This is a genomic window from Aerococcus viridans (assembly GCF_002083135.2).
Lineage (GTDB): Bacteria > Bacillota > Bacilli > Lactobacillales > Aerococcaceae > Aerococcus > Aerococcus viridans_C.
In genome coordinates this window covers 1038084-1095754 of the sequence record NZ_NBTM02000001.1, presented here as the reverse complement: position 1 = coordinate 1095754, position 57671 = coordinate 1038084, and the positions used below count along the sequence as shown (strand labels likewise).

At 39.9% G+C, this 57671-nt stretch carries 47 protein-coding genes (1 of these 47 only partly in view); 5 read left to right on the top strand and 42 right to left on the bottom strand.

The annotated features are described in order from the left end of the window. The 7 genes from A6J77_RS05280 to A6J77_RS05250 form a co-directional block, all read right to left on the bottom strand. Positions 1-534, bottom strand: partial view of an ABC transporter ATP-binding protein gene (locus A6J77_RS05280; protein ID WP_083068805.1) — the 5' portion only. 168 nt of this gene lie to the left of the window's left edge; the window shows 534 of its 702 coding nt (coding positions 1-534); its start codon is at positions 532-534; the stop codon falls past the left edge of the window. A 290-nt stretch (positions 535-824) separates the two neighbouring features. Continuing rightward, a complete protein-coding gene (gene fghA / locus A6J77_RS05275) occupies positions 825-1658 on the bottom strand; it encodes an S-formylglutathione hydrolase (RefSeq protein WP_083068803.1) in 834 nt (277 codons plus the stop codon). A 6-nt stretch (positions 1659-1664) separates the two neighbouring features. Further along, positions 1665-2780: an S-(hydroxymethyl)glutathione dehydrogenase/class III alcohol dehydrogenase gene (locus A6J77_RS05270; RefSeq protein WP_048728899.1), complete on the bottom strand. Its 1116-nt coding sequence runs from the start codon at positions 2778-2780 to the stop codon at positions 1665-1667. Positions 2781-3213: 433 nt separating this feature from the next. Continuing rightward, positions 3214-4434, bottom strand: coding sequence for a class I SAM-dependent rRNA methyltransferase (locus A6J77_RS05265; protein ID WP_083068801.1), 1221 nt, complete (start codon positions 4432-4434; stop codon positions 3214-3216). After that, positions 4427-5077, bottom strand: a complete 651-nt coding sequence (locus A6J77_RS05260) for a VanZ family protein (RefSeq protein ID WP_083068799.1) — start codon at positions 5075-5077, stop codon at positions 4427-4429. The genes A6J77_RS05265 and A6J77_RS05260 overlap by 8 nt, the downstream gene beginning before the upstream one ends. A gap of 42 nt (positions 5078-5119) precedes the next feature. Continuing rightward, positions 5120-6562, bottom strand: a complete 1443-nt coding sequence (locus A6J77_RS05255; RefSeq protein WP_083068798.1) for a sensor histidine kinase — start codon at positions 6560-6562, stop codon at positions 5120-5122. A 2-nt stretch (positions 6563-6564) separates the two neighbouring features. After that, positions 6565-7290 carry a response regulator transcription factor gene (locus A6J77_RS05250; protein ID WP_083068796.1) on the bottom strand — a complete coding sequence of 242 codons (726 nt, stop codon included), beginning with the start codon at positions 7288-7290 and terminating at the stop codon, positions 6565-6567. A 261-nt stretch (positions 7291-7551) separates the two neighbouring features. On the opposite strand from A6J77_RS05250, the gene A6J77_RS05245 reads away from it, so the two are divergent. Next, complete coding sequence (locus A6J77_RS05245) at positions 7552-7932, top strand: single-stranded DNA-binding protein (RefSeq protein ID WP_083068794.1); 381 nt, start codon at positions 7552-7554, stop codon at positions 7930-7932. A 196-nt stretch (positions 7933-8128) separates the two neighbouring features. Next, positions 8129-8554, top strand: a complete 426-nt coding sequence (locus A6J77_RS05240) for a DUF1772 domain-containing protein (RefSeq protein ID WP_083068792.1) — start codon at positions 8129-8131, stop codon at positions 8552-8554. A 394-nt stretch (positions 8555-8948) separates the two neighbouring features. Here the strand turns inward: A6J77_RS05240 and whiA are convergent, their stop codons facing one another. From whiA to A6J77_RS05095, 29 genes are all read right to left on the bottom strand, one after another. Next, positions 8949-9893: a DNA-binding protein WhiA gene (gene whiA, locus A6J77_RS05235; RefSeq protein WP_083068791.1), complete on the bottom strand. Its 945-nt coding sequence runs from the start codon at positions 9891-9893 to the stop codon at positions 8949-8951. Between the two features lie 24 nt (positions 9894-9917). Continuing rightward, complete coding sequence (locus tag A6J77_RS05230) at positions 9918-10949, bottom strand: gluconeogenesis factor YvcK family protein (protein WP_083068789.1); 1032 nt, start codon at positions 10947-10949, stop codon at positions 9918-9920. Next, entirely contained in the window at positions 10946-11833 is an 888-nt protein-coding gene (rapZ, locus tag A6J77_RS05225; protein WP_083068787.1) for an RNase adapter RapZ, read from the bottom strand. The genes A6J77_RS05230 and rapZ overlap by 4 nt, the downstream gene beginning before the upstream one ends. Positions 11834-11905: 72 nt before the next feature. Further along, the gene (locus A6J77_RS05220) at positions 11906-13630 is read right to left on the bottom strand and encodes a phospho-sugar mutase (RefSeq protein ID WP_083068785.1); all 1725 of its coding nucleotides are present in this window, start codon (positions 13628-13630) and stop codon (positions 11906-11908) included. A gap of 224 nt (positions 13631-13854) precedes the next feature. Continuing rightward, positions 13855-14736, bottom strand: a complete 882-nt coding sequence (gene trxB / locus A6J77_RS05215; RefSeq protein WP_396122135.1) for a thioredoxin-disulfide reductase — start codon at positions 14734-14736, stop codon at positions 13855-13857. A gap of 202 nt (positions 14737-14938) precedes the next feature. Next, the gene (gene galU / locus A6J77_RS05210; RefSeq protein ID WP_016897951.1) at positions 14939-15811 is read right to left on the bottom strand and encodes a UTP--glucose-1-phosphate uridylyltransferase GalU; all 873 of its coding nucleotides are present in this window, start codon (positions 15809-15811) and stop codon (positions 14939-14941) included. A gap of 58 nt (positions 15812-15869) precedes the next feature. Continuing rightward, positions 15870-16949, bottom strand: coding sequence for an NAD(P)H-dependent glycerol-3-phosphate dehydrogenase (locus tag A6J77_RS05205; protein WP_083068781.1), 1080 nt, complete (start codon positions 16947-16949; stop codon positions 15870-15872). Between the two features lie 5 nt (positions 16950-16954). Then, on the bottom strand, positions 16955-17797 hold the full coding sequence (gene lgt, locus A6J77_RS05200) for a prolipoprotein diacylglyceryl transferase (RefSeq protein ID WP_083068779.1): 843 nt from the start codon (positions 17795-17797) through the stop codon (positions 16955-16957). 73 nt (positions 17798-17870) lie between these two features. Continuing rightward, positions 17871-18797, bottom strand: coding sequence for an HPr(Ser) kinase/phosphatase (gene hprK, locus A6J77_RS05195; protein ID WP_083068777.1), 927 nt, complete (start codon positions 18795-18797; stop codon positions 17871-17873). A 298-nt stretch (positions 18798-19095) separates the two neighbouring features. Further along, complete coding sequence (locus tag A6J77_RS05190; protein WP_059133888.1) at positions 19096-19449, bottom strand: phage holin family protein; 354 nt, start codon at positions 19447-19449, stop codon at positions 19096-19098. Between the two features lie 2 nt (positions 19450-19451). Then, a complete protein-coding gene (locus A6J77_RS05185) occupies positions 19452-19784 on the bottom strand; it encodes a PspC domain-containing protein (protein ID WP_083068775.1) in 333 nt (110 codons plus the stop codon). Between the two features lie 19 nt (positions 19785-19803). Continuing rightward, positions 19804-19992, bottom strand: coding sequence for a PspC domain-containing protein (locus tag A6J77_RS05180; RefSeq protein WP_083068773.1), 189 nt, complete (start codon positions 19990-19992; stop codon positions 19804-19806). 1 nt (position 19993) lies between these two features. Next, the gene (locus A6J77_RS05175) at positions 19994-21457 is read right to left on the bottom strand and encodes a DUF4097 family beta strand repeat-containing protein (protein WP_083068771.1); all 1464 of its coding nucleotides are present in this window, start codon (positions 21455-21457) and stop codon (positions 19994-19996) included. Between the two features lie 111 nt (positions 21458-21568). Beyond that, positions 21569-24742 carry an AAA family ATPase gene (locus A6J77_RS05170; RefSeq protein ID WP_083068769.1) on the bottom strand — a complete coding sequence of 1058 codons (3174 nt, stop codon included), beginning with the start codon at positions 24740-24742 and terminating at the stop codon, positions 21569-21571. Beyond that, positions 24742-25896 (bottom strand): exonuclease SbcCD subunit D, encoded by a 1155-nt coding sequence (locus A6J77_RS05165; RefSeq protein ID WP_083068767.1) that lies wholly within the window; start codon positions 25894-25896, stop codon positions 24742-24744. The genes A6J77_RS05170 and A6J77_RS05165 overlap by 1 nt, the downstream gene beginning before the upstream one ends. Before the next feature lie 418 nt (positions 25897-26314). Beyond that, positions 26315-27655: an ISL3 family transposase gene (locus A6J77_RS05160; RefSeq protein WP_083067782.1), complete on the bottom strand. Its 1341-nt coding sequence runs from the start codon at positions 27653-27655 to the stop codon at positions 26315-26317. 162 nt (positions 27656-27817) lie between these two features. Next, entirely contained in the window at positions 27818-30637 is a 2820-nt protein-coding gene (gene uvrA / locus A6J77_RS05155; RefSeq protein ID WP_083068765.1) for an excinuclease ABC subunit UvrA, read from the bottom strand. 347 nt (positions 30638-30984) lie between these two features. Next, entirely contained in the window at positions 30985-31752 is a 768-nt protein-coding gene (gene pstB / locus A6J77_RS05150) for a phosphate ABC transporter ATP-binding protein PstB (protein WP_083070247.1), read from the bottom strand. A 32-nt stretch (positions 31753-31784) separates the two neighbouring features. Next, complete coding sequence (gene pstA, locus A6J77_RS05145) at positions 31785-32600, bottom strand: phosphate ABC transporter permease PstA (RefSeq protein WP_083068763.1); 816 nt, start codon at positions 32598-32600, stop codon at positions 31785-31787. Further along, the gene (gene pstC, locus A6J77_RS05140) at positions 32600-33475 is read right to left on the bottom strand and encodes a phosphate ABC transporter permease subunit PstC (protein WP_083068761.1); all 876 of its coding nucleotides are present in this window, start codon (positions 33473-33475) and stop codon (positions 32600-32602) included. The genes pstA and pstC overlap by 1 nt, the downstream gene beginning before the upstream one ends. A 212-nt stretch (positions 33476-33687) precedes the next feature. After that, positions 33688-34602 (bottom strand): substrate-binding domain-containing protein, encoded by a 915-nt coding sequence (locus A6J77_RS05135; protein WP_083068759.1) that lies wholly within the window; start codon positions 34600-34602, stop codon positions 33688-33690. Between the two features lie 204 nt (positions 34603-34806). Continuing rightward, the gene (gene pnpS / locus A6J77_RS05130; RefSeq protein WP_083068758.1) at positions 34807-36663 is read right to left on the bottom strand and encodes a two-component system histidine kinase PnpS; all 1857 of its coding nucleotides are present in this window, start codon (positions 36661-36663) and stop codon (positions 34807-34809) included. Further along, on the bottom strand, positions 36663-37430 hold the full coding sequence (locus tag A6J77_RS05125; RefSeq protein ID WP_083068756.1) for a response regulator transcription factor: 768 nt from the start codon (positions 37428-37430) through the stop codon (positions 36663-36665). Before A6J77_RS05125 ends, pnpS begins: the two co-directional genes overlap by 1 nt. 149 nt (positions 37431-37579) lie before the next feature. Beyond that, positions 37580-38690, bottom strand: a protein-coding gene (prfB, locus tag A6J77_RS05120; RefSeq protein WP_193756640.1) for a peptide chain release factor 2 whose coding sequence is annotated in 2 segments (ribosomal slippage) — positions 37580-38617 and positions 38619-38690 — 1110 coding nt in all. Because the reading frame shifts where the segments join, the coding sequence is not laid out codon by codon here. Between the two features lie 92 nt (positions 38691-38782). Next, complete coding sequence (gene secA / locus A6J77_RS05115) at positions 38783-41164, bottom strand: preprotein translocase subunit SecA (RefSeq protein ID WP_083068753.1); 2382 nt, start codon at positions 41162-41164, stop codon at positions 38783-38785. 256 nt (positions 41165-41420) lie between these two features. Then, positions 41421-42002 carry a ribosome hibernation-promoting factor, HPF/YfiA family gene (hpf, locus tag A6J77_RS05110; RefSeq protein WP_083068751.1) on the bottom strand — a complete coding sequence of 194 codons (582 nt, stop codon included), beginning with the start codon at positions 42000-42002 and terminating at the stop codon, positions 41421-41423. Between the two features lie 121 nt (positions 42003-42123). After that, complete coding sequence (locus tag A6J77_RS05105) at positions 42124-42675, bottom strand: ComF family protein (RefSeq protein ID WP_227645126.1); 552 nt, start codon at positions 42673-42675, stop codon at positions 42124-42126. A gap of 208 nt (positions 42676-42883) precedes the next feature. Further along, positions 42884-44257, bottom strand: coding sequence for a DEAD/DEAH box helicase (locus A6J77_RS05100; RefSeq protein WP_083068748.1), 1374 nt, complete (start codon positions 44255-44257; stop codon positions 42884-42886). A 132-nt stretch (positions 44258-44389) separates the two neighbouring features. Beyond that, a complete protein-coding gene (locus A6J77_RS05095) occupies positions 44390-45253 on the bottom strand; it encodes a DegV family protein (RefSeq protein ID WP_004262809.1) in 864 nt (287 codons plus the stop codon). A gap of 227 nt (positions 45254-45480) precedes the next feature. Between A6J77_RS05095 and A6J77_RS05090 the strand changes: the two genes are divergently transcribed. Both A6J77_RS05090 and A6J77_RS05085 read left to right on the top strand, forming a co-directional pair. Continuing rightward, positions 45481-46119: a YigZ family protein gene (locus tag A6J77_RS05090; protein ID WP_083068746.1), complete on the top strand. Its 639-nt coding sequence runs from the start codon at positions 45481-45483 to the stop codon at positions 46117-46119. Between the two features lie 106 nt (positions 46120-46225). Beyond that, complete coding sequence (locus A6J77_RS05085) at positions 46226-47554, top strand: FAD-binding oxidoreductase (RefSeq protein ID WP_083068744.1); 1329 nt, start codon at positions 46226-46228, stop codon at positions 47552-47554. Positions 47555-48414: 860 nt separating this feature from the next. Here the strand turns inward: A6J77_RS05085 and A6J77_RS05080 are convergent. Further along, entirely contained in the window at positions 48415-49530 is a 1116-nt protein-coding gene (locus A6J77_RS05080; RefSeq protein WP_083068743.1) for a hypothetical protein, read from the bottom strand. A gap of 136 nt (positions 49531-49666) precedes the next feature. Then, positions 49667-50398: an NAD-dependent protein deacylase gene (locus A6J77_RS05075; RefSeq protein ID WP_083068741.1), complete on the bottom strand. Its 732-nt coding sequence runs from the start codon at positions 50396-50398 to the stop codon at positions 49667-49669. Between the two features lie 149 nt (positions 50399-50547). Here A6J77_RS05075 and A6J77_RS05070 point away from each other — a divergent pair, with 149 nt between their 5' ends. Beyond that, positions 50548-51258, top strand: a complete 711-nt coding sequence (locus tag A6J77_RS05070) for a DsbA family protein (RefSeq protein WP_083068739.1) — start codon at positions 50548-50550, stop codon at positions 51256-51258. Between the two features lie 404 nt (positions 51259-51662). On the opposite strand, the gene nadE is transcribed toward A6J77_RS05070, so the two are convergent. The 4 genes from nadE to A6J77_RS05050 all read right to left on the bottom strand — a co-directional run bounded on the left by nadE (position 51663) and on the right by A6J77_RS05050 (position 57621). Continuing rightward, complete coding sequence (nadE, locus tag A6J77_RS05065) at positions 51663-52493, bottom strand: ammonia-dependent NAD(+) synthetase (protein WP_083068737.1); 831 nt, start codon at positions 52491-52493, stop codon at positions 51663-51665. A 34-nt stretch (positions 52494-52527) separates the two neighbouring features. After that, on the bottom strand, positions 52528-54021 hold the full coding sequence (locus A6J77_RS05060; RefSeq protein WP_083068735.1) for a nicotinate phosphoribosyltransferase: 1494 nt from the start codon (positions 54019-54021) through the stop codon (positions 52528-52530). A 490-nt stretch (positions 54022-54511) separates the two neighbouring features. Continuing rightward, the gene (locus A6J77_RS05055) at positions 54512-55906 is read right to left on the bottom strand and encodes a sugar transferase (RefSeq protein WP_193756639.1); all 1395 of its coding nucleotides are present in this window, start codon (positions 55904-55906) and stop codon (positions 54512-54514) included. 170 nt (positions 55907-56076) lie between these two features. Further along, positions 56077-57621: a cell division site-positioning protein MapZ family protein gene (locus tag A6J77_RS05050; protein ID WP_083068732.1), complete on the bottom strand. Its 1545-nt coding sequence runs from the start codon at positions 57619-57621 to the stop codon at positions 56077-56079. Positions 57622-57671: the final 50 nt, after the last annotated feature.

Sequence of the window (57671 nt, the reverse complement as noted above, 5' to 3'; positions counted from 1 at the left end):
TAACACCTTTTTCCCAGTTTCATAATCTAAAGCACCAGTCGGCTCATCACATAATAATAGCTTCGGATTTTTCGCAATCGCACGGGCAATCGATACACGTTGCTGTTCTCCACCTGATAATTGTGAGGGGAAATTGTCCTTGCGATGGTATAAGCCAACCCCTTGCAGTGCATCCTTGGCAGCTAATGAATTATCCGAAATTTCTTCCGATACCTCTACATTTTCAATAGCCGTCAAGTTAGGGATTAAGTTATAGTTTTGGAAAATGAATCCCACTTCGTCACGCCGGTATTCGGTTAAACCTTTCTCGTTATATGAAGCGATGTTTTTATCCGCTACTAAAACTTCACCCGAAGTGACTGCATCCATCCCACCTAGAATATTTAAAAGCGTCGATTTCCCAGCACCAGAAGGGCCAAGAATCACTACGAATTCGCCCTCTTCAATTTCTAAGTTTACATGGTCATTGGCTAAAATTGCGGTATTTCCTGTTCCGTATTGTTTTACGACATCCTTTAAGTGAATGTAAGCCACTATACAACACCATACTTTCCTTTTTAAATTACCCTAATTCATTGTCTTTACTTCCAGTCACCTTTAATCATATACTATTTGGTCAGGCAAAATCAAAGAATCAAAGTATTTAATTTAAGTTATCAAAATCATCTATTAGGTAGATGATTTTGATAAAGATATAAATTTACTTATCTGTATTTTTAATAATTATTCATCAATCCGATTTGACCTAGCACCTCTTTTTCCCAATCAAAAAACGCCCCTAAAGTAGCTTGTTCAAGTCTACTTCAAGGGACGTCAATGTTCTGTTATTTTAAATGTTGTTTGTGGAAGGCGAAGTGCTCTTCTAAGAATGTTGCGATGAAGTAGTAGCTATGGTCATAGCCTTCTACTTTTTGGTAATTGACTGCTTGACCATTTTCCTTAGCGTTTTTGAGGAAATGGCTTTCGTCTAGTTGTTCTGGGTAGAATTCATCTTGGCTACCTTGGGTGATTAGAATTGACGGAGCGTCACCGTCTTTAATCAGTTCTGTGGCATCCCATTCTTTCCAAGCTTCCTCATCTTCACCTAGATAGGTTGTGAAGGCTTTGATCCCCCACGGCACTTGACTTGGATTTAGAATTGGTGCAAAGGCAGAGATGGCTTTAAAGCGGTCGGTATTTTTCAAGCCAATAACTAAGGCGCCGTGTCCACCCATTGAGTGGCCCATGATACTTTCTTGGCCCGCATAATGAGGGATTAAATCGGCTGCAATTTGACCTAATTCATCCACAAGATAATCATACATTTTGTAGTGATTAGCCCATGGTTCTTGTGTGGCGTTTAAATAGAATCCTGCGCCTTGACCAAGGTCATAAGCGTCGTCATCAGCAATATCCTCTCCGCGTGGCGAGGTGTCTGGAATCAAAACGGCCACTTGGTGTTGTTCAGCTAATCTTTGAAAACCACTTTTTTGACTAAAGTTATCGTCTGTACAAGTTAGACCGGATAGAAACCAAACTAGCGGGATTTCTTGCCCCTCTTCGTTAGATGGCAAGAATAGACTAAAGGTCATGTCGCATTGTAAGGTCTTTGAGAAATGGCGGTATTTACGGTGTTCACCGCCATAAACACGATTGCTAGCAATCATTTCTAAAGTCAATTTTCATCACTCCCCATAAGTCAACATGGTACGGATAGATTCGCCTTTATGCAGTAGATCAAACGCCTCGTTGATGTCTGTGAAATCAAGGTTATGGGTGATAAATGAATCGATATCAATCTCACCGTTCATGTAATCTTGAACCATACCTGGTAGTTGCGTTCTACCTTTCACGCCACCAAAGGCAGACCCGCGCCATACACGACCCGTAACTAATTGGAAGGGACGTGTGTGGATTTCTTTACCTGCACCGGCAACTCCGATAATGACACTTTCACCCCAACCTTTATGACAAGCTTCTAGGGCTGAACGCATCACGTCAACGTTTCCGATACACTCGAAACTGTAATCTACCCCACCGTCTGTCATTTCAATGATGACATCTTGGATTGGTTTGTCGAATTTAGATGGATTTAGGAAGTCAGTAGCACCCATTTTCTCAGCTAATTCAAACTTATCTTCATTTAAGTCAACTACAATGATACGACTTGCTTTCGCTTGCACCAAACCTTGAATAGCCGCTAATCCAATGGCACCTAAACCAAATACAGCCGTCACAGCGCCTTCTTCTACTTTAGCGGTGTTATGGACTGCACCGATCCCAGTTGTGACACCACAACCAAATAGACCGACTTTATCAAGTGGCGCTTCCTTATCAATTTTCGCTAAAGAAATCTCAGGAACAACTGTATACTCACTAAAAGTACTTGTTCCCATGTAATGGTAAATAGGCTCGCCATTATAAGAGAAACGCGTTGTGCCATCAGGCATTAACCCTTTACCTTGCGTTTCACGGACAGCACTACATAAGTTGGTTTTACCAGAACGACAGAATTTACACTCCCCACACTCAGCCGTGTATAGCGGAATCACGTGATCGCCCACTTCAACAGACGTCACTTCATCACCTACAGCAACCACCACACCAGCACCCTCATGGCCTAGTACAGCAGGGAATACACCCTCTGGATCATCACCTGATAAGGTAAATGCATCCGTATGGCAGACAGAAGTATAAAGGATTTTCACTAATACCTCTTTCGCCTTTGGTTCCGCAACATCAATTTCAACAATCTCCAGCGGTTCGCCTGGATTAAATGCAACAGCAGCTCTACTTTTCATTAAAATTCCTACTTTCTGTTGTGCTTTTTCAATTACTTGTATTACCATAATTACATACTAACATTTCTAGCACAATACTGACATTTATATCACTATATCATTTTTTGGAAAAAGGACTTCCGGATTTGAAGCTGATGATTCATTTTACAAGAATTGGAGTTGGTCAAGAAGTAAATCTTTATATAAAATCGACGACAAACTTTAGTAGTGTGCTAAATATATTTTTGTAAAAAATGGTGACCACCTGTTAAAAAAACAACATTAGGAAACAAGGTCATCATTTTTTCTCGACATCATCAGACTATTAGGTGGGGGCACACCTTACAGAATGAGTCGTCAAAAAAGCCCTCAGAAAATTTTTCTGAGGGCGGTCCCATTGCATTCAAGGTATGATAGAGAAAGCGTATCCCGAAGGCTTACAAGTCATTCTATATTATAATTTTTGGAAGATTTCTACTTTTAGGTAGTCACTTTCCGGGTTACCTTTTGGTGCCGGGAAGTCGACTGGTAAGCCAAAGTCAGCTACGGGCATGATGTCCACGCGTGCGTCATCTGAACCTTCACCGATCTGTTTAATGAAATCTTCTTTAGTCATGTTGGCTGCATTTGTTGAACTTACCAAGTAACCGCCTGTGTTTAAGATTGATAATGCTGAAGCAACTAGGTCGCGGTAGTCTTTGCTTGCTTGGAAAGTGTGTTTTTTCGTACGTGAGAATGATGGTGGATCAAGGACCACGATGTCAAAACGTAAGTCATGTGTTTTGGCATAATCTAAGTAGTTGAATACATCCATCACGCGGACTTTGTGTTGGTCACCGATTTCTAAACCATTCGCTTGGAATTGTTCTTGTGTTAATTGTAGGCTTCGTTTTGCCACATCAACACTCATCGTTTCAGCTGCCCCACCTAGTGCTGCAGCGACAGAGAAAGCACCTGTGTATGAGAACAAGTTCAGCAATGATTTACCTGGTGCAATTTCAGTTTGAATGTAATTACGGACGTTACGTTGGTCAAGGAAGATCCCTGTCATCCAACCGTCATCAAGACGAACGATGTAGTTTACGCCGTTTTCTTGGATGGTTAAGGTTTCAGGAATATCGCCAGCTAAAACTTCTGATTGTTTAGCGCTGCCTGTACCGTCTAAGTTGAATCTGTTTTTCCCAACAATGCCTTTAAGTTCTGGGAATACGTTGTTTAGGGCTTCTAGGATAATGTCTTTGTAGCGGTAAATACCTTCTGAATACCATTGGATCAAGGCGTAACCTGCGTACCAGTCGATTGTGAAACCGCCGATGCCGTCACCTTCACCGTTGAAAATACGGAAGGCAGTGGTCATATCGTCGATTAATAAGGCTTGGCGTTGATTCTTCGCTTCTTGTAATTTTGCTTGTACGAAATCAAGGTCATCAAGTAAGCCTGTGTCAGCGTTTTGGTCAGTTGTTAGGATCCACCCAACACCTTTATGTTGTTTGGCCATGTAGCCGTATCCTAGGAATTCGTGGTCGATACCGATGATTTCGACTAGTTCACCTTCAGTAAATGATGGTGGATTAACGAAGTCTTTCTCAGTTAAAAGGATTTGTCCTTTTTTCACTTGGACTGTTGCCCATTTACGTAGTTCCTTTTTTGGTAATTGTGTGTTCTTTTTAGCCATTTGTATTTCTTCTCCCTTTTATGTATCTGTTGCTGATTTTCAAAATGTCATAGATCAGGTAACCGATGATTACCCCTGCGCCATTAAAAATGACGTCATCAATATGACTTACGCCTGTTTCTAAATAAAATTGCATGGTTTCAATTGATACGGAAAATAACAATCCCCAAAGTAACGTGATGAAGAAGGCACGCTTCATCTTAAATATATAGGGGAGCATCATACCAAATGGAAAGAACCAAACAACATTCCCAAAGAAGTTATACCAGAAGGAAAATGCGGACCCGTTTCTTAACTTAATAGTATCAACCAGTGGTACCCAATTTAATTCACTCAGCGACCGTTCAAAATTGAAAGACGCTTGCCACCATTGCCAATCATAACGTAATACGGTTAAATGTACCAACAATATTAAATATATGGTAAAGATAAATTTGATTGCTTCTCTAAACCAGTCAATCGAATAATTTGTATTCTTAGACCGTTTATAGAAAATGATTCCTGCTTGAATAACCAGTAAAGCAATCATATAGAAGATGGTTTTATCCAAACTAAACAACGATAACTCTACTAAATGGAAATTTAAAATTCTGCCTGCAGAAATGTCTTCTAGCCATATAAGTAACGGCCCTAAAAAATACATCTTGTTTCAATCCTTTTTGTTACCAGTCGATTGCTTTAAAAGCTATTCGACCTTATTTTTTTCTGCCAATGTTTCACGGTCGTAAAATACCAGGGTAAATATTGTCCCAACGCCTGCTTCACTCTCCACGTGGATAGTGGCTTGGTGTAATTCAACGAGTTGTTTAACAATCGATAAACCTAAACCAGATTCACCGAATTCATTATTTTTCCGGGAAACATCTGCTTTATAGAATCGCTCCCAGATATTTTCGACTTGTTCTTTCGTCATGCCCATACCTGAATCTTTTATTTTAATATAAGTTTCCCCATCTTGAAAGGCGCTAGACATAAAAATTTCGCCATAATCGGTAAATTGTACCGCATTTTGGGTGATATTGAAGATAATTTGGTGGAATCGGTCATAATCAGCATAAATCGGCACTTCATCTGGCATATCCAATTCAAATTTGATGTGTTTAACTTTGGCTGTTTCTGATAATTGGAGCGAAATATCCCTTAAAACTTCGGCTGCATTGAATTTTGATTTCTTCAATACAATTTCATTAGATCTGATTTTCTCAATATCCAGATTTTCGTTAACTAACCGATTTAATCGGTTGGCTTCCTTATACATCAAATCCACAGACCGGTCAATTTTATCTTCAGGCAATACTTTTTGTCTTAATCCTTCTAATAAACCAATCATAGTCGTTAGCGGGGTCCGAATTTCATGGGCCACATCCATCATCAATTGACGGCGGATGTTTTCTTGTCGGTCGATTTCCACTTCAGACTCCCTTAAGGCAACCGCCATTTGGTTAAAGTCCTTAGCTAAATCATCAAATTCATCAATATTACTGACCTCTAAACGAACCGAATAGTCACCTTGCGCAATTTTTTGAGTGGCCTCCTGGATTCGGCGAATCCGTTTATTTTGGTATCCGGCAATAATCACTGAAAAGATGACCGCAATAATCAAGGCTATCATGATTCCTTTAACCACATTGTGCATCAGGTTATCAATAATGGCATCAGATTGACTAGACGGCACCCCAATAACTAAGTAACCCGCAAAGGACTGGTTTTCTGCATTGGTTAGCGGCATGAAGATGGCTAAGGCATCTCCGACTTTTTCCGTAAAGCCCATTTCAAAAGTCCGTAAATTCAAGTCGTGACCATTTTCTAACGTCTTCAATTCTTCATCCGTCAACTGATTATTTGGAATGGTCGCTGCTTCATCGGTTGGATAAATCAATTCGTTGTCCGCATTAAAATAGAACAACTTCATATTGGACGACTGCAGTAAGGGTTCCATTGAAGATAAGAATTCGGGTGAAATGGTTTGCCCTGAAATAAATTGGGCAATGTCATTCAATTGTTGTTCTTGCCTTAGGAGCACTTGGTCCCTTGAAAAAGAAAACAAAGTCACCCCCATGGCTACTATGGTCATACCAATGACCACTAGAAAGCTGAGAATTTGTTGGTAAAAAAAGTTCAATTTCATGGTTAAACACCGTTTTCGTCGAATTTATAGCCTACTCCCCAGACTGTTTGAATAAGTTGAGGTCCATACTCTTCCATTTTTTGACGTAGCTTTTTAATGTGGGCATCTACTGTACGCTCATCCCCGTAGAATGGGTCTTCCCATAGCGTTGTCAGTAAGTGTTCCCGTGTGAATACTTGTTTTGGATGACGAGCCAACAATTGTAGAATTTCAAATTCTTTTGGCGTTAAATGTTGAATTAATTGGTCTTTATAGAAGGCTTCACGGTTTTGGCTGTTGATCCGGATAAATTCTGTTTGGATGTCAAATTGGTCCGCATTGTCCTTTTCCTCTGCGGCTTCAACTGATGATTCAGTCAATTGGCTACGGCGGTATAATGCACGCATCCGGGCCATAAAGGTGATTGGGTCAAAGGGCTTGGTCACGTAATCATCTGCACCAAGGCCTAAACCAAGGACTTGTTCACTTTCTGCGTCACGAGCAGTCAGCATGATAATTGGTACTTGTTTATTTTGTTGGCGGATGTCACGACAGATTTGAATCCCATCTTTACTTGGTAAGTTTAAATCCAAAATCACCATTTCAATCGTTTCCTCGTTAGCTAAATAGTGTTGCCAGCCCTCTTCACCATCTTGGATAAACGTCGCTTCCCAGTCTTTTTGCTGTTCAAAAAACATACTCATCATCTCTGCAACACTTTCGTTATCTTCAATCATCAAGATGTTCATGTTTTCGTCCTCCTTATAAGTCAGATTATTCCTTTAATATTTAGTCCGGCGCTACTATTGGGTGGTTTAGGACAGAATCTCTATTCTCCTATATTGTACCCTAAAATACCTACCGACCGGCTATCTTTACCTATCTTTTGGTTTAATTTTATAAAATTTCAAAAAAATATGAACTTTTTTGGGGGAATTGGCGAATAAATACGTATGTAATAGATTGGAGGGGTAACCTCTATTGAGTCAGAAACCTTAGGAGGATGAAAAATGAATCAAGTGCAATTAATCGGACGTCTAGCCAGAGAAGTCACCCTAACTGAAATTTCAAATAACCGCCAAGTGGTCAACAATGCAGTAGCCATTAACCGCAAAGGGAAAGATGGGACTGACTACGTCGACTTTATTCCAATTACCGCTTGGAATGGGACGGCTAAACTCATTGATACCTATATGCAAAAAGGCGATGAATTAGCGGTTGTTGGTCAATTACGCATGCACCAGTTTGAGAATAAACAAGGGCAAAATGTATCAACAATTGAAGTTCAAGTGTCTGAAGTGACTTTCCTTCGCAAGAAAATTAGCATTGATCAACCACAAAATCCAGATGAACAATTAATGGCCAATATTGAAACCCTGATTTTAGATTAAAAAAGATAGAAAACTTGATTAACTCGTCCTAAATTAGACCCATCCTGATTTAGATAGGTCCCACACTTTCCAGTAGAAAAATGTTCCAGTACAATAGACTTAAAGAAAGGCTTTTATATAGACTCGAATTCAGGCGTTTAATAAAAGCTATTAGTGAAACTATTGTAGAACACATTCTGGTTAGGGGGAAGCAAGTATGTCTATTTTTCAGGTTGTCTATGTCCTTTGCCTAGCCATCCAACTAGGATTCTATTTTTCTTTCTCCAACACCATCATGCCAGTGCTTGGTAAACAAGCCGGTAACGTTGGCCAAAGGATTATGCAGGACATCAATAAGCAGGTTGAAAACGACCAATTTCTAGGCAGTTTTTTCGCACCGCTATTTTTATTCATTGCGATGATTTTGCTAGGCAACCCCATTGGCTGGCAAATATATCTGAGCTTTGTAATTTATTTTGTCGGTGTCATCTGCGTAACTATCGCCTTCAATATGCCACTAAACCGCCAACTAGCTAACCGGAAAATCCGAACCGATTGGACTGACTTTGTACAACAATGGTCTAGGTGGAACCATGTGAGAACTGGGTCTGCCCTTGTCGCCTTAGCCCTAGCAATCAGCTAATAATAATATTAGCTACACCAACATCTAGTGATTAAACATACCATCATTAAATAACTAGCCTACCGTCACCTGATTATTCACTAAACCAATCCTAGTACTTGCTGGTCACCTGCACATGCATCAGCTATAGAAAAGTCCTTGTGTCTGAAGAAAATCTTCACCCACAAGGCTTTTTTATCGTGAATTTTTTTAAGGCGTTTTTACTGAACAATCATTTGGCTGAATGATCATCCAATATTATGTAATACAAAACAATAAATGACCAATACTGAATTTTGCCCCCTACTATAACCAAATATTTAGATCCATGAAAATTGCAATCAAAAAAAGCGATTCTCAAGCAGTCACCCACTGTCAAATCGCTTTATTCTATATCTATTCTTCTAAATTTATTCTATTGTGTAATTGCTGTATTTCTTAATTGCTCAGCGTATTGGTTAATCTTACGTAGTCGGTGGTTGACACCTGATTTAGAAATCGGTTCACCGTCAACCAGTTCCCCTAATTCTTTAATGGATGCCTCTGGGTTTTCCAACCGCAGTAATGCAATCTCTTGTAATTTTTCAGGCAACTCACCAATCCCAACGGTTGATTGAATCAATTCGATATTTTCAACCTGCTTGGAAGCTGCTGTTACCGTTTTATTCAAGTTGGCATTCTCACAGTTGACAATCCGGTTGACTGAATTCCGCATGTCGCGAACAATCCGAATATCTTCAAACTTTAGCATAGAAGAGGTGGCCCCAATTAGGGCTAAGAAGTCAGCAATCTGTTCTGACCCTTTTAAATAAGCGATATAACCAGACCGACGTTCGACTGAGCGCGCATTTAAATTAAACTGGTTCATCATAGTCACCAAGTCTTCGCAATGCTCTTCATATACGGAATAGATTTCTAAATGATAAGCTGATTTTTCAGGATTATTCACTGACCCACCAGCCAAGAATGCCCCACGCAAGTATGACCTACTCCGCTGTTCATTCTCCATCATTTCAGCTGAAATATTTGGATTGATAACCAAAGTATCTAGAATTTCTAAATCCTTCAAGATTTCCTCAGCCCGGTCTTTAACCCGCACAATATAGATATTATTCTTCTTTAGTTTCATTTTCTTCCGAACAACCAACTCACCGTGGGTATGAAAAAATTCCTTCAACAGTGAGTAGATTCGTCGTGCAATTGCGGCATTTTCTGTTTGTACATTTAAGATTAATTGCCCATTCATAAGGGAAATCGATCCGTTCATACGTAGAATGGCTGCTAGTTCTGAACGCGCGTGCTCATAGTCCACTGTTAGCTGAGTGAGTTCTTTCTTTACATCTCCTGCAAATGAAGCCACCAGCTCACCTCTTTCTTATTCACTTTATTTTATGCGATCGTTCATGACATCTATAATAGCGCCGACTAATTTATCCTGGTTGTGGTAAACCCCACTTTTTTCAAGATTTAAAAAGTCACAGCCAACCACCTGACATTTTTGTTCTGCCAAGCCTTGACGGTCTTGTGTGATTTGAACTAAATAGTCCTTTTCACTGGCACCCTCCAAGTATTCAAAGGGTACTGGGGTTTTATTCAATAGCACCGTGTCTATCGCCTTAGCCCCTAAGTGTTCGTTAATTACACGTACATGGTCTGCATCTGAGAAATGCTCAGTCTCGCCAAGTTGTGTCATGATATTACAAATATAGACAACTTTGGCGGGCGTGTCAACAATTGCGTTTCGAATTTCCTCGATTGCCACATTTGGCAAAATAGACGTGTATAAAGAACCTGGGCCCAGAATGACCATATCGGCCTGCATTATTTCTGACACCACTTCACGCCCAGCACGCGGACTGGTGATTGGGTTACCCGACACATCCACTTTCGGTCGGTCATTAGCCAAGCGAACAGTCACTTCTTGAATTTGGTCAGGGTGGGATACAACAGCCGTTTCCCCTTCAATCATGGTCCCATCTGCAAAATGTCCTTGTAAAACAAGTGCCTCCTCACAAGCTGGCAAGACCTTGCCATCCACTTCCATCATATAAGAAAGTAGACGCAAAGCGGCAAAGGTATCGCCCCGCATTTCGGCAATGGCTGCAATAATTAAGTTCCCAATCGCGTGACCAGAAAATTCTTTATCTTCTTCACTAAAACGGTATTGGAATACATCTTTATATATTTTCTTCATGTCCGATAGCGCAACAAGGCAGTTACGGATATCTCCTGGAGGAATTGTACTGACTGCATTACGTAAAGATCCACTCGATCCACCATCATCAGCTACTGTGACGATGGCTGTCACATTACAATCAGCATTCTTGAGACCTTCCAACAAGATAGGAAGGCCCGTTCCGCCTCCGATAACCGCAACCTTTGGCCGTCTAGCCGGACGTGGATTCTTATTAATCACGATAGGTTCATCGACTCTTTTCTTTTTGTGCGATCACGGTGGATGATGTTGACCTTGTAACCTAGGTCTTGGATATGGTGGGCAACACGTTCAGTCAAGGCAATTGAGCGGTGCTGACCGCCTGTACAACCGATAGTGATCGTCAGACTAGACTTCCCTTCTTTTTCATATAAAGGTAATTCAAAATCTAATAAATCAGTAAACTTACGGTAGAAAGTCTCTGTTTCTGGCTGAGACATGACATAGTCATAAACTGGTGCATCAAGTCCTGTTAACGGGCGTAATTCATCGATATAATGCGGATTTGGTAAGAAACGGACGTCCATCACGATATCTGAATCAATTGGTAAACCATATTTGAAACCAAATGACATGACGTTAACAGTGAAGGTACCCTCATCTTCAGATCGGAATTCGGTCAACAATAACTCGCGGAATTTACGCGGTGTTAAGTTGGTCGTATCAATCACTGAAGATTCCTTACGAATATCATTTAATAAGATTTTTTCTTTTTGAATCGCTTCTAAGACAGAAACCCCATCTTTTTGAAGTGGGTGGGCACGCCGTGTTTCTTTATAACGCGCCACTAAAGTCTGATCATCCGCTTCTAGGAATAATACGGACATTTCGATGGTGTTTGTGTTGTCCATACCATTAATCTCTGTTAATAACTCATCAAAGAATGAACGTGAACGTAAATCAATCACTAAACAGATTTTACTGATTTTCCCTGTTTCTTTGATTAAATCCCAGAATTTAGGTAATAGTGACGGGGGCATATTATCCACGCAGTAGTAACCCATATCTTCAAAACTTTGTAGGGCGACCGTTTTACCGGCACCGCTCATGCCTGTGATAATGACTAATTTTAATTGATCATTCAATTTGTTTTTTCCTCCTTAAAGGGGAGATGAAAGGTTGCCCTTTTATCGATAAAGCTGCCAGACAGCATACACTTAAGCCGTTAAGTCGTTTAACGCTGCCTCATATGCCTTAATTTTTGCTTGTGTTGCTTCTAGTGAATCAGCGACCACACCAATATAGAACTTGATTTTTGGTTCTGTACCTGATGGTCTAACGGCAATCCATGTTTCATCTGCCAGATAGTATTTCAATACATTTGATTTGTCCATGCCTAAGGCTTCAGTAGTACCGTCAGCAAACTGGCGCGTATCTTGTAGGTAGTCCTCAGTTCCAACAACTGCTTGGTCAGCGATTTCACTTAAACCTTCCCCACGCAAATTATTTAGGATGGCTTCAATTTTCGCTGCACCCTCTTGACCTGGTAAGCTTACAGAAATTGTTTTTTCTTGGTAGGTACCGTATTCAGCGAACAAGTCTTGTAAGCCGTCATAAGCTGTTTTACCTTGTTTCTTGTAGAAAGCGGCTACTTCAGCTAATAATAAAGTCGCTTGAACGGCGTCTTTATCACGAACGAAGGCTTTCACTAAATATCCGTAACTTTCTTCGAAACCGAATAGGAAAGTCTTGCTAGCATCAGCTTCATAGTTTTTGATCTTTTCCGCAATAAATTTGAATCCAGTTAATACGTCAACTGTTTCAACGCCAAATGATTTGGCAATCGTTGTTGGCATTTCACTTGATACGATGGATTTTAAAATCACACCGTTATCAGGTAATGTACCTGTATTTTTCTTAGCGGTTAAAATGTAATGCGTCATTAAAGCAGCAATTTGGTTACCAGTAATCACTTGGTAGTCACCATTTGGCAATTTCACAGCTGCACCCATGCGGTCAGCATCCGGGTCAGTCGCGATTAAGATATCCGCGTTATTGTCCTTACCATACTTTTCAGCCACTTCAAAGGCTCCCGCTTCTTCAGGGTTTGGTGATTTAACCGTTGAAAAATCAGCATCCGGCTCTTTTTGCTCAGCCACATAGGTGACATTGGTAAACCCAGCGTCAGCTAAAGTCCGTTCCACCAACATTTGACCCGTACCATGTAACGGTGTATAAACGATAGATACTTGGTCAGCCATCTCATCAATCACAGCTTGGTCCACTACAACAGCCTTCATATTGTCTAAGTATTTTTGGTCAATTTCTTCACCAATAATCGTAATTGTGCCCTCAGCCTTAAGCGCTGCTTCATCGCCCACTTCAACAGTTAATGGGTTTTCAACCGCACGTACATTGGCCGTTACAGCATCCGCGTCCAATGGTGGCATTTGTCCACCATCTTCACCGTACACCTTGTAGCCGTTGTAGTCAGCTGGGTTGTGAGAAGCTGTGATCATAATTCCCGCAAAGGCATTTAATTCACGAACTGCAAATGACAATTCAGGCGTTGGGCGTAATGCTTCAAATACGTAAGATTTAATCCCGTGTGCCCCTAAAGTTTTCGCCGATTCCATAGCAAATTCAGGCGACATGTGACGAGAATCGTAAGCAATCGCCACCCCGCGGTCCTTCGCATCTTGACCATAATCTTCTAGTAAGTTAGCCAATCCTTCAGTCGCTTGACGAATGGTATAAATATTCATCCGATTAATGCCGGCACCTAAAATACCGCGCATACCAGCTGTACCAAAACTCAATGGTTGATAAAAAGCATCTTCAAGCAATTTTTCGTCAGCTTCAATAGACGCCAAATCCTCTTTCAAAGCACCGTCTAAGTTCTCAAAATTACGCCATTGTAAGTAAGTTTCTTTCCAGTTCATCATGTAGCCTCCCTAATTTTAAAAGCGATAACATCTTAACCTTATTGTATCAAATTTTATAAAAAAAGATATATCAAAGACAAGCTGATTGGCAATTTCATATAGGGTGCTAGTTTAAATGAAGATTCGTCCTTTTTCAATCAAAAAGGAGGTAGACCAAAGCCTACCCCCTTCAAGCTAACGCACATCCACCTTGCTTTAGCTGTTTTATATGATATTTAGAACTAGTCGTTTAGTGTTTCAATGTAATTGAAGGCTTCTTGACCACCAATGGCACCGTCACCGACTGCTGTTGAAATTTGGCGCAATTTCTTTTGACGAACGTCACCAATGGCGAAGATACCAGAAATATTTGTTTGCATATCTTCATCTGTGATGACCCAACCTTCTTCATCTGTGATGTTTAAATCAGCAAATGCTTCGGTATTTGGAATCAAACCAACATAAATGAAGACACCATCTGTATCCACGTCAGTGATTTCACCAGTTTTCACGTTTTCAACGACTAAACCAGTGACTTTCATGTCGTCTCCTTTGATTTCTTTGACAACTGTATCCCAGGTGAAATCAACCTTATCGTTAGACATAGCACGGTCTTGTAAGATTTTTTGAGCCCGTAATTCGTCACGACGGTGAACGATATTCACGTTTTTACCAAATTGCGTTAAGTAAGTCCCTTCTTCAACAGCTGAGTCACCCCCACCAATTACACGAAGGTCTTTATCACGGAAGAAAGCCCCGTCACAAACCGCACAGTAAGATACACCGCGTCCTGAGTATTTATCTTCACCTGGCACACCCAATTTACGGTGAACAGAACCAGTTGCGATAATAATCGCTTTAGCTTGGTAAGTTTTACCCATATCTGTTTCTAGTAAATGTGCGCCTTCATTCGGCGTTACTTTAGTGACCGTCCCAAATTCGTGGACCACACCAAATTGCATTGCCCCTTCGTACATTTCATTGGCCAAGTCTGGTCCTTGAATGTTTTTGAAACCAGGGTAATTTTCGACATCCGCTGTATTGACCAATTCGCCCCCAGGGATTCCACGTTCTAATAATGCTACGGACAAGTTAGCCCGTGATGCGTATAAGGCAGCAGTCATACCCGCTGGTCCTGCACCAACCACAACTACATCAAATTTTTGAATTTCTTCTGCCAAATTGTACACATCCTTTCTTGTAATTTTTCATTTTTATAATCAATTGCTTTTCTTAACATCGTTTACCATTCTAACACGATTTAAGGGAAAAAGATTGCAACTAGCTCAAGCTAATTACAATCTTTCACAAAAACTCTCTAATGAATTAAAGTTCATCTTCGATGGATAGTAAGTACTCTTTCAAACCTTCTTTGATATCGTCTTGTTCAAGACCATATTCAATGCTTGTTTGCATGTAGCCCAATTTATTCCCAACATCATAACGACGACCAGTAAACTCATACGCAAACACGCGTTGCGTTTTGTTTAAACGGTCAATGGCATCTGTTAATTGGATTTCGTTACCAGCACCCTCACCTTGTGTTTCCAACAAGTCAAAGATTTCTGGTGTTAACAAGTAACGACCGATAATCGCCAAGTTTGATGGCGCATCTTCTGGTTTTGGTTTTTCAACGAATTGTTTTACATTGTAGATTTTTTCAGAGAATTGCGCTTCAGGATCGATTACCCCGTATTTATCTGTATCTTCATGTGGTACAGGCATTACCGCAATGTTAGACGCTTTTGTGACATCATAAGCGTCAATCAATTGTTTCGTTAATGGCACTTCGTCAACCATCAAGTCATCCCCAAGCATTACGACAAAAGGCTCGTCACCAACAAAGGCTTTTGCTTGTAATACCGCGTCTCCTAACCCTTTTGGATAAGATTGACGTTTGAAGAATAGGTTTAAACCAACCGTTTCCCCGATGATTTCAAGCAAGTCATCACGGCCCTTATCAGCCAAGTTAGACTCTAACTCCACATTTGAGTCAAAGTGGTCTTCGATTGGTCGTTTACTTTTTCCAGTAACAATTAGAATATCTTCAATTCCTGAAGCCAAGGCCTCTTCTACGATAAATTGAATCGTTGGTTTATTAACAATCGGCAACATCTCTTTCGCCATCGCCTTTGTTGCAGGTAAGAACCGTGTACCTAGCCCTGCTGCAGGAATAATCGCTTTTCTTACTTTCGCCATGAATGAATCCTCCATTTATCTACTAAATTTTCTAACTTCATTATAACTCAAATTGCCCTTAAAAAATATCCTTCAAGTCATCTTCAAATTGCAATTCACCTTTGCGTTCTCTAGCCATTAAAGTGGCAATCACATCTTGAATAGTAGACTCACCTTGAATCACCTTGTAAATTGCTTGGGTAATCGGCATATCAACGCCCTCTTCCTGGGCCAATTCATAGGCTGAAACAGCTGTCGCAAACCCTTCAACAACCATACCCATGTGGTCTTCAACATCTTTAACCGCTTGACCTTGACCAACTTGTTGACCCGCCCGCCAGTTTCTTGAGTGGACACTGGTGGCAGTAACAATCAAGTCACCGACAGCTGAAAGGCCCATAAAGGTTAGTGGATCAGCCCCCATGGCCACTCCTAACCGGGTAATTTCAGCAAGCCCTCGGCTGATTAAAGCCGCCTTGGCATTGTCCCCATAACCTGCACCTACTAAGGCACCAGCACCTAGTGCGATAATGTTTTTCAATGATCCTGCCAGTTCAACCCCGATGATATCCGGATTGGTATAAACCCTAAAGTAGTCATTCATGAATACTTCTTGGACTAGGTGGCAGGCCTCGTCATCAATTGAAGCCGCTGTTATGGCCGTAATATCATGTTTGACCACCTCTTCTGCGTGACTTGGTCCGGATAAAACCACCACACGCGCTTGGCCGATTGGCTGGAAGACTTCCGTTAGAATCTCAGAAATCCGCAAGTGAGTGCCCTGCTCTAATCCCTTAGCCGCGTGCATAATGACCGGTAATTCGTGCACATTTTTCTCCTGCAAGATAGCAACCACCTGGCTTGCTACCTGCCGTATGGCCTTGGTGGGCACGACAAAGTTGATTAAGTCTGCCTGGTCCAAGGCTAGGGCCATATCATTTGTTGCAATAATATTCTTCGGCAACACTAGATCAGGTAAATAATGGTCATTTTTCCCAGTGGTTTGAATCTCACGAGCCTGGTCTGGATTATGGGTCCATAAGGTCACCTGATGGCCATTTTCTGCAAGGACCATGGCAAGTGCTGTTCCCCATGAGCCAGCGCCTAGTACGGCAATATTTTTGGACGTCACGTCATCACTTCTCCATTCTATGGGCATATTTTCTATTTACTTGATTTGTAAGCTGGACCATTGTGTTCAGAGTAGTATTCATAATACTTGTCGTTCATGCGGCGTGCGGCAAAAATCAATAATGCGCCGATGAATAAGACGGCGGATAATACTTGGCTGACACGGAAAGGTCCCCACCACAAGCTGTCTGTCCGCAACCCTTCGATGAAGAAGCGGCCAAATGAATACCAGATCAGATAAAGTAAGGTGGTGTCCCCAATACGCAAGGTTTTATTACGTGAACGGACGAATAATAGGACGGCAACCCCAAGGATATTCCAGACTGACTCGTACAGGAAAGTTGGATGGTAGTAAGCCCCATCGATGTGCATACCGTCTACAATAAATTGCGGTAAATGTAAGGTATCTTGTAGGAATTCTAAGGTCACTTCCCCACCATGGGCTTCTTGGTTAACGAAATTACCCCAACGACCAATGGCTTGCGCTAGTAATAGGTAAGGTGCTACGGTATCCGTTACAAATAAAGGATCCATTTTCTTCGATTTAGCGTAGAAGTACAAGGTTAAACCTCCGGCGATGACACCACCATAAATGGCAATCCCACCGTTCCAAATTTGTAGGATTTCGCCTGGATTTTGTAGATAGTAGTCCAATTCAAATAGGACGTAGTAGACGCGCGCGCCGATAAAACCGATTAGAATGGTCCATACAGCTGCGTCTAAAATAAATTCTTCATCCCAACCCTTACGACGAAAATCTCTTGAAGCAAATGTAAGGGCTAGTAAAATAGCAGCCCCGATAAAAATCCCGTACCAACGGATTGGCCAACCGAATATGTCAAAAGCGACTGGATCTATTGCAGCTATATTCATCATTTTGTTCTTTCTCTCCTTTTGTTAATGGCAGTTGTTCATCCCTTTTACTATTTATTGTCACAGTATAGGGCTTTTATAATTTGTTTTTGTCGATAAGTGTCGTTAAACGGTCATTAAACATTTGTGCAGCGTCAAAGCCCATTGATTTGGCTCTAAAGTTGATAGCTGCTACCTCGATAATACTTGAAATGTTCCGTCCAGTTTGGACAGGAATGGTAATTTTAGGGATTGCCACCTCTAAAATTTGTTCACGCTCTTCCGCAGTACCCAGGCGGTCAAACTTCGCATCCTTCTTCAAGTCTTTCAAGTCGATAATCAGGTTTAGCTGTTGTTCTTTACGGACTGCACCCGCCCCGTAAAGTGTCATCACGTCAATAATCCCAAGTCCGCGAATTTCCATGACATTCCGTAGAATTTCAGGGGCTTCGCCCATGATGGTGGTATCGTCGCGCTGATAGAAGTCAACCCGGTCGTCAGCAACCAGGCGGTGACCACCTTTTACAAGTTCTAAAGCGGTTTCTGATTTACCTACACCAGAGTGGCCAGTAATCATAATACCCAGCCCATATACATCCACAAATACCCCATGTTTTGAAATCCGCTCTGCTAAGTGCGCATGCAACATTTCCGCTAAGTTACTAGACAGACGGGTCGTCGTTGTTGTTGAAATTAATACAGGAATATGATTTTCTTCAGCAGCTTGAATCACTTCATATTCCGGTTGTAAACCTCTAGAGAAAATAAAGAATGGTGTATCTTCTTTGGAGAGACGGCGCATAATTAACAAACGCTCATCCGAAGTCATTCTAGACAAATATGTATGCTCTGCACGTCCAAACAATTGGACACGCTCAGAAGGATAGTAGTTAAAATAGCCGGTAATTTCCAAACCAGGTCTTGAAATATCACTGGTAATGATCTCGCGGTCTAAATAATCTGCACCACAAATAACCTCAAAATCAAATTTTTCGACTAAATCTTTCACGGTTACCTTTTTCATATACGGTTTCCTTTCTTAACAAGTCACTTTGCCCCTATTTTACCATACTAGACCCATATGGACAGTTGGATAAGTGGTAATTTGTGAAAAAGAAAAATCCGCTCGTCAATCTGGCATTCAGATCAACAAGCGGATTAGGATTTAAAAATATAGATTCGACTGCGTCGGCTCTCGCACCCTAGTCGGGTTCGAGCCTCCAGCCAGGACTGCATTTCAGCTTAAGTTGTAGCTGACTTCGCCATTTACTGCCTTAAACTTCCACCGTTACGAGTCTAAGCGACATTTTTCACATCCTTCATTATTTCCCGGCTTCGATAAATTTCTCAAAGAACCAATGGTACATCGAGAACAAGAAGGCTGCGGCGATTGCGTAAAAGAAGTTTGCGAATACAAAGGATGTTGGGAAGAACAATCCTACGATAATAAACATAAAGCCATTTACGACTAATCTAAACAAGCCGAATGTTAGGATATTTAATGGTAATGCCAACAAGTTTACGATAGGACGAATAATTGAGTTCACAATACTCAATACGATAGCTACTAAGATTGCTGACCAAAAATCTGCCACATATACATTCGGGTCAAGAATCCATGAAATAGCCATCAAGCCCAAAGCATCAATCAGTGTTGCTAAAATAAATCGTCTCATAATTAAAAATCACGCCAACTTTCTTCCTCATCAAGAGTATCTTTTGAATCTTTATTATAGATAGATTCATTATAGTCGTCTTGATCTTCAGCATCAAATAATTTAGTCTGACGGTATTCGTCACGGTCCTGTCTGTCTACACGTGTACGACCTTCATCCCTTGGTAAAATCAATGCTAACAATAGATAAACCAGTAACCCAGCTCCGCCAGAAAGTGTGACGAAGACAAAGATTATACGGATAATCGTTGGGTCAATTTCAAAGTACTCAGCGATCCCGGCACAAACACCATCTAGTTTTACGTCATTACGTGATTTTGTTAATTTCTTAGCCATTCTATTCACTCCTACCTTCTTAGTGGCTTCTGTTTGGCATTACAAAAATTAAAATAATGTAGATTAGCCAAACTGGAAACTGTGCCAAACTTAATAATACTGCGATGATACGGACTAAATTACCAGAAATACCGAAGTATTCACCAATACCACCACATACCCCAAATAAGTAACTATCTTTTCTTGACTTCATTAATCTCCCTGACATATTAAATCTCTCCTCTACGCATATCAGCATCATCTTTCACACGAATATTACCACGCATTGTCTTCAAGTTTACTCGATAAGCCTTTTCTCCAGCTACATCATAGTAAAATGCTTTTTGTTTGTTAAATTGATCGTTCACTTGTGATTGACTCTTAATCAAATCTGATCGGAACATAATTTCACCTTGGTTGGTGTGGGCTACCCCATCAACCGCTGTACCTGCTGGCATATTCAATTTAATATCGCCATTTTTTGTTTCTACTTGGGCACGAACTAAAGGTTTTGCATCCATTGTAATCACGATGTCCCCATTTAAGGTTTCCATTAATACATTTTCTACGTGACCTTTCAATCGTTGGCTACCATTCAATGATTTCACCACTAAATCCAAGGCTTCCACATCGTTTAAGGTTAATTGACCATTTTTCGTATCCACTTCAATCATTGAAGCTGTAAAGTTTTCGATACTAATCGCGCCGTCAACTGTTTGGATGTAGATATCATTCGTATCCATATCTTCAACCGTTACAGGGCCAGAAATTGTTCTCGCTTTAATAAAATCTAAGCGGTCTTTTGGCACTTGTACCACAATATCTGTCTTGATAAAACGAGAAATCATATTCAAGCTTAAGGCCCCGTCAACAAATTCTAGGTTTGCTCTTTTTTCAAAGGCAGTTTGCGCATCTTTCTCCTCGTAATCGCCGTATAATTTACCAACGACTGTTAATTTCGTAGTTGGTTGGTCCCAAGATGTTAACTCAATTTGACCAGCCGCAATTTGAATATCCACCATTGATAATGGTTCAGTGTATTCATAGGTCGCTTCAAAATCATGGGTAATCAATTTAGGAATTGGAATTGATCCGCTACCCTTTTCAAATTTCACGGTTTTTGATACCTTATCTTGCACTTGGTCTAAAACTGACCGTGTTTTAGTGAAGAAGTCGCCAACGATATTTTTGTAGTCGTACGCACCTGCTTCAGTTTCTTCTTCAATCGGTTCGCGTCCGTCAACATTTGAATCTGTTTGTGCCTTCGCTCTTGATGGTCTTGGATTTTCCGCATCGATTTGAATAATATCTTCTTTCAGTTGGTGGATTTGCTCCGTCAATTGGTTGATTTCTTCAGTCAAACGGTCAATTTCAATATAAGTCACTTCAGATTTTTCTTCTTGGTTAACCAAATTTTGACGCTCAGTTAACTTGCTTGCGAGTGACGCTTCCAAGTCTTTTTGAATAGCCACTTTTTGTGTACGCCCAGTAATATCATCTTGATTTATCGCTTGGTCATTTTCCCAATCAGCATAAAAGTCATCTAAGATATCTTTTTCTTCCTCAACTTGCGTTTGTGTTGTAGGGTTTGATTCAGCTTGGTTCGCTCTATTTTCTAATAAGATAATCGCTTCTTCGTTTGTTAAAATGCCTTCTTTAACTAAGTTTAAAATACGTTCTTTATGATTCGTCATTGTGACAACCTCCTAGTTGTTTAGCTTTCCTTTGTTATCTATATTCTGCCAACTTTGGAGGTAAATGTCATAGGTCTATGGACCTAATTTCACAATTGTTTGATTTTAGCCCTATTGAACCCCTGTAAAAAAGGCTTTGGACCCGCCGTTGCTGGCGGACACTTGTAAGTGGACTGGAATTTGTTGTTTCAATTCAGCCACGTGAGAAATAATCCCAACAATACGGCCGCTCGCTTGTTGCAATTCAGTCAAAGTTTCAATCGCTTGTTGCAAGGATTCTTGGTCCAAGGTACCAAAACCTTCGTCAATAAAGAGCGTGCCAATTTCAATACCACCGGCATCATTTTGAATCACGTCAGACAGACCAAGGGCCAAGGCTAAGGAAGCTTTAAAGCCTTCTCCACCAGATAGGGATTGGACCGACCGCTCCCCACCAGCTTGGTAGTCGAAGACAGCTAGGTCAAGTCCTTTAGCCCCTGCACCAGACTGTCCTTCGACAATCCGTCTAAATTCATACCGCATTTGAGTCATGGCCATCAAACGTTCATTAGCATATTGGAGAATTTCATCAAAATACAAACCTAAAATATAGCGCTCAAAGGAAATATAGCCATAAGCCTTCTCTTTCCCATTGGCTACCTTGTTTAAGAGCGATAGTTCCCCGAAATGGCGCCCTTTTTCTTGGTAGGATGCGAAACTATCCTTAAATAGGTAAATAGCATGGTCTAATTGGGCTTTTATTGAAATCACTTGATCTTTTATAGCTTTAAATTCAGCTAATTTAACCCGTTCTTGGTCAATTTCCGCTTGGTAAGTCTCGGCATTTTCATCTAAGCCAGCTGTTTCAATTTCTTTTTGATTTGTTGCTTTATTTTCATTAAAGGCATAAACCTCATTATCAAATCGCTGAATTTCACTTTCAATAGCTGCCCAATTCTTTTGACTTTCATGGATTTGACGGATGTCTTCCTGACTTTCTTGACGGTCGGCCATCACCTCATCCAAAGCAGTTTGATCAGCTTCTAATTCTACTTGCCCTTGCTTGATTTGATCTTTATATCCTGCAATCTGTGTGGTTAGCTGAGCAACTTCTTGCTGGTGCTTATCTAATTGAGTCTTCAACTCTTGGTCTTTAGTTGTAATTTCCGCTAAGGTCTTGTTTTTTGCCTGGTATTCAGCTGTGACAACAGCTTTTGAATTGCCAACTAATTGACCTTTTAATTGGTCGATTTCTTTTCGCAATTCTTCAACAGCGCTTTGGTTGGACGCTGTTTGCCCTTTAAGAGTTGACGCCTCGATTTGCATATTATTCAAAGTCGCCTTCGCTTCATCCACTTGCTTCGTCAATTCATTTATTTGTTTGTCCAAATCTTGCTTGGTCTGGCATAACTTATCTAAATGAGACTTGCTTTGTTGAATGTCTTCAGCTTCCTTATCTAGATGAATCCGCCATACTTCAAGTTTTTCATAATTACTCGTCGCATCCGTCGCTATGCCCTCAATAGCTTGGTCAGCTATTATTCGGTCAAACGTCCCTTGAATGGCAGATAGACGCTCTGATTTACTTGAATAAGATTGGAAAGCTGTTTGCGCAGCATCCACCCCTGCCTCAACCATTTCTTTTGTCACTGCATCCTCTTGCATAGTAGCTGGCGTTGGATGATGAATAGATCCACAAACTAAACAAGGTTGACCTTCAACCAATTGACTGGCTAATTCTCCTGCCAGATTTTGGCTATAAGCCAATTCCAAACGATTTCGCTCGTCGACTTTTGCTTGATAGACTTTCTGGTCTGCTTCTACTTGAACAGTAAGGTCTGCAATCTGTTGGTTAGTTTTCACCATGTCCTGATAATTTTTTTCCAATAAATTATATTGATAGATTTTTTGATCAACTAAGACTTGTTGTTGGTTGATATCCCCTACTTGTGCTAGCTCTGCTTGCAGTTTTTTCAGAGATGCTTGCCCAGCTTCGAACGCTTTTTCCTGGTCTTGAGTCTGACTGGTTAATTTTGTCGCTTGTTCAACCAAACTTTGGCCGTAAACCACCTGCTTGGTCAGACTACCTTCTTGCATTAAATAGTTATCCCATTTATTTTCTTGAATAGCCAAGTCTTGCAATTCTGACCGCAAGCTATCTACTCGTTGAATCTGGTCTTGCCATTCATCTTGCTCTGCTTTAACAGTTTGTAAACGACCATTCGCTTCTTGTAATAAGCTCGTTTTCTCATTCACCAGTTTTTGTAATTGCCCCTGTTTGTGCGCTTGTTTTTGAATTTGTTGGATCAACTGGTAAGCATTTTGTGTTTCACGGTACTGTTTCAAAGACTTTCGTTCACTAGTAATGGTCGCTTCACGTTCTTTGATGGAAGCTTCTTGGTGATGTAATTTATCCTGTCTAGCTAAAAGCTTAATAAAGCCTTCTAGCTGTTGAATAGTAGACTCAAAACCAGTGATTTGTTGACTTAAATCAGCATTCTTTTGGTCCAAGTCAGCTACTTTAGTTCCAGCCCATTCAGAAAGATTTTGATAGTCCTCTTGATCTACCCAATTTTGAACCCGGTCTTTTTCTGTCAAGCTCTTGTCAGCCGTATCGACCTCTTCATCACCATTCTCCTCGATTGCTATCACTTCATTATCCGCAAACGTCACAAATGACTGGCTATGTTGGTCTACCTGTTTTTTCAAGGTGCCCACTTCTTGATTAGCTTGCTTAAACCGTTCAGCAATGGCTTGTTGGAACCGGTCTAAATAATCAGTGTGGAATATGGTCCGTAAAATGGCTTCCTTTTCGCCCGAGCTAGCTTCCAAGAGTTTTTTAAACTCACCTTGTGGCAACATGACAATTTGTCTAAATTGATCTGCTGACAAACCAAGTACTTCAACTAACTTACTATCCACTTCTTGCGTTTTATTTAGTGAAAAATCTTCCCCTTCTAAGGTTACTTCCGCATTTTGCTCTCGAATTAAGCCCCTTTTTGTCGGCCGTTTTTGCTTGGGAATCCGTTCCACCGTAAAGGTTTTCCCGTGAATCATAAAGGTTAACCGTACATAAGCAATACTTTCATCTTCAGCTAACTGCGACTTTAATTCATTAATATCACGCGATGAACCAGAAGTCTTTCCGTATAAGGCGTAAACAATGGCATCAAAAATGGTCGTTTTACCAGCACCAGTGGACCCTGAAATCAAGAATAAGTTCTGGTCGCCTAGGTCTGTAAAGTTTAGGCTCGTTTTTTCTTTATAAGGTCCAAAAGCCTGCAATTCAAGTTTAATAGGTCTCACTATGCATTATCCTCCTTTAGGGTTGATTGGAAAATATCACGGACAATTTCCGCTTGGAATGCTGATAATTCTTGGTCTGTATTATTTTGATAAAATTGGGCAAACTGGTCCCATACAGGTGTTGCTTGCACTTCGTGACGTTTGGTTTTCAAGTCTTGTCGCTGCCTATTTTCTAAAGCTACATATTCTAAGCTCATAGCATTTGGGTACCGTTTCTTCAAGCGATTCATAGCTTCATGCTGAGCATAGGCATCCGTTAGTTCAAAGAAGATATAGTCATCTGATTGTCCTTGTAACAAATCTTCAAATTGTCCGCGAATAACCCGCATATCCTTATCAGGCTTTAATTCATGCTTCACAACTTCAATAGTGTCTGCCTTTTTATCCAAGTCAATCGCTAAAAAGCCCTTATGATGATGAACTTCTGACTTAGAAAACTTCAAGGGTGAACCTGAATAACGAATTCGCGGACTACCTACTTGTTGCGGTCCGTGTAAATGACCAAGCGCTACATAATCAAAACCATCAAAGACAGTATGGGGTACATATTCACTAGTACCAATGGATAAGGGACGTTCTGAATCGGATTTTTCTAAGTCTTCCCCTGCCCCTTCAATGGCCCCAGCTGTTACATAACCATGGTAAAGGATGATGTTGACCCGACTAGGATCCCATTTGTCCTTAATTCGCGCTACCTGTACCTTAGTAGCATCCTCAATACTACGGATAGTTTCTTCAGGATACAGGCGTTTAATCGTAAGATAATCGCTAAATGGTAATAGATACACATCTGCGACCCCAACTTCAACCTTTTGAATCTCGGTGCTAGGGACACCAGCCATGTGTAATCCTTGTCCTGACAGTAAACCTGCAGCATAACCTACACGTTCACCTGAATCATGGTTTCCAGCGATAATACAAATAGGACAAGCTAGTTCTTGTGACATTTTTGTTAGCGTTTCATTGACTAACTGAACCGTTTCACCACTAGGTAAAGTCCGGTCATATAAATCACCTGCCATAATCACCAAATCAGGCTTTAAAGCGACGGTTTGTTCAAGCCAGTCATCTAATATAGCACGTTGGTCTGCTATTAGAGAGTGGTTATTGACCACTTTTCCGATATGCCAATCCGCTGTATGTACAATTTTCACTACTATCCCACTTCCTTCTCATAATCTTTCATTTTAAAGAAAAACACTATGCTTCAAGATGAATGTAATATTTATCGTGGTTCTTTTACAAATAGTGTTGGTAAATAATTTTAAAGCACACGAATACGTTTTTTAGTTTTTAATAATAATTAAGAAATCAATAAAGTTAAATGCCATGCACGCTGTGATGTGTTTGGCTTTTTTCTTGCCTTTAGGCAAGGGAAGTGACCAATGGGATAACATTTCTAACAAATGGTGTTTTGTCCTTCAGTGTACGTTCCTTAAAAGCCGTGGCACCAGCGAGAGCCAAGGTCTCTCTGCTTTGAAATCGAGCCTTAGTCTCGATTTCATGCTTGTTCACGGCTAAGGACGTACACTTTCAGTCCTCTTTATTCAAAAATATACCACTATCCCTGGGTTAGCTTGCCATCCCATCAAATGTATAAGGTTTAGGATTGGATGGTTTGTAATTTAATTTGAATTGGACTAAAATTCTTGCACGTAAATGATGGAAGTTCGAATATCCAAAACCTGTTCGTTTAATTAATTTAATTTTATTATTAATACCTTCGGTAGGACCATTTGATACAGTATATTTTAAAGCGTTATGTATATAAGGCAAGAATTTGGCTAATGTTCTGATAGTTCTTCTCGTACGACTTGGCAAAGTTTGGTTCTTAGTCCCACGTAGGATTTCATTGAAAATATTGATATCATGAGTTGAAATGGCATATTTTAGTTCATTCATCAGGGTATAAGTAACTAAAAGTTCGTGTGAGATACTCAAAAGATAATCAACAATACGTTGTTCTGATATCGCTTCACCAAATTGACGAACATAATGTGTATCCGTGAAATTTAAATCTTCAGCGTTCTTTAACAACAATTTCCATTGTTTTTTGAGTTTATTGTAGTCCGATGGACGGCTTGTTTTGATAGCATTCATCACTTTAATACGAATAGAATTGATTGTTTCATTCAACAGCTTTACTATATGGAATCGATCAACGACAATCTTCGCATTAGGGAAACATGTGCGGATGACCTCTAGATAAGGTGTATATAAATCAATCGAAACTGTCTTCACGCTGCTTCGAGCAGTCCAGGTAAAAGAAGAAAAGTAATCGATGAGCGACGCTTGTTTTCTATCAACGACAATATCAATTAGCCTTCTATTATGCGTGTCCACAAGGACAGCACTCATCGCATTGGCTACACGATTAGTCGATTTAAACTCATCTACACCGAGGTGATTCGGGAGATAATTTCCCTTAGGTGATAGTCCCATACTTGCTTTCATTAAAGTTCTGGCCACTGTTGGAGAAGAGACATGATAACGTTTAGCGATTAACCGCATAGATTGCGTTTCAACCAATTCGGAGCTAATTTGACTTTTAATGGTTTTAGAAATACAGCAAAATTTTTCAACTAATGGTGTTTCAGCGATAAAAGTTTGTGCACAATGTTTACAATAAAAGCGTTGCTTCTGTAATTTAAGTAAAACAGGATTAGTAGCTGTGTTCGGTAATCGAATGATAGCTGGTTTAAAGCCATGTTTGATGATATCTCGATTACCAGTATTCTTTACACCACAGTGCATACAAGCCTTAGGCTTGTACGTAAGAACCCCATGTAAAACGAAATGATTTATTTCATGATACTTTTCAAGTGGCAACAGATGCATAGATTTTGGTATTGTAATATCAATATTATTGTCGTAAATACCGCAAAGTTGTTTTATAATAGATGTATGGGACATGATTTTCCCTTCTTTCTGTATTCGTAGTGGTTTACACGCATTAAGGATATCATGTCCTTTTTGCGTACACAAAAATAGTGTCAATGAGATTCAATATGAATTCTCACCAACACTATTTATTATAGAACCTTTATCGTGAGCATAGTGTTTTTCTACTTTATTCTATTTTTTCAACAATGGTTTCAAGTATTTACCTGTGTATGAGCCTTTCACTTTAGCAACCTCTTCAGGTGTACCAGAAGCAACAATCGTGCCACCTTGAGCACCACCTTCAGGGCCAATATCCACAATATAGTCTGCTGTTTTAATCACTTCTAAATTGTGTTCAATCACGACAATCGTGTTACCAGCATCTACTAAACGTTGTAAAACGCCAATTAATCGCTTGATATCTTCAGTATGTAGACCGGTAGTTGGTTCATCTAAAACATATAAGGTGTTACCAGTTGCTACACGTTGTAACTCAGAGGCCAATTTCATCCGTTGCGCTTCCCCTCCTGATAGGGTTGGCGCTGGTTGACCTAATGTCACATAACCAAGACCTACATCGACGATCGCTTGTAATTTACGGCGAATTTTTGGTACTGCCGTAAAGAATTCTAAAGCTTCTTCAATACGCATGTCTAAAACTTCCGCGATATTTTTACCTTTATATTTCACTTGTAAAGTTTCGGAATTATAACGGGTACCATGACAAACTTCACATGGTACATATACATCAGGTAAGAAGTGCATTTCTACCTTCAAAATCCCGTCACCCTTACATGCTTCACAACGGCCGCCTTTTACATTAAATGAAAAGCGTCCTTTACCGTATCCACGCAATTTAGCTTCATTAGTTTGCGCAAAAAGATCACGAATATCATCGAATACAGAAGTATATGTTGCTGGGTTAGAACGTGGCGTACGACCAATCGGGCTTTGGTCAATATCAATAACCTTATCTAATGATTCAAAACCTGAAATTTCATCTACCTTACCATGAGGCATCTTTGCTTTATTTAGTTCACGTATCAGATACTTTTTCATGACCTCATTAATCAATGAAGATTTACCTGATCCAGAAACACCTGAAATCACATTTAGACGGCCAATTGGAATATCCACATCAACATTTTTCAAGTTGTTTTCACTAGCGCCCTTAATATGAATGGCCCCTCTATCCTCTTTACGTCTTTTTTCTGGTAGATCAATTTTTCGATCACCTTTTAGGTATTGTCCTGTGATAGAGTCTTTATTGTTTGCCACTTCATCTGGTGTACCTGCAGCCACGATTTCGCCACCATATTCACCAGCACCAGGTCCCATATCAATTAGATAATCTGCTTCACGCATAGTTTCTTCATCATGTTCAACGACAATCAAGGTGTTACCTAAATCACGCATACGTTTCAATGATTTAATCAGACGGTCATTGTCTCTTTGATGTAATCCAATTGAAGGTTCATCCAAGACATACATGATTCCAGAAAGGTTTGATCCAATTTGAGTAGCTAAACGAATACGTTGCGCTTCCCCACCTGATAAGGTTCCAGCCGAACGGTCTAAAGTTAGGTAGTTTAAGCCCACTTCTTCTAGGAAGTTTAACCGTGAGGCAATTTCTCGCATAATCGGTTGAGCAATCGTCGTATTTTGCTCAGATAAATCTAATTCACCAAAGAATTCGATTGTATCCACAATCGCTTTATGGGTTACTTCAGCAATATCTTGTCCCCCAATTTTTACTGACAAGGCTTGACGGTTTAAACGTTTACCGTGACATACAGGACACTCTAATTCAGTCATATATTGACCCATAGCTTCCCGCATAGCCTTAGATTGACTGGATTGATGACGGCGACGTACATTAGGAATAACCCCTTCAAATACCCGCATTTTATCTTGAACAGATCCGAATTCATTTTGATAATAGAAATGGAATTCTTCTTCGCCAGACCCATATAAAATCAGGTCTTGTTGTTCTTGTGTAAGTTCTTTAAAAGGTATATCCATTGGTACCCCAAAGGCGGTAGCTGCTTGTTCCAACATGGTTGGGTAGAAAGCAGAACCTTTTGAATCCCAAGGTACGATAGCCCCTTCTTTTAATGTTTTATTTTTATCTGGCACAATTAAATTAGGATCAGCTTCAATTTTTGAACCTAAACCAGTACACTCCTCACAAGCTCCATAAGGCGCATTAAATGAGAATAGACGGGGTTCTAATTCACCTACTGTAAATCCACAGTGGGGGCATGAATAATGCTCTGAAAAGAGAATTTCGTCCCCATCAATCAAATCACACACTGCATAACCATCGGCCAGTCTCAAGGCTGCTTCTAAGGAGTCTGCTAGACGACCTCTAATATCCTCTTTAATCACCAAACGGTCGATCACAATATCGATTTGGTGTTTTTTATTCTTATCTAATTCAGGTACATCATCAATGTCATAGATTTCGCCATCTATACGCACACGGACATATCCCTGTTTACGGATACCGTCGATGATCTTTTTATGTTGACCTTTTTTACCATAAACAACTGGAGATAGAATTTGCACTTTAGTCCGTTCAGGTAAACTTAAAATCCGGTCTAACATTTGGTCTAATGATTCACTTGTAATTTCTGTCCCATCATTTGGACAGATGGGTTGACCAACACGGGCATATAGTAAACGAAGATAGTCATTCACTTCAGTAATGGTCCCTACTGTTGATCGAGGGTTTCTTGAAGTCGTTTTTTGGTCAATTGAGATGGCTGGACTTAATCCTTCAATAGAATCTACATCTGGCTTCTCTGTGTTACCTAAGAATTGACGCGCAAAGGCCGATAGACTTTCTACATATCGTCTTTGACCTTCTGCATATAAGGTATCAAAGGCTAAAGTGCTTTTCCCAGATCCTGATAAACCAGTTACAACGACCATTTGATCGCGGGGAATATCAATATCAATATTTTTTAGATTATGGGAACGAGCGCCCCTTACTTTAATTAAATCTCTCAACCATGCCACTCCTTATTGTTATACCCTATTGTTGTACCTCATTACTAAACTTCGTTTAAAGTTTAGCAATCAATGATTATACCTTATCACTTATATCTACTTATCTATTATGACATAGTTCGCATTTGTTGCGAATAATTTGTCTCAAACACTCTTCTATTTTAACACAAACGTATGTTCGTTGCACAATATTCACCTTAGGATACCGGCAAAAATATTCTATTTGTAGCGAACCAAGCCTCGAAGAAAAGTCCCTACCCTCCACACTAGCTACCTAATTTGTGCATAGAGAAAAGCCACCGACAAATGCCGATGGCTTGAAAAGGTTATTTCGTTTGGGGTTTGGATTAACCGAAACGTCCAGCAACGTAGTCTGCTGTCTGTGTGTTTGTTGGGTTGTTAAAAATTTGGTCAGTTTCACCAAATTCAATGATGTGTGATCTACCTGGGCCAGTTTCTGGGTCAGCGTAGAAGAAGCCTGTGTAGTCAGATACACGCGCAGCTTGTTGCATGTTGTGCGTTACAATCGCGATTGTATAGTCATCACGTAATTGTTGTACTAACTCTTCAACTTTTAAAGTAGAGATTGGGTCTAAGGCTGAAGTCGGCTCATCCATTAACAATACATCCGGTTTAACTGCTAAGGCACGTGCGATACATACACGTTGTTGTTGCCCACCAGAAATAGCCATACCGTTTTTGTTTAAGTCATCTTTCACTTCGTCCCAAATCGCTGCACCACGTAATGATGTTTCAACGATTTCGTCTAATTCATTTTTGTCACGGACACCGTGTGTACGAGGACCGTAAGCAACGTTGTCATAGATTGACATTGGGAATGGGTTTGGTTGTTGGAAAACCATCCCTACGTTTTTACGTAACATGTTTAAGTTCATGTCACGGTCGAAGATGTTTTTACCGTCTAAAGTAATTTCACCTTCGATACGGCAACCTTCAACAAGGTCGTTCATACGGTTTAATGTTTTTAAGAAAGTAGATTTACCAGACCCTGAAGGACCGATTAATGCTGTTACTTGTTTTTCGTAAATAGGCATGTTGATACCTTCTAGGGCTTTAAAGTTACCATAGTAAAGGTCCATGTTCTCTGCCTGCATTTTAATTTTAAGATTGTTGTTTTCAACCATGATTAGTTTTGTCCTCCTTTTGTAAATCGTTGTGATAACCATGTAGATAAGCCGTTAATAACTAATACAACTAATAATAGTACTACACCGGTAGCATTTGCTTGATCACGGTGTAAACCTTCACTTGATAATACATACATATGTAATGCTAATGTACGACCAGATGAGAAGATTGAATTAGGTAATGATGTTGATGTACCTAATGTATACATCAAGGCTGCTGTTTCACCAACGATACGTCCGATAGCAAGGATGATACCTGACAAGATACCTGGCATAGCGATTGGTAATACGATTCTAAAGATAGTACGTAATTTACCAGCACCTAAACCGAAACTTGCTTGCCGTAGACTATCTTTAACTGACATTAAGGCTTCTTCAGTATTACGGATAATCAATGGTAATACCATAATTGCTGAAGTAAGAATACCTGAAATTAATGAATATTGGAATCCTGCTGCGGATACAAAGGCTAACATACCAAACAAACCGAATACGATTGATGGTACCCCTGTTAAGGTATCAGTTGCAATACGGATACCTTCAACCCATTTGTTATTTTTACCAGCATACTCTACTAGGTAGAAACCAGCAAATACACCAAATGGAATAGCAAGAAGTAATGAACCACCAATTATATAGATTGTTGTGATAATTGAAGGCATCATTGAAACGTTATCTGTTGAGTACTTCCATGAGAATAAGTCAGCTGTTAAGTGAGGGACACCTGAAACTAATACATAACCGATGATCCATACTAAGGCGGCAAATGTAACTGCTGCAAAGAAATATGTAAATCCACGTAATACCTTAGACATTAGTTATTTACCCCCGTTCTCTTAACATACGCGAAAATACCATTGATAACCAAGATGATGATAAACAGTACTGCACCTGTAGCAATTAAGGCACTTTGGTGAGAACCAGTTGCATAAGCCATTTCAAGGATGATGTTGGCAGTCATTGTCCGTGCACCTTGGAATAATCCGCGAGGGAAAATTGCTTGGTTACCCGCAACCATGATTACGGCCATTGTTTCGCCAACTGCACGACCAATACCAAGGATGATAGAAGAGAAAATCCCTGATTTAGCTGCTGGCATCATAATCACGTATGAAGTTCTGTCATGGTCAGCCCCTAAACCAACTGACGCATTGTAGTATGTTTTTGGTACTGCACGTAGTGATGATTCAGACATGGTAATAATAGTAGGTAAAATCATAATTGCTAAAACAATACCTGCTGTCGCGATACTCATACCATTTGATGCCACCCCTAAAGATCGTGCAAAGGTACGGATACCTGGAACCAATACTTGTAAACCAAAATAACCAAATACGATAGAGGGGATACCAGACATCAAGTTCATTGCTGGTTTTAATACTCTATGTAATTTTGGTGGGCAGTAAAATGCCATAAACATTGCTGTAAACACACCAGTTGGTACACCTAATACAATAGCAATTAGAGTTACGTATAGTGAACCTACTAACATTGGTGCTAAACCAAATATTTCTTGAGATGGTTGCCATTTGTCACCAAACAGGAATTGACCAAAACCATAATTAGCCATAAAAGGGATCCCGCGTGCAAAAATAAAGTAACAAATTGCTAACAACGCAAGAATTGAAGTGAAAGCAGCGAACATGAAGACATACTTCATCACTGTTTCCAACATATTATTCTGTTTCATATGTTCTCCTTATCAAATTCAAATTCACGAAAAAATGTGCTCAAGGGAAATTATAACTTATCTAGGCGCTTTTAAAAACCCCATAAATTCACTATTGCCTATTCGACATCTGAATAATCCAAAATGCCCTTAAAATATAAAAGGAGCTGCTACTATATAGGAGTAGCAGCTCTAATAAGATAAACCATTAGTTGTTTCTTAACAAGTAGAAATTATTGAGCAGTGCCTTCCCAGTCAGTAATTTCGCCAGTGAAGATACCAGCAATTGTTTCTAATGTTAAGTCTGAAGTGCCGTTTTCAGGGTTAACGATTACCGCAACACCATCAGTACCGATTGCTTCAGCGGTTACATCTGTTTCGTCATCAGCTAAAGCACGAGATGCCATACCTAAGTCAGCAGTACCGTCTGCAGCAGCTGTAACACCAGCAGATGAACCGTTAGATGTAATGTTTACTTGCACGCCAGAGTTTAACTCTTGGTAAGCTTCTGCTAATTTTTCCATTACTGGAGAAACTGAAGTTGAACCAACAACGTTGATTGAACCTGATTGAGAACCATCACCTTCATATGGTGCAGCTTCTGCCTTAGCTTGTACGTAACCTTCTTCTAAAACGATTGCTTGACCTTCTTCAGAGAAGATGAAGTCGTGGAAGTCAGCTACAACGCCTTCTAATTCGCCTTGGTACACAATGTTGAATGGACGAGAAATTGCGTAGTCACCAGAGGCAACGTTTTCTTCAGTAGCTTCTACACCGTCAACAGCTAGAGCTTTAACTGTGTCGTTTAAAGAACCTAAAGAGATGTATCCAATAGCATTTGGATCGTCGGCAACAGCAGTCATTACTTGGTCCGTACCGTTCATGATTGTAGCTGCAGCAGTAGTATTATCAACATCATCAGCCATAACGCCAGTTGCTTCTACGAATGCATCACGAGTACCGGAACCTTCTTCACGAGAGATTACTGAGATAGGACCAGTAACTGCAGCTGTTCCTTCTGTTGAAGATTCAGTTGTTGAACCAGTGTCTGCTGAAGATTCCTCAGTAGACCCACCGTTACCGCATGCAGCTAATGCAGCTGAAGCACCTAAAGCTAAAGCTAATTTTGAAAACTTATTAAAAGTCATTTATACTTTCCACCTTTTCTTTTTCTTAATCCATATAACCTTATACCAAACGATTACAAGGTAATTATATAAGAAGATTGTAAAAATATAAGGGGGTAAAATGTAAATTAACCCTAGTTGTGTAAATGTATTGTAAAGATTGTGTAAACCTCATTGGAAATTTCTCATTTTTTTCGATTTCGATATATCTAAATAATTCCTTTGTTATTCTTCACTTTCTTCATCGTCTTCTTCTAGGTCAATAGCATCCATTTTAGGGATATAAACCGTAAAGTTTGTACCTTTACCAAATTCGCTATCTACCTCAATCGAACCACCCATATGTTCTAGGATATTCCGCACAATTGATAAGCCCAACCCAGTACCTCCTGAAGCAGTTGACCGGTCTTTACTCACCCGGTAGAAACGTTCAAATATCCTTGGCAAGTCCTCTTGCGGAATCCCAATACCGTTATCCGATATATCAAATTGAATCGTATTGTCCCATTCTGAAATCGCTACTTTTACATAACCGTGAGGATTATTATAAATGATACCGTTATGGATAAGGTTGGTTAATACCTGTAGAATCCGTCCCCGGTCCCCTCTAAAGGCAACATTTGCCGATAGATTTTCTTCCATTCTTAATTCAATATGTTTGTCCCGGGCTCGTCCGCTTAAGTGTTGGAAGACGTCTTCTACTAATTCGTCAGCTACTAACAATTCCGTAGTCTGCTGTACTTGATCTTGTTCAATTTTAGCTAAGTCCAAGATGTCTTTAATTAATGATCCTAGACGGTTGCTTTCCTTTTGCATGATTTTCACAAATTCTATAGCTGTATCATGGTCTTCGATGGCACCATCTAACAAGGTTTCGGTAAACCCTTGCAAGGCCGTTACAGGTGTTTTTAACTCATGAGAGGCGTTAGAAATGAAATCACTCCGTACTTTTTCTAAGTGACGAATGTCTGTGATGTCATAGATTAATAGGATAATTTGTTCAGAATCGCCTGAACTTGGTAATTCTTCATTAGTATCCGCATCAAAATAGGCGTCCATTTCTTCGGAACTTAAGTGGATTACATTCACATCTAAAATCACTTCGCGTGGATAATATAGGTAAATTTCTTCATTGATTTTCGCTTTGGTCTTAGAGGCCTGGTTCAGCATTTGAATTAATCGGTAACTTTGTAGCACCTCTTCAAAACGACGGCCTTCAATTTGTTCATCCAAGCCTAAGATTTCATACATGGCTGGGTTGGCTAGTCGGACGATGTGGTCTTTGTCAACCATGACAACCCCTAGCATCATGGCATCCACCAATTTATTCATCCGGTGGGTTTGGTTGGTAATCTGAAATTCTTGCAAGGCTAATTCGTTTGATAAATCATTGATATTTTCCCCGATTTCATCAAACTCTTCGATATTTACAGGCGTATATTTAAGGTCATAGTCATTATTCGCCATATGGCTTAATTGACGGTTAATGGCCAATATCGGCAGGTGTATTCGGCGGTTAAAATGAACAAAAAACCCAACTAATAAGGAAACAGCCCCAATTCCCATCGCGACCGCTATGAAGATAATATTTTCTTCAACAGGCCGGTTTAATGGGAAATTCCGCAAGACTTGGATGTACCCAAGCACTTCCCCTTTGGAGTTGGCGATCCGTTCAGAATATGAATAAATAACGGTATCTTTTTCGGTTTCTTCTTGTTCAAACCGGTTGTCCATATTTTCTTCATAGTCCCTAAAGGCAGCATCATTTAACAACTGGTCATTACCTACAGAGTAAACTTTGTTGCCGTCAGCGTCATAAATTAATATCCGGTCATTTAAATTGACCATAGGTTGAATGGTCCGTTTAACGTCCCGAAATTCAGCAGTATTATCATTGATATCAACTGGATCTAAGGATCTGAAACTTGGTCGAATAGTAGATACCACATTGATCAAAGTATTTTGTACTTCATCGTTTACGGTGTCCGTAACAAAGCGATTGACTGTAAAGGCAAATATCACACTATATAAAATAAACAACAGCGCAAACACTGTTGTTATACTTTGAATCAATTTTTGCATCAGTTTGGCACCTCGAATTTATACCCAAAGCCACGAACAGTAATGATATATTCAGGATTTTTGGTGTCTAATTCGATTTTTTCACGTAAATGACTCACATGCACATCCACAATACGGGTTTCACCTGCATAATCAAAGCGCCATAATTTTTGTAATAGCTGCTCTCGAGACAATGTCCGGTTCACACGACGGGCCATATAAGTTAATAATTCGAACTCTTTAGGCGTCATTTCGATTGACTCTCCACGCACGTATACCACATAATCATTCACATGAATTTCGATATCGCCAGCTTTAATGATTTCAACATCTTCATCTTTAAAATTCCCTACTGAATCTTTCGTTAGGGTGATTTTGTGTTTTTCTTCCACGCCATTCTCCGCATCCACTGAAGACACAGAATATGTCGCACGACGTAAGATAGCCTTCATACGGGCCAATACTTCACGCGGACTAAATGGTTTGGTCATGTAATCATCAGCCCCCAGTTCTAAGCCAATAATTTTTTCTAATTCATCATCTTTTGCTGTTAGCATCAAAATAGGTGTATTCACCTTGTTCTGGCGTAAGTTTTTACAAACGTCCATCCCGTCCATTTTTGGCAACATCAAATCAAGAATGATGAAGTCTAGCTGATTATTCATGGCCAATTCTAAACCTGTCTGTCCGTCTTCTGCCTGAATAACTTCGTAGCCTTCTTTTTCTAGACTATATTTTAATAATGTTAATATTGATTGTTCATCATCCACTATTAATACTTTTTTCATATATTTCCTCCAAATAAAATTTTGGGAAATCTCATTCACGCCCAAAATTAACCAACTACCCTAGGTCTCAGATACAAGCTTAACTTCACTCACAATTATATAAATTTTTAAGCGTATTTTAAACTACCCTCAGTTAGAAAAAGTAACTTCTAATTTTCGTCACTTAGTTGATTTTTTAAATATGCGTCAATAAACCCATCTAAATCGCCATCCATCACCGCTTGCACATTAGCTGTTTCATGGTCAGTCCGGTGGTCTTTCACCATATTATATGGATGGAAGACGTAAGAACGGATTTGTGAACCCCAGGCGATTTCTGATTTCTCACCGCGGATTTCATCCAACTCTTTAGCATTCTTTTCAGCCAATAAATGCGCCAACTTGGCCTGCAACATCTTCATAGCTGTGTCCCTATTTTGGAATTGAGACCTTTGACCTTGCGAAGCCACAACAATACCTGTTGGCACGTGGGTCAACCGAACGGCTGAAGATGTTTTATTGATATGCTGTCCACCGGCACCTGAAGCGCGGAATACATCCATTTCAATATCTGATTCGTCAATTTCAATTTCGGTATTTTGATCCAATACAGGCATAATTTCAACTGAAGCAAAAGAGGTATGGCGACGTTTGTTGGAATCAAATGGTGAAATACGCACCAAGCGGTGGATCCCGTCTTCTGATTTCAAAAAGCCGTAAGCATTCAATCCTTTGATTTCTAGTGTAACAGACTTAATCCCCGCTTCATCACCGTTTTGAAAATCGAGTATCGTCACTTGATAATCATGTTGGTCTGCCCACCGTTGGTACATTCGAAGGAGCATAGAAGCCCAATCTTGGGACTCAGTACCCCCAGCACCTGGATGGATTTCTAACAAGGCGTCATTGTGGTCATATTCCCCACTTAGTAAAATATTCCGTTCATAAGCAGAGATTTTACTTTGAAAGGTTTGAATTCGGTTAACCAATTCGCTAGCTAATTCAGGATCCGATTCTTCTTTAACCATGTCGTTTAACAGTACCAATTCCTCATATTCATCCGCTAGATTATTGAATTCATCATAGACCTTTTTCAAGGCATTATTGGCGTCAATCACAGCTTGGGCCCTGACCGAATCATCCCAGAAACCTGGTTGCACCATATCGGCTTCGTATTCAGCTAAATCAGCTTCCATCTTCTCTAAGTCAAAGAGACCCCCTGAAGCTATCAATTTGGGTTCTATTTTGCTCTAGTAAATTATTAATTTCATATTGTTCCATCTTGTATCACTCCTAATGAAAACACGGGACAAACATGAATGATGATGTTACTCGGTCACTGCCTTGTTCGTCCCGATGTTCATAATATGCTCTTATTTAGCTTGTTTACGTTCTAAGTTTTGACGGATTTCTGATTGCATAAACATACGTGTTGCATCATATTCAATACCGGCAATCATTTCGTTGAAACGGTCAAATCCTTCAGATTGGTACTCTACCAATGGATTATTTTGTGCATATGCACGTAGTCCAACCCCTTGACGTAATTGGTCCATAGCGTCAATATGGTCAGTCCAGCGAGAGTCAACTGCACGCAAGATAACCACTTTTTCAAATTCTAGGGCCATGTCTTTGTTATTGATTGAATCAATTTTTTTGTTGAAAAGGTCAGCCGCTTTATCAGTAATGTAGGCAATGATTTCTTTTTGGTTTTTACCCTCTAAATTATCGATATCCACCTGTGTATTACGGTATAAAGCTGTTTCCGCGAAGTCAGCTAAGGCTTCTAAATTCCAATCAGCACGGTCACCAGCAGTGTATAATTCCACTTGGCGTTTAATAGTTCGCTCAATCATTGGCCACATCACGTCATCCAATGACTCTTCAGCTGAAATCACTTGGAAACGTTGTGCGTAAATGACATCACGTTGTTGACGCATCACCTCATCGTATTCTAGGACGTTCTTACGGGTATCGTAGTTATTCCCTTCAACACGAATTTGCGCGCCTTCAACTTGTTTAGTGATCATACGAGACTCAATCACCATGTCTGGATCATCTTGGTCTACGTTTAATCTTTCCCATAATTGTTGGATACGTTCTGAACCGAAACGACGCATCACGTCATCTTCAAGTGATAAGTAGAAACGTGAGTAACCTGGGTCTCCTTGACGTCCAGCACGCCCACGTAACTGGTTGTCGATACGACGAGACTCGTGGCGTTCAGTACCGATAACGGCTAAACCACCGATTTCTTTCACTTCTGGGCTCAATTTAATATCCGTACCACGTCCGGCCATGTTCGTCGCAATCGTCACGGCGCCCTTTTGACCTGCATCAGCAACGATTTGTGCTTCACGTTCATGGTTTTTGGCGTTCAACACGTTATGACGAATCCCTAATTGTGTCAAGGCATCTGATAACATTTCGGATGTTTCAACCGCAACCGTACCTACTAAGACTGGTTGACCGGCTTGATGGCGCGTTGCGATGTCTTTTATAACCGCGTTGAATTTAGACTTCAAGTTGGGGTATAAAACATCTGATTTATCTTCACGGATAACTGGTTTGTTGGTTGGAATTTGAATAACGTTCATATTGTAAATTTCACGAAATTCTTCTTCTTCAGTTTTAGCTGTACCTGTCATACCAGATAATTTTTCATACATTCTGAAGTAGTTTTGGAAGGTAATTGTCGCCATTGTTTTCGATTCATTTTGAATGTCCACATTTTCTTTTGCTTCAATCCCTTGGTGTAAACCATCTGAGAAACGACGACCTTCCATGATACGACCAGTAAAGCCATCAACGATCTTCACTTGGCCGTCAACCACTACATAGTCAATATTTAAAGCCATGATGTAGTTGGCACGTAAAGCTGTATCGATATGGTGGATTAAACGACCATTTTCGATATCATATAAGTTCTTCACATGGAATACATCTTCTGCTTTTTCAATCCCCGCTTCAGTAAGGGCAATCGTTTTAGACGACACATCAATCACATAATCGTCTTCTTCTTTTAAGCTCTTGGCAAAATAATCTGCCCGTTGGTACAAGGCAGTCGATTGCTCAGCCTGGTTTGAAATGATAAGTGGCGTACGCGCCTCATCGATTAAGATTGAATCCACTTCATCGACAACCGCAAAGTATAAAGGACGTTGCACCATTTGGCGCTTGTACACGACCATGTTGTCACGCAAGTAGTCAAATCCAAGCTCGTTATTTGTTGAATAAGTAATATCCGCTGCATATGCTTCACGCTTTTCTTCGTTGTTCATACCTGCTTTATTCAAGCCTACTGTTAGGCCTAAGAAAGTATACAACTCACCCATTTGCGCAGAGTCACGGCTAGCCAAGTAGTCATTGACTGTCACTACATGTACCCCTTTACCAGTTAAGGCGTTTAGGTACACTGGCATTGTCGCTGTTAGGGTTTTACCTTCACCAGTTTTCATCTCTGCAATGTTTCCGTAGTGCAAGGCCAAGCCACCCATAATTTGTACGTGGTAAGGGAATAATCCAAGGACACGGCGTGCACCTTCTCTTACTGTCGCAAAAGCTTCCACTAAAATATTTTCCAGGTCCTCACCTAATTGTAGACGTTCTTGGAATGACTTAGTCATATCTTTTAGTTGGTCATCTGTGTAATTTGCAAAACGATCCTCTAATGCCTCAACTTGTTTTGCAGTTTTATCAAATTTTTTCAAATCTTTTCTTTGGTTATCAAAAACCTTTTTTAAAACATTTGCCATTATTTTCTCCTTTGGTTCAGAAACTTGTATAAATCTTGGGCGGATGTATTAAGCGGTATCGCACTACCTACTATCCCCAATATATTTATCGTCCATTATATGATAGCATTAAAAATTTGTCATTAAAACAAGAAACGGATAGCCTTAGCAGAAATTACAAGATTTTTATAACCTTTTTCCTGGAAAATGACTAAATACATGAAAAAAAGCCCCGGCAACCACCGGAGCTTGTCATTTTATCAGTATGTTTTCTTGGTTATGCATCTTCTTCATCTTCAATGGCAATTAAACCATATGAACCTTTACGACGAGCATATACCAAGGCACCTTTACCAGTTTCAGCATCTTCAAAGATGAAGAAGTTGTGACCTAGCATTTCCATTTGCAATACTGCTTCTTCTGCAGTCATCGGCTTCACAGATAAGGTTTTACGACGCACAATCTTAATTGGGTCATGTCCTTCTTCAGCCTCTTGCTCAACACGGTCAGCCTGAACTTGTGTTTCCACAGCACCTGGTAAACCAGCACTAGCACGAGGCTTACGATTTATTTTTGTTTTGTATTTACGTACTTGACGTTCTAACTTATCAACCACAAGGTCAATAGAACCGTACAAGTCTTGAGATGTTTCTTCAGCACGTAAAGTCAAACCACCTGTTAAAGGAATTGTAACCTCTGCCTTAGCATCCTTATTCGGATAAACTTTCGCATTTACATATGCAGTAGCATCTGGTGAATCAGTGAAATACCGTTCAATCTTAGAGATTTTTTTTTCAGCGTACTCTCTGATTGCTGGTGTGATTTCAATATTCTCACCGCGGACGTTGTATGTAAACATAATCTTTCATCCTTTCTACCAGTAATAAATCACTGGTGAAGCTCCTATAGCTTCTTTATTAGTACCTTAATTATAATAGAAAACGCTTACCGATACAAATAATCCACACTGAAAAAATACATTATCTTGCAAGGGTCAGTCCGCTAACTTGACTAAAGCCCGCTAATTCAAGCGCCTTATAGGCTGAAAACATAGTGGTACCAGTAGTATAGACGTCATCGAATAGGATAATCGGACGGTTCTTATCTATATTTTCTAGGTCATTTTTCACCTGAATCTTACTTCTATCTTGAAAACGGTCATGGCGGTTTTTATAGGCTTGCTTCCCCTGACTCCCCTCATTCATCAATAGGTCTTGAAAGGGAATGTCCGCTGCCTCAAGTATTAAACGCGTCTGGTTAAAGCCTCGATTCGCTACCTTCTCACTGGAAGAAGGCATAGGCACCCAAATAGCCTCCATATGCTTTCGGTAGACAGCTTTTAATTTCTTGGCAAAAAGATGACGCCCACGAATATCGCCCTGCCCTTTTAAGACTACCAGCCAATCTTTAAAGACACGATTATATTGATAGAAAGCCTGGTTGGTAAACTGCCAATCATGGTAAGTATGCCAACTTTGACAGTCCCCACAAAAACCTTCTTCATCCACTTGACCAGCCGATTCAATAGTCATATCTCGTCCGCATTGTTTACAGGCTGTTTTTAGATCAATGGCGATTAGGCTATTCATACATTCTTGGCAAAAAAGTGGTGGTTTTATTGGGCTCAGAGACAAGATATCTTCCAAAGTTAGTGGGTTAACCAAAGTGTTTTGACAAATCACACAAGTAGATGGGCTAACCGCCTCAGCTAGTCCCCCTTCCATCACGCCCCTAAATAAACTAATCATCAATTAAACCTCGTTTCCTTGCTTGATCATTCATGGATTGAATTTGCCGAATAGCTGCAATAGAGGCTTTAGTTTTACCGTAATGGAGAAAATAAACTGACCCGGATGGCCATTTAGGTTTTCGGCCCACTCGGCCTGAAATCTGGACCAGAGCTGCTGTAGTAAAGGTCTGGTCCTCACTACCCAATACGATGACATCAATATTAGCAAAGGTAACGCCTCGCTCTAAGATAGTAGTCGAAAATAAAAAATCATAATGACCATCTCGCATATTTTGTACCTTGATAATACGGTCTGGGTCTTTTGAAGACACGGATTCAAACCGGTAATCAGCAAATACTTGCCGGCATAATCTTACGAAAGTTAGCATTAAATCAATGTTGGGCATAAAGACCAAAACTCGTCGCCCTTTGACCAGTAGCCGTCCTAATAGTCGTCTAAAAACACTTGGTATTTTACCTGCTTGAATAATACTATGCCAGTCGCCTACCCATTGGTGTTTGGGGACTGGTAGGTGGTGGCGGTGGTAGCGGGCTGGCAGAATGGACACGGGTAGCTTGCCTTCTTTGATTAATTTCTCATGACTTGGATTTGGGGTTGCCGTCAGCAAAATCTGGGCCCCTGTCTTTTTAATGGCACGGTCTGAAGCGAAATAGAGCATAGGGTCGCCGTCATAAGGAAATGCGTCAATTTCATCAATAATCAACAGGTCAAAAGCTTCTTTAAAACGAATGAGTTGGTGGGTGGACCCGATGGTAAAAGGTTGTTCAGCATAAGTTTCTTCTGATTGACCGTGGAGTAACTGGATAGTCACTTCAGGAAAGGCTTCTTTAAAGCGTGGGGCTAGCTCATTGGCCACGTCAACTCGGGGTGTGGCGAGGGCTACTTTCCCGCCAGCCATCAGGGCTTGGTTAACAGCTTCAAAGACCATCTCTGTCTTACCTGCTCCTGTAACAGCCCAAACTAGACGTTGACCGCCTGCTTGGTAGGTCTGACAAATTTCTTTGGAGGCTTGGGCTTGTTGGTCTGATAAAGTGCCGGTCCAAGCCAAATAAGATTGGTCTCTTTGCCAGCTATAGGGTTCAGTCGCTTCAGCTAAGTGATATAACTTGTCGCAGGTCCGTAGTTTACCGAAGTTGAGACATTGTAGACAATAGACGCAGTCTGTCAGGCCACATTGACAGATATTTTCTTGAAAGATGGTTTGGTTTCCGCAACGGCGACATCTTAAGCGCGAGCCCTCTTTTTCCAGGGCAGAGAAGATTTGCAATCCGGGTATATCCAGTAAGTTGATGGCTGCATCGGTCTGGCCTATTTCCTTGGCGGTGACGAGTCGACCTCTTAGTAAGTTGCTGACTGCTTCCATCCTTATCCCCCCTCTTATGAAGTTTATACGGGAAAAATGTCAAAATGCGCCAAAAAAAAAGAGACCAGGAAATTTCCTAATCTCAAAAAGTACATAAATAAGTGCAATTTCAATTAAATTTAAGTTTTGAACCTACTTGATATCAGTATTTTGCCACCAAGCTAAAGCGTAGGCAGCTGGGCCAAGATGTGTCCCAATAACGGGGCCTACTGGCGTTCGTTGCATATCTAAGTCTGGGTGATTTTCAGTCATATAAGCCACCAAACTTTGAACTTGCGGGGTGTCATCTTCCCCTACAATGGCGACCCTTAATCGTGGCTCTGCTTGATAAGCTTGTTCAAATAAATCAAGCATCCGTTTCACAGTCTTTTTATGGGTACGAACTTTTTCAAAAACCTCAATTTTTCCCTGTTCAAAATGCAAGATTGGTTTTACTTGTAATAGGTTACCAATTCCAGCTGCACTAGAAGAGATACGGCCACCTTTAGCTAAGTGTCCCAAATTTTCTACTGAAAAATAAGCATCTGAAGTTAATTTTAAGGCATCTAATTTTGGTAAGATTTCTTCTAAGCTTAGACCTTGTTCACGCAACTTAACGGCTTCTTGAACGAATAAACCTTGTCCAATCAAAGAAATATCGGAATTATAAACCGCAATCCGAACATTTTTTTCTTCAGCAACTTCGTTTGCAATCATACTAAAGGTTTGGAAGGCACCAGAAATACCTTTAGATAAGGTAACAACCAAAACCTCATCATGACTGTCAGCTAACCGCTCGAAGACTTCTGTGACAAGGCCTGGCGCAGGTTGCGAACTTGTTGGGATCTCATCTAAGGCCGCCATTTTGGCATAAAACTCATCAACCGTGATGTCGATATTGTCACGGTAGGATCCGTCTGAAAATGTGATTGTTAATGGTAGAACTGTAATATCGTGACGACTAACAAATTCGTCTGAAAGATAGGCAGTACTATCCGTTACAATGGCAAGTGACATATAATTTTCTCCTCTAATCCCTGTACTTTACAGATTGCCACTTGAAAAATAATCAACTGACAATAACTTCAGTGCCATTTTATCAAACATCTGGATAAAATTCGACAAGTTTATCTAGTAAAGCGCTTCAACTTTGTGAAATATACACAAAAGACAGGCAAATAGCTAAAAATAATAAAATATGCTACTCTCAAAGGAAAGAAATGATTAACAAGGAGGCAAGTCAAATGATTGAATACCGGACTGTAGTTGCAGGCGGCGGTAGCCACGAAATTGAAGTGAAAGGGTCCAGATTTATTTGCCATGCACAACGAGTCTTCAATGAAGATGAAGCCAACGCTTTTATCCAAAAAATTCGTAAAGAACACTACAAAGCCACTCACAATTGTGTAGCCTTTCAAATTGGCGAAAAAAATGAGATTCAACGAGCGCTAGATGATGGCGAACCCTCTGGAACAGCGGGCGTCCCTATGCTAGAAGTTTTAAAACAGCGGAATTTACAAAATATTATCGTAATTGTTACCCGCTATTTCGGTGGTACTAAACTAGGTGCTGGTGGGCTCGTTCGTGCTTACTCATCCGCAGTGTCTGAAGGATTAGATGCCATTGGTCAAGTAGAACGTAAGCTGCAAACCCAATTAGACATCAAAGTTGCTTACCCAATAACTGGTCAATTAGAACATTGGATTGCTGAATCGCCCTACAGCTTATTAGATACAACTTACCTAGCTGACGTCACTTATCATTTAGGTGTCCCGTCTGATTTAGTAGATCAAGTTCAAGCCGACATAGTTAATCTAACAAGTGACCAAGCTGAATTTGCTATTGGGCAACAAATCTTTGTAGACATCCCTATTAGTTACTAATTTATTTATCAACTTTAAGCAAATCCACTAGTATAATTCTGCCTTGCATTTTTAAGACGATTGGAGGACAATATATTTGTAAACCCTTACAAATGGAGGATATATTATGGAAATTGAAAAACAAGTTGCAGACAAATATTTGAAGACTTATATGGTTGAAAAAGATCCAGGTTCAGCATCTTTAATTGCTTTCCCCACTTCAACTGAAGAAGTGGTCGCATTTATTAAAGATGCCAACGCGAGAAAGCAACCCACGATTACTATCGGTCGTCAAACTGGATTAACGAGCGCAACTTATCCTATCAATAATGCTTGGTTACTAAGCCTAGAGAAAATGAATAACATTATTTCATTAGATGAGCAAACGCTGACCTTAACAGTTCAAGCAGGTGTAACCTTATTTCAAATCCGCGATTATCTAGCGAATACGCCTTATTTCTATGCCCCTGACCCTGGTAATAAAAATGCTTCAGTAGGTGGGAATGCATCTACAAATGCTGGTGGGATGCGAGCGATTAAATACGGTGTGACCCGTGATAATGTTCGTGGTTATGATGTGGTATTAGCTAATGGGGACTTGATTCACGTTGGCTCTTTAAATAAAAAAGATGCAACAGCTTATGATTTGAAAGACCTATTTATCGGTGCTGAAGGTACACTTGGAGTGATCACAGAGTTACAATTGAAATTAACACCACGTCCAGCTTTTGAGAAATCTGTTATTCTCGGTTTTAATTCTTTAGACGGTGTGTCAGATGCTATTTTTGAAGTTGTGAAGTCACCCGTTCAACCAATTGCTTTAGAACTTTTAGAAGAATCAGGTATTCACTACTCTGAACAATTTATCAACAAGAAAATGCCTGAAGTTCACGGCGAAGCTTTCTTATTGGCAACCGTAGCAGACAATGCGGCAGACGGTTTAGCCTTCCAACTTGAAGCTATCCAAGCCCTCGGGAAAAAGGCTGGTGCAATTGAAGCGCGCGAACTTTCTGAGGATGAAGCTAGCGAAATGTGGGCCATCCGCGATAATATCTTGAACGGTATCGTTTCAAAAGGTGACTGGAAGATGTATGACCCGGTTGTTCCTAACCACCTGTTTACAGACTTAGTTAAAGAAGGTAAACGCTTAGGGGATAAATATAATGTCCAAACCGGATTCTTCGGTCACGCAGGAGATGGCAATATTCATATTTGTATCTTACGCGGTGATCAAAATGATGAAACTTGGGAACAAATTAAACACGACTATGAAAATGATTTATTCCCATATGTTGCTGAACAAGGTGGCTTATTATCTGCAGAACACGGTGTTGGTTTAGAGAAAAAAGCTTATCTACCTTACTTCAAAGACGAAGCATATATGGCAGTATTGAAATCCATCAAACAAGCCATGGATCCAAATAACATCTTGAACCCAGGAAAAATGTTTGACTAAACAGGATGCGAGCACCGACGCTCAGAAAGAAAACGTTGAAAGATTAGTGCAGTAGATGACACAGTCAGCTACAAACTAAGCTGAAACGCAGTTCTTTCTGGAGGTGCGAGCTCAACTTCACAGGATGTGAGCACCGACGCTCAGAAAGAAAACGTTGGAAGATTAGTGCAGTAGATGACACAGTCAGCTACAAACTAAGCTGAAACGCAGTTCTTTCTGGAGGTGCGAGCTCAACTTCACAGGATGTGAGCACCGACGCTCAGAAAGAAAACGTTGGAAGATTAGTGCAGTAGATGACACAGTCAGCTACAAACTAAGCTGAAACGCAGTTCTTTCTGGAGGTGCGAGCTCAACTTCACAGGATGTGAGACAGCGCAAACTTAATATTTATGGGGTAGCCTTTCGGCTTCCACATACCTATCACTGCCTTAAAAATAGGATGTGATGCAGGATGTTTAGACAGGAGACGGTGGAAGAATAGTGCCGTGGCACACAAAGTGTGACGCTAACTATTCTGAAGCGGAGAACTGTCTATCCTGCAAAGCTCAACTAGCAGTGAGACCGCCCTTAGAATAATTTTCTAAGGGCTTTTCTGACTACTCATTCTGTAAGGGGTATCCCCTAACAGTCTGATGTGGGTCAGAAATCCTTGCTTCACTGCAAAGGCGTGCTAGATAGTTCCAGCCTCTGGCCTATATATTTTAGAATATAAGCCCTATTCAATTTAAATTGATAAAACATTAAGTTTATTAGATTTATAGACTAAGAAACGCCCTACAATTTTGTGTAAGGCTCTTTTTCAATAATTATTTAATTTTACTACTCATGCAATCAAGTATATATTACTACATATTTGTACCTTAATCATGCTTTGAATTGTAGTTACCGTTTGGGTAAATGATAAAAGTATCAACTGTACCACTGCCTCCATTGCCTTGTAATTCTTTTGATATCAGTGTCATTTCAATACTACCATCATCTCTAGTCTTAGAAACTTGTACTGCAATATCATCGTTAAAGCCCTCTTGCTCTTTTATATATTCAAAAGCAGTTTCTTCTGTAAAAGGTTCAATGACTTTTTGCTGGTCTTCTCTTTCTTGGCTGAGTTCTTCAGTAAATGTTTGTGTATAGATATCATAGGTCCATTGAATATCTGGCTCATCTTTTTCATAAGATTCAAAATAAGTGTCAATCTTTATAGTGTCATCTTCACCTTTAAAGAAGTAGTAATCTTGTCCACCACGACCTTGATTTTCAAATGAAAGCATCAATGAATCTGGTTCATCTTGCTCAATTGCGAAATAATCGCGACTATAAAATTCAGAATTCAAGCCACTAGTTTCTCCATTAGATGTTGCCTTCAATCCTTCTTCGTATATTTCAATCGCGGTATCCATAGACATGAATGATTCTTTTTTCGAAATATCAATTACATTAATTAATTGACTCACGGTTTGGCTATCTCCTGGTTCAAGATAAACAGCTTCTGTATTTTCTTCAATATTTTCATATTTTGAAAATTCTTGAGATTCTGCGTGATCGAAAATATATGGAATTGGATAAATATGAATGTAACCCGACCCTTTATCTCGAACGCTATACACAACATGGCCATCGGTTTCTTGCGGTCCTCGTATTTCGATTATATCTTCATCGTAGGTACCGTAATTTACGTTATCCGGATTGATTAATGAACCCTTAGGTATCAAAGTTACTTTCAAATTTGAAACATCCATATTCTTGCCCTCATTTAACCATACTCTGGCATACTCAATTTCTTCATCGGAAAATTCAGCTAGACTTTGATCACTATCACTTTCACTACTTTCCGCTGTCGGAACTTCAGCAGATTGCGTATTATTAGATTCAACATCGCTAGATTGACTTGATTGGATAGTTTTATTGCTCTCTATTAGTCCACAAGATGCTAAAAAACTCATTGAAAATAGAATAGCCATCATTTTAAATTTGTCCATATGTGTTAGCACGACCTTTCAAAATATCCGTATCAAGTTAACGAAAACAACTATATATTATATTGTATAATAAAGGTTCCCAAAAAGAAAATGCTCTACAATTTTGTGTAAGGCGTTTTTTCTTTAACATACTGATTTAACTCAGTTGGCTAAATACTTTTTCAATAGTGTCTTCAAATACTAAGGCATCGTGATACGGAATTTGAAGTGGTGATTTGTTTACTACGGTTAGATATTGTCCTCGGAAGTAATTTAAGAATCCTGCCGCTGGATAAACGACTAGGCTTGTTCCCAAGATAACTAATAAATCTGCTTGGCGGATTTTATCCACTGCCCCGTTCACTACATCTTGGTCTAATTGTTCTTGGTATAAGACAATATTAGGTCTAACAATGCCTTGATCAATTGGACAGCGCGGAATACCATCCTGGTCTAATTGAAGTTCTTCTAATTTATAATGATGGCCACACGATACACAGTAATTATCTAAGGTGCTGCCGTGTAATTCATAAACCGCTGATGAGCCAGCTTTTTGGTGCAGACCGTCTATATTTTGCGTAACCACAGAAACATCTTTACCAGTCCCTTCTAAGCTAGCGATAAATTCATGCCCTATATTAGGCTTGGCTTCTGGATAGACTAATTTATCAAAGTGGTAGGCAAAGTATTCCTTGGGGTATTGTGTAAAGAAATGATGAGAAACGACTTCTTCTGGGCTATAAGTCCCTCCTAAGTTTTCCATGAAAAGGCCATTCGCTGACCGGAAATCAGGAATACCAGAGGCTGTAGACATTCCCGCTCCTGTAAAAAAGACAATACATTTGCTATCCTTAATTTGTTGTTCAAATTGTTGGATTTTATCGTCCATGCTAGTCCTCCTTTATAATTCTTTACCTATTTTAACATGACCAAATTTTTCATGCGAAATATCAAACCATTAAAGCCTTGAGCAATCTAATTGCTTATAAATTTGGTTTTATCTAATATAAAGACTGACATTATAAGAAGGAGTGCACTATGCAAATTGAATTTTTCCATGATGTGGTTTGCTCATTTTGTTTCCCCATGTCCAAACGCATGAGGAAAATCACTGGTAAATATAATAACATCGACGTGGTCCACCGATCTTTCGCTTTAGGTTGGGAGCCAGATCACTATATCCAAATGTTTGGCTCACGTGAAGCCGTTAAACCTGAATTGTTAACGCGCTGGGAACAAGCTAATCAAAATGATGATGACCACCGCTTTAATATAGAGGGAATGCGTGAAACGGACTTCAACTCTCCAACTTCAAAAAATGGTTTAAAAGCAGCAAAAGCCGCTGGTATTTTAGGCGGGCAAGATGCTTACTGGGATGCTTTTGACGCTATCCAAAACGCACTATTCGTTGAAAATAAAAATATTGAAGAATTTGAAATTTTAAAGACTGCTATAGCGACTACTGACATTGATATTGACCAATGGGTAGCACAATATAAAAAAGCTGAAACAGAAGAAGCTGTTTTACAAGATTTCGCAGTCAGTCAAGCTTATGACATCCAAGGAGCGCCGGCTTTAGTGATCAACCAAAAATATATAATTTCAGGTGCACAAGCAACTGAAGACATTGAAAACCAGCTAAAACAAATTGCTGAAGAAGAAGGTCGACCACTCATACCAAAACTACAAACACTTGGTGGTACTGGGATGGCTTGTAATTTCGTAGATGGCCAATGGATTTGTGACTAAACTTTCTTTCAATGAGATGCAGTATGAGATTAGCAGAATATGCTTAGGGAAAGTTTTAGCAAAAAAATATGAGTCCTAGATAGGTATTTTTAAACATTTCACCATAACAGCGGTAATTCTTAGAAAAGTATAAAATGAATCTAACAATTTCACCCGTGAAAAATAATAGAAAAATAGCCTTTGTGAACAGTAAAATCACAGAGGCTATTTTCTATATATAAGTTAATGCCTTTTAGTCTTTTGACTCGGCTCTCGCATCCTATAAAGTTGAGCTCGTACTTCGCATCCTATTTAGTCGGGTTCAGTCGACCAGCTCAAGCCCGCTTCAGACTATATTGCATCACACTCGTGTGATACGGCTATAGTCTTCCATCGTTATTGAGCTTAACGGTCTCACTCACACCCTATTTCTTCCACCATTCATCATAAATGGTGATTGGTAATTCGCGTTTGTGTTGGGTTTTTAGGTACCAGTTTTCGATTTTTTCGGCTGCTTCTTCGGATACTTCTTTGCCTTCTAAGTAGTCGTCTATGTCTTGGTAAGTAACACCTAGGGCTACTTCATCGGCTAAGCCGGGACGGTCTTCTTCTAAGTCAGCCGTTGGCACCTTAACGTATAAATGTTCTGGGGCATCTAAATATTCAAGGATAGCACGTCCTTGACGTTTATTTAACCGCCAAATAGGTAGGATATCTGCTGCGCCATCACCAAACTTGGTATAGAAGCCTGTCACTGATTCAGCAGCATGGTCTGTTCCTACCACGACACCTGCATTTTCACCTGCGATCGCATATTGTACCAACATTCGTTGGCGTGCTTTGATATTTCCTTTATTGAAGTCAGAAATGGTAAGGCCACCCTTTTCCAATTCTTCAACGGTAGCATCAACAGCTGGCTTGATGTTAACGCGTACAGTTTGATCAGCTGCCATGAAGTCTATAGCGTCCATAGCATCAGCTTCATCGGCTTGGTTGCCATAAGGAAGACGGACTGCGATGAATTGATACTTGTCGTCACCAGTTTCTTCGCGTATTTCAGTTATGGCCATTTGGCATAGTGTGCCGGCTAGGGTTGAATCTTGCCCACCAGAAATGCCTAATACTAAGCTTTTTAGAAATGGATACTTGTGAAAGTATGCCTTGATGAAATCGATGGTACGTCTGATTTCTGCTTCTGGATTAATACTAGGTGCTACTTTTAAGGCATTTATAATTTCTTCTTGTAATGAACGCATGGTATTCTCCCCTTTTATTGCTTTATTCATCAACTTAGTCTTCGTTGTCACCGTTTAACTCGGATTCTTTAAACTCTTCATTGATACGTTCACGAATTTCAGCGATTGAATTCATCTTTAAATCATATAATTCTTGCGATAAATCAACTGGGTATGGTTCTGGATTCAACATACGGCGGTATTCTGACCATAGGGCTTCCAAGTGCTCGCGTGAAAAATCACGAACGGTTTCAAGTGATGGCACATCGTAAACCAATTCACCCTTGTCGATGATGGTTTTTAATAATGGCCGTGCATTGAAACGGCGAACTGTCTTGTTAATGTAAGTATAAGTTGGATGGAACATGAAGATAGACTCAGCGTCATTAGGATTTTCATTCATGGTTGTAATATAGTCCCCTTCAGATTTACCATCTTTCTTGCGGGTAATACGCCAAATTTGTTTCTCACCTGGTGTAGTAATTTTCTCTGGAGATGACGAAATTTTCATGGTTGGGACCATATCGCCATTTTCATCTTCAATGGCACATAGTTTGTAAACGGCCCCTAAGGCTGGTTGGTCGAAGGCTGTAATCAGCTGAGTACCTACACCCCAAGCATCAATTTTAGCACCTTGCATCTTCAAGTTTAAGATCGTTTTTTCATCTAAATCGTTTGACGCAGAAATAATAGCATCCGGGTAACCTGCTTCATCCAACATCTTGCGGATACTTGATGATAAGTAGGAGATATCGCCAGAGTCGATACGAACGCCGACAAAACGAGATTTATCTTCCATCTCATTAGCCACTTTAATCGCATTTGGCACTCCTGAACGAAGGGTATCATAAGTATCGACCAAGAATGTACATTTTTCATGGGCATTTGCATAAGCTTTAAACGCTTCATAATCACTTTGATAAGCTTGTACCATAGCATGCGCATGGGTTCCTGAAATTGGAATATTGAATAATTTACCTGCGCGTACATTAGAGGTAGAGTCGAATCCACCAATATAAGCCGCGCGAGCTCCCCAAATAGCCGCATCCATTTCTTGGGCACGTCTTGAACCGAATTCAGCTAATGCGTCATCACCAGCAACATTCCGGATACGTGATGCTTTTGTCGCAATTAAAGTTTGATAGTTGATAATATTTAATACTGCCGTTTCGATTAAAGTACAATCAGCTAATGACCCTTTAATTTGCATCAACGGTTCATTTGAAAAGGCAATTTCCCCTTCTTCCATGGAACGAATTGTTGCATCGAAGTGGTAGTTTTTCAAATAGTCTAAGAAATCTTCGGGATAGCCTTGTGTTTCCCGTAAGTAGGCGATATCGTCGTCGGTAAATTTCAAGTTTTGTACATACTGAATGACACGTTCTAGGCCTGCGAAAATGGCATAGCCACTTTCAAACGGATTTTTACGGAAGTACACTTCAAAAACCGCTTGTTGGTCAGCTTTTCCAGCGTCCCAATAAGTCTTCATCATATTGATTTCATATAAATCTGTGTGAAGCGCAAGGCTATCGTTGGTCGTTGTCTTCATATTCTTATTCCCTCCAAGAATTGCGATTTGACTTTCCTTATTATAACACTATTCCTCAGCTAGTTGTCACCTCTAGACGTTTATATCCTTGATTTAGTAAGCAAAAAAGCGTTAGCTACCAGTATATGTGACTGTCGCTAACGCTTAATTGACTTTTCGTTTATAACAATTTGAATGAAGAGTAGACCAATATTGCTACCAAAGGTCTCACATCCTGTTTAGTTGGGTTCGTCAGAGCAGCCAGGTGTCACATCCTATTTAGTCGGGTTCGAGTCTCCAGAAAGGACTGCGTTTCAGATTATGTTGTAGATGACTTCGCCATCTACTGCCTTAATCTTCCAACGTTCCTTTCTTGACGTCGACTCTCACACCCTATCCTATTAAGTCGAGTTCGTTCGACCAGCTCAAGTCCTCTTCAGATTAGTTTGCGACACACCTTGTGTGTCACGGCACTAATCTTCCAGAGTTATTGAGCTTAACGGTCTCACTCTCATCCTATGACGTCGATGTTCATTTCTTCTGCTTCTTCTCTTGTTACTGTTGGTTTTTCGTCTTCGTCAATGCCTGATGAAGACACTTTGTCGAAGAGAATTTTTATGGTTTGTAATAGAATCTTGAAGTCTAGGAACATTGAATATTGTTTAATGTAAATTAAATCAAAGTTCAATTTTGAGTTAAAGTCTGTAGCATATTTACCATAGACTTGCGCGTAACCCGTGATACCTGCTTGTACGTTATGACGTAGGTAGTAATGCGGATTTTCTTCTTGGAATTGGTTCACGAAGAATGGTCGCTCAGGACGTGGTCCAATCATGGACATATCTCCGTGTAGCACATTCAATAACTGTGGCAATTCATCGATACGCAAGGCACGAATATATTTACCAACTGTTGTGACACGTGCGTCATTTTTCGTTGCAATCATTGGACCTGATTTCACTTCAGCATCCGTTGTCATTGAACGGAATTTCAAGATATCAAACTCCTCGCCACCTTTAGTAATACGTACTTGGCGGTAGAATACTGGACCTTTAGAAGTTAATTTAATAATAATTGCCGTAATCAACATAATTGGTGATGCTAATATTAAACCAATTAAAGCTATCAGAATATCTAATCCTCGTTTGAGCAACGCCTGGTCTGCTGGAATTGCGAAGTCTGAGGTTTCAATAATGGATTCATCTTCAAAATTCATAATATTTGGATTTACCATTACCAGGTTTTCAAATTTAGAATTCAAGAATAGTTTTTTATTCGCTCGCATTAGCAAGTCATAAATTTTTAATTTTTCACTCTCATCAATCTGCGATGCAAGGTATACAATATCATACTCATCTAAACGACTCTTCACATTGCGGTAGTAATCTTCTAACACCACGTGTGTCACAATATGACGAGTACTTTTTGAATTTTTGAAATTATATATTGCTGGAAAAACAGCTTCTTCAGATCCAACAATCATTACCCGTTTTGTCGATGCATAGCGTCGATAAATATCGAAGACTAAGGCTCTAAAAACATAAAGCATGATTACACTAACCGCAAAATCAATCAAGACGACTGAACGCGGAAAGGCTAGCCATCTACCAGCAAAACTTAAAACCATAGCAACAACTGCTAATATCCCTTGACTGATGATGGTAATGAAGAAGAGGTCGCCTTTGGTTTTATCATAAAGGATGTAAACCCCAAATAATATATTGATAAATACAAAGATAATTAATATCCAACCAATTGCCCCTTGGAAAGCTTCATAGTTTTTCAAAGGTACATATCGACCATACCGCAAAAAGAATGAAACAAGATAAGAAAGGAACAAGATTAACGCTTCTGTTGCCGCGATAACCACGCGGTACCAGTTCGTCCATTCTCCGTTTTTTTGCATTTTTTCACCCATTTCATTATATATATACTATAAGTAAGCACCTATAATCCCTAATATTCTACCATAACCCGACTGGATTATAAGCCTATTCTAGTTAAAAAACCTTTAAATTATAGTAGAAAATAAAAAAAGCAGCTAGCTTTTACCCTAACTGCTTGAAACCATTTTGATTACTCTGGTGATCCATATGGAATTGGACTAGATTCAGTAACTGAATCACTTGCAACAGATGACCGAGGTCGTTCTGTTGTATCTGATTCAACCGCTGATTGTTGTTGTGAACTAGATGATGTGGCACTGTCCTCTATAACCGAACCATCGCTTGAGGAAGATGATGATTCATTCATCTGACTGGAGTCACTTGTGGCACCATCTTCAATATCTGAGTCATCACTTGATGATTCGGATGCACTCGATGATGAAGAATCGCTTGAAGTGGATGTTGATGCACTATCACTTGAACTACTAGTTGACGCGCTACTTGAATCGCTTGCGCTTGCAACGCTAGAACTTGAACTAGATGCACTTGATGTATCACTCGATGATGAACTTGCTGAAGAAGGGATTTCTTCACTTGAACTATCATCAGTTGACGAATCACCAGAAGGAGTTGATTCAACATCACTTGATGAGATAGAAGAGTTAGTATCTGAACTTGAGGCAACGACCCTCGATGAGCTAGATACACTAACACGACTTGATGAACTTGATCCATTGCCACGGCTCGATGTCCGTGAAGTACTTTGTTCAGATTGTTTGGATGCTAATACACCAGAAGTTACATTAGTATTCACAGCAAAAGAAGGACGCTCTGAGGTTCGACGTAATGTTAAGGTAGCGGATGCGTCATTAGAAGCCATAATTTCTTCACGTTTAGCTTGTAAATCAGCTATGCGACTTTTTGAGGCTTTAATGGCTACTTGACCTTCCTTACGAATTTGAGCCAGCTCTTCATCAGATTTGCTGGCTGCTTCCGCTTCTTCTATCAAGCGGTTAAAGATAGTTTGTGTAGCTTCTTCATCACTCGCTGCAATCATCTCTAACAATTTATCTTGTAAACAGGGATTTTCAATTTTATTTACGCGTTTAGTGATAGTTGTGAGCTTATCCTCTAATTTATCGTAAGTTAGTGAACTATCTTCTTCAATTGCTAGTAAATCATTTTTATACCCTTCGATTATGTTGACCTGATTTTCAGCTTCATCAATCAATGTTGTAGCTGTGTTATAGAACCCATCATCTTCATGATTCAGTTGACTCGAATGGTTATCACGAAGTAAATCAAGCTCATCAATGGTAACTTCCTCATCTACAAGGACATACTCTTTAATCGTCGCCCCATTAATTACCGCTTCGCCATCACCACAATGCTCTTTATCAAATAAATCATTTAACTGACTTTGTAAATCAAACCGTTGCTGTACAGAATGAATTCGGTCAACGATGATATCTTTATCAGCACTGTCTCTTAAACTGTTTACTTCTTTAGTTAAGGAAGAAATCTCGTCTTGTTGAATGTCTGCTTTTAGAAAGGTATAGGAGTTATCAAAATAAAGTGCATTTACTGCTGATGCCACTGCTTCAGTTTTTTCTTCTGCAGACGTGCGATTCGTATTTATAAACGCACGAATGATGAAAAAGGCTGTCAAGCATATCACTACACCCGATAGAACATAGGCAATTTGTCGATTATCTTTAAAAAAACGCTTGCGCACTTTTTCTCCCTCCTTTTTTCTTTTCCTCAGTTTCTTAGCCTTAAGATTAT

Bases quoted from the DNA above. Each gene is read 5' to 3' on its own strand.
- A6J77_RS05085 (WP_083068744.1), top strand. From the start codon at position 46,226: ATGGAAATTGAAAAACAAGTTGCAGACAAATATTTGAAGACTTATATG.
- A6J77_RS05080 (WP_083068743.1), bottom strand. From the start codon at position 49,530: ATGGACAAATTTAAAATGATGGCTATTCTATTTTCAATGAGTTTTTTA.
- trxB (WP_396122135.1), bottom strand. From the start codon at position 14,736: ATGACTGCTGCCTTATACGCATCACGGGCTAACTTGTCCGTAGCATTA.
- A6J77_RS05255 (WP_083068798.1), bottom strand. From the start codon at position 6,562: ATGAAATTGAACTTTTTTTACCAACAAATTCTCAGCTTTCTAGTGGTC.
- pstB (WP_083070247.1), bottom strand. From the start codon at position 31,752: ATGCAGGCAGAGAACATGGACCTTTACTATGGTAACTTTAAAGCCCTA.
- A6J77_RS05220 (WP_083068785.1), bottom strand. From the start codon at position 13,630: ATGAACTGGAAAGAAACTTACTTACAATGGCGTAATTTTGAGAACTTA.
- galU (WP_016897951.1), bottom strand. From the start codon at position 15,811: ATGGCGAAAGTAAGAAAAGCGATTATTCCTGCAGCAGGGCTAGGTACA.
- A6J77_RS05095 (WP_004262809.1), bottom strand. From the start codon at position 45,253: ATGTCACTTGCCATTGTAACGGATAGTACTGCCTATCTTTCAGACGAA.
- pnpS (WP_083068758.1), bottom strand. From the start codon at position 36,663: ATGCAAAAATTGATTCAAAGTATAACAACAGTGTTTGCGCTGTTGTTT.
- A6J77_RS05180 (WP_083068773.1), bottom strand. From the start codon at position 19,992: ATGTCAGGGAGATTAATGAAGTCAAGAAAAGATAGTTACTTATTTGGG.
- A6J77_RS05240 (WP_083068792.1), top strand. From the start codon at position 8,129: ATGTCTATTTTTCAGGTTGTCTATGTCCTTTGCCTAGCCATCCAACTA.
- hpf (WP_083068751.1), bottom strand. From the start codon at position 42,002: ATGTTTACATACAACGTCCGCGGTGAGAATATTGAAATCACACCAGCA.
- A6J77_RS05060 (WP_083068735.1), bottom strand. From the start codon at position 54,021: ATGAAGACAACGACCAACGATAGCCTTGCGCTTCACACAGATTTATAT.
- A6J77_RS05105 (WP_227645126.1), bottom strand. From the start codon at position 42,675: ATGACTATTGAATCGGCTGGTCAAGTGGATGAAGAAGGTTTTTGTGGG.
- A6J77_RS05245 (WP_083068794.1), top strand. From the start codon at position 7,552: ATGAATCAAGTGCAATTAATCGGACGTCTAGCCAGAGAAGTCACCCTA.
- A6J77_RS05190 (WP_059133888.1), bottom strand. From the start codon at position 19,449: ATGAGACGATTTATTTTAGCAACACTGATTGATGCTTTGGGCTTGATG.
- hprK (WP_083068777.1), bottom strand. From the start codon at position 18,797: ATGAAAAAGGTAACCGTGAAAGATTTAGTCGAAAAATTTGATTTTGAG.
- secA (WP_083068753.1), bottom strand. From the start codon at position 41,164: ATGGCAAATGTTTTAAAAAAGGTTTTTGATAACCAAAGAAAAGATTTG.
- pstA (WP_083068763.1), bottom strand. From the start codon at position 32,600: ATGTCTAAGGTATTACGTGGATTTACATATTTCTTTGCAGCAGTTACA.
- A6J77_RS05070 (WP_083068739.1), top strand. From the start codon at position 50,548: ATGCAAATTGAATTTTTCCATGATGTGGTTTGCTCATTTTGTTTCCCC.
- A6J77_RS05205 (WP_083068781.1), bottom strand. From the start codon at position 16,949: ATGCCCATAGAATGGAGAAGTGATGACGTGACGTCCAAAAATATTGCC.
- A6J77_RS05160 (WP_083067782.1), bottom strand. From the start codon at position 27,655: ATGTCCCATACATCTATTATAAAACAACTTTGCGGTATTTACGACAAT.
- A6J77_RS05090 (WP_083068746.1), top strand. From the start codon at position 45,481: ATGATTGAATACCGGACTGTAGTTGCAGGCGGCGGTAGCCACGAAATT.
- A6J77_RS05265 (WP_083068801.1), bottom strand. From the start codon at position 4,434: ATGGCTAAAAAGAACACACAATTACCAAAAAAGGAACTACGTAAATGG.
- pstC (WP_083068761.1), bottom strand. From the start codon at position 33,475: ATGAAACAGAATAATATGTTGGAAACAGTGATGAAGTATGTCTTCATG.
- A6J77_RS05175 (WP_083068771.1), bottom strand. From the start codon at position 21,457: ATGACGAATCATAAAGAACGTATTTTAAACTTAGTTAAAGAAGGCATT.
- A6J77_RS05250 (WP_083068796.1), bottom strand. From the start codon at position 7,290: ATGAACATCTTGATGATTGAAGATAACGAAAGTGTTGCAGAGATGATG.
- A6J77_RS05100 (WP_083068748.1), bottom strand. From the start codon at position 44,257: ATGGAAGCAGTCAGCAACTTACTAAGAGGTCGACTCGTCACCGCCAAG.
- nadE (WP_083068737.1), bottom strand. From the start codon at position 52,493: ATGCGTTCATTACAAGAAGAAATTATAAATGCCTTAAAAGTAGCACCT.
- A6J77_RS05135 (WP_083068759.1), bottom strand. From the start codon at position 34,602: ATGACTTTTAATAAGTTTTCAAAATTAGCTTTAGCTTTAGGTGCTTCA.
- A6J77_RS05075 (WP_083068741.1), bottom strand. From the start codon at position 50,398: ATGGACGATAAAATCCAACAATTTGAACAACAAATTAAGGATAGCAAA.
- A6J77_RS05125 (WP_083068756.1), bottom strand. From the start codon at position 37,430: ATGAAAAAAGTATTAATAGTGGATGATGAACAATCAATATTAACATTA.
- A6J77_RS05270 (WP_048728899.1), bottom strand. From the start codon at position 2,780: ATGAAAAGTAGAGCTGCTGTTGCATTTAATCCAGGCGAACCGCTGGAG.
- lgt (WP_083068779.1), bottom strand. From the start codon at position 17,797: ATGATGAATATAGCTGCAATAGATCCAGTCGCTTTTGACATATTCGGT.
- A6J77_RS05260 (WP_083068799.1), bottom strand. From the start codon at position 5,077: ATGTATTTTTTAGGGCCGTTACTTATATGGCTAGAAGACATTTCTGCA.
- A6J77_RS05055 (WP_193756639.1), bottom strand. From the start codon at position 55,906: ATGCAAAAAAACGGAGAATGGACGAACTGGTACCGCGTGGTTATCGCG.
- A6J77_RS05185 (WP_083068775.1), bottom strand. From the start codon at position 19,784: ATGGCTAAGAAATTAACAAAATCACGTAATGACGTAAAACTAGATGGT.